Source organism: Pseudomonas koreensis, from assembly GCF_025447595.1.
Lineage (GTDB): Bacteria > Pseudomonadota > Gammaproteobacteria > Pseudomonadales > Pseudomonadaceae > Aquipseudomonas > Aquipseudomonas koreensis_H.
This window is the reverse complement of sequence record NZ_JAOEJU010000018.1, coordinates 1-56,122: the sequence shown is the minus strand read 5'-3', so window position 1 is coordinate 56,122 and position 56,122 is coordinate 1. Positions and strand designations below refer to the sequence as shown.

Below are 56,122 nucleotides of genomic sequence, written 5' to 3'. Positions count from 1 at the left end.
TCAACAGTTCGAAAGGCGAGGAATAGGCCAGTTCGGTCTTGGGCTCGGGGTTGTCCTCGTGCAGCCTGCGGAAGATCTCCAGACGTTTTGCGGCATTCATGGGTGATGCGTTTCCTCGGGTGGGGGGGCAGGGCGATTCCAGGCCTGACGGGCGGCCAGTAACAGTCCAAGCAATATGAACGCGCCGGGAACCAGCGACGCGAAATGCAGACCATCGCCGAACAGAATCAAACCTTGCCAGTGTTCCGACAAATGATGGCCGATGCTGCCCTGACCGATCAGCTCACGCAACAGCGCAAGCAAAATCATCAGCGCGGCAAACAGACCGCACAGTTTCAGTCGATTACGGGCAGGCCGGCGAAAAAATCCATTGTGCTCCAGCACGATGCACTGCAAGCCGATCAGCCCGGCATAAAGACTGATCAGTTGATGCCACTGCAGCGCACCGCGTTGCAGAACAATATCGGCGCAGCCCGCCACGGTCGCGGCCAATACCAGGCTGACCGGCAACAGGCTCTCGCTGCTCAGGCGCGAGCGCAGCGGTGCCATGCACAAGCCGTAAATGCCCACGACAACCGCAAACATCAACAGAGTCGCCAGCGCGCCCGCCACAGAGTCGGTGGTACCGATCAACAGCACCAGCATCGTTGAGTTCGACAGAGTCGCTGACGTATTCATGGCGCGCTCCCGAGCAGGATCGTCCGGTGCTCATCGAAATAACGCAGGGCATCGTGGATGGCATTGATCGCCGCGCGAGATGTAATGGTTGCGCCAGCGATCTGATCGAATTGCCCCTGATCCTTCTTCAAGGCCCATCCGGCGTCCGTCGGTTGGTTGCTCGATTTTCCGCTAAAGGCCTGAAGCCAGGCATTCGGCCAATCGCCGATATGCCCACCCAGCGAAGGTGTCTCGTTTTGCTCGAGGGTTTTGACACCGAGCAATCGACCGTTGGCGTCGATGGCAATCAGCAACTCGATATTGCCTGCGTAACCTTGGGCCTGGCTGCGCAACAGGACTGCCACGGGTTGGCCGTTTTTGCTCGCCCGATAACCGCCCAGCAGCACGCTGTGGCTCAGGTTGATATCGGTCAGCGTCAGAGGTTGTTCGAGCGGCTGATTGTCGTAAGTGTCGCCCGGCAGCACGTCCAGCAACTTGCGACTCTCAAGCAGACGCTGTTCGGCGGCAATCTGCGGTGCGTTGCTGCGTTGCACCAGCCACGTCACGCCGATGCCCAGCGCGCTGATCAACGTCAGTGTGATCAGGCTGCTTGCGCGGTTCATGGTGTCACCTGCGCCTGACGGGCCGCCGCGAAACGCTCCAGCGCCGGCACGCACAGGTTCATCAACAGCACCGCAAACGCCACGCCGTCGGGGTAACCGCCCCAGGTGCGAATCACATAAGTCAGCAAGCCCACGCCGACGCCGAACAGTAGACGAGCGAGCGGTGCTTTTGCCCCCGACACCGGCTCTGTGACGATGAAGAACGCTCCCAGCATGGTCGCGCCACTCAACAGGTGAAACAGCGGTGAGCCGTGGGAGTCCGACCCCGAACCGTTCCAGCACAACAGGCTGATCGCGAACAGACTGGCGAGCATGCCGACCGGCGCGTGCCAGCCAAACACCCGACGCTGCAACAGGAACAACCCACCGGCGAGGAACGCCAGGTTCACCCATTCAACGCCGTGTCCGCCAAAGCGACCGAATGCCGGATTGCCGGCAAACAACTCGTCCATGGTCAGGCTTTTATTAATGCGCAGACTGTCCAGCGCGGTGGCCCGAACCCAGGCGTCCGGCTGCGCGCCCAGATTGAACACCTGGCTAAAAGCCGCCGTCAGATCCATGCCATGGGCAGGCCAATGGGTCATTGGTTGCGCAAACATCACCATGGCCAGCGCGAAACCGAGCATGGCCGGATTGAAAGGATTTCGGCCAACACCACCGTACAAATGTTTGCCCAGCAGCAGGCCCGAGGCGATCGCCGTGACCGTCAGCCACCACGGGCAATAAGGCGGCAGGGCAATCGCCAGCAGCGTGGCGCTGACCACCGCGCTGCCATCGGACAAGGTAGTTTGCAGAGGCTGCCGACGCAGATGTGTCACCCCGGCTTCGACACCCAGAGCAGTGACGACGGACAAGATCAGGTTGATCAACACGCCCCAACCGTAAAACCAGAACAACGCCAGCAATCCCGGCAATGTCGCCAGTAAAACCAGCTTCATTGCCTGTTGCAGGCGCTCGTCTCTGGTGTCAATGGATGACATGGGCTTGTACCTGCCGCTCTGCATCTTGCAGGCGGGCGCGGGCCTTTTCGAGGATGTCGGCGGGTGTGCCGTCGCGCCGTTGCAGCTTGTTCAGGTCGGCGCGCGCGTAGGCCAGTTCGGTTTTCAGCTGGCGCAGCTGGTCGTCGATCGGACGTTTCTCGACACGCACAAGCTCGGGAGCCGGTTGGTCGCTGGCGGCTTCGGCGTTGTGCAGCGCCTGTTCGGCGTCACGCAGCGCTTGCTCCAGTAAGGCAATCTCGGCTGGCGGGGCCTCTGCGGTTTGCGCTTTTTTCAGCTCGGCGCGGCGCATTGCCAACTGGATCTTCGCCCGTTTCAGATCGGCGTCCTTTGCCGGTGCAGCCACGACCGGAGCAGGTGCCGCGTTGCTTTCCAGCTTCGCCAGTGCCTGCTCAGCGGCTTCGAATTGCTGCTGCAGGACAATCAGCTGCGATTGTTGATCGAAGGTCGGCGGATGACCGAACGCCTTGAGCGACTTGTTCAATTGCGCCCGACTCATGGCCACATCGATTTTGGCTTTTTTCAACGCGGCGTCGGCGTTCGCGGCTTTTTGCGCACGTACCCGTTCCAGCGCCGCCTGCACCGGATCGAGCGTGGTGGCGGCGACTTCGACCTGGGCCGCGCGCTGCGCCCGGGCTTCCCGTTCGGTCTGTTTCTGCTGTTCTTCGCGTTGCAGACGAGCGTTACGCCGTTCGAAACGCTGGCGGGCGTGATTGCGTTTGCTCGCGCGAGCCTGCTGTTCTTCAAGGCTGGCGGCCAGGCCGCCGACCACCGGCAGCGTGCCCGGCGGCAGCGGGTGCATCTCGATGCAGTCGACCGGGCAGGGCGCCACGCACAGATCGCAACCGGTGCATTCGTCGATGATAACGGTGTGCATCAGTTTCGCCGCGCCGACGATGGCATCGATCGGGCAGGCCTGGATGCACTTGGTGCAGCCGATGCATTCAGCTTCACGGATGAAAGCCACTTGCGGCGGCGCCGAGCCTCGACTGATGTCCAGCTCGAGCACCGGGATTTTCAACAGTTCGGCCAGCGCCGCGATGGTTTCGTCGCCACCCGGTGGGCACTTGTTGATCGGCTCGCCGTCGGCGATGCCTTCAGCGTAGGGTTTGCATCCGGGATGGCCGCATTTGCCGCATTGGGTCTGCGGCAGCAAGGCATCGATGCGTTGAATCAGACTCATGTTTTGATCAGTCCACTGAATCCGAGAAAAGCCACGGCCATCAGTCCGGCGCCGATCAACAGGATCGGCAAACCACGAAAGGGCAGGGGAATATCGTTGTTGGCCGTGCGCTCACGCAAATCGCTGAACAGGCTCAACACCAGCCAGAAACCCAGTCCGGCGCCAAGGCTCAGTGCTGTCGCATGAAACAGGCCTTTGTCCGCTTGCGCGTTGATCAGCGTCAGCCCCAGCACACCGGCATTGCCCAGCAGCAGCGGCCACAAACCATCGAATGGCAGCGTGGGACGCCAATGCGCCAACAGCTTCAGCAACGGCGTGATCAGCAGGACGCTCAACGGCAGAAACACAAACAGGCGCAGAAATTCCAGTTGCAACGGCACCAGCAGCCAATGCCAGATCGCGTAACCCGCCACACCGACAATCAGCATCAGACACAACGTTGCCAGTCCCAGCGCATGCACCTGACGGCGTTCGCCCGCCAGTAGTGGATCGACGCCCAGCGGCCAGTGCAACACGAAGTTGTTGATCAGCGCAGCACTGAAGAGCGTAAGCACGAGTTCGGTCATGGTTCTGCCGGCAGGAACGGGCGTGTGTCACTTAAGGTTAGGCATTATCCGGCAGCCGTGGAGGGCGGGCCAGATATGAAAAATCCCACAGGCGCACGGAGCACGCCTGTGGGATCTGTCAGGGCAGAACCTTACTTGATGCGCTGACCCGGCTTGGCGCCGCTGTCCGGGCTCAGCAGGTAGATTTCTTCACCGCCAGGGCCGGCCGCCATCACCATGCCTTCGGAGATGCCGAACTTCATTTTCCGTGGCTTGAGGTTGGCGATCATCATGGTCAGACGACCGTCGAGTTTGGACGGATCCGGGTAGGCGCTCTTGATCCCCGAGAACACGTTGCGTTGCTCATCACCAATATCCAGAGTCAGACGCAGCAGCTTGTCCGCACCTTCAACGTGTTCGGCCTTGATGATCAGCGCGACGCGCAGGTCGACGGCGGCGAAGGCGTCGAAGTCGATTTCCGGCGACAGCGGATCCTTCGCCAGTTCGCCGTTGCCGGCAGGCGCAGCGGCGCCGGTATCGGTCTGGCTGGCGGTCAGGTCTTCTTTCGAGGCGTCGGTCATGGCTTGTACTTTTACCGGGTCGATGCGGGTCATTAACGGTTTGAATTCGTTCAACTGGTGGTTGGCCAGCAGGGTGGTGTGGTCGTTCCAGGTCAGCGGGGCGACGTTGAGGAACGCCTCGGCATCGGCGGCCAGCACTGGCAGCACCGGTTTGAGGAAAATCACCAGCTGGCGGAACAGGTTGATCGCCGTGGCGCAGACCGCCTGGACTTCATCCTGCTTGCCTTCCTGCTTGTTCAGCGACCATGGCGCCTTGTCGGCGATCCAGGCGTTGGCGCGGTCGGCCAAAGCCATGGTTTCGCGCATGGCACGGGCGAAGTCGCGGGCTTCATAGGCGTCGGCGATGCTTGGCGCGGCGGCCAGGAACGCGTCGGTCAGTTCCGGTGCTGCGTTGTTGTCCACCAGCAGACCGGCGTTGCCCTTCTGGATGAAACCGGCGCAACGGCTGGCGATGTTGACGACTTTGCCGACCAGGTCGGAATTGACCTTCTGCACGAAGTCTTCGAGGTTCAGGTCGAGGTCGTCCACGCCACGGCCCAGTTTGGCCGCGTAGTAGTAGCGCAGGTATTCCGGCGACAGGTGATCCAGATAGGTACGGGCCTTGATGAAGGTCCCGCGGGACTTGGACATTTTCTGACCGTTGACGGTCAGGTAGCCGTGCACATTGATCCCGGTCGGTTTGCGGAAACCCGCGCCTTCAAGCATTGCCGGCCAGAACAGGGCGTGGAAGTTGACGATGTCCTTGCCGATGAAGTGGTACAGCTCGGCGGTGGAGTCCTTGCCCCAGAACGCGTCGAAGTCCAGCTCCGGCGTGCGGTTGCAGAGGTTCTTGAAGCTGGCCATGTAGCCGATCGGCGCATCCAGCCACACGTAGAAGTATTTGCCCGGCTCGCCCGGGATTTCGAAACCGAAGTACGGCGCATCGCGGGAGATGTCCCACTGTTGCAGGCCGGCGTCCAGCCATTCGGCGATCTTGTTGGCCACGGCGTCCTGCAGGGTGCCGCTGCGGGTCCAGGCCTGCAGCATTTCCTGGAAGTCCGGCAGCTTGAAGAAGAAGTGCTGGGAATCCTTGAGCACCGGAGTGGCGCCGGAGATCGCCGACTTCGGATCCTTCAGGTCGGTCGGCGCGTAGGTCGCACCGCATTTTTCGCAGTTGTCGCCGTACTGGTCTTCGGTGCCGCATTTCGGGCAGGTGCCCTTGATGAAGCGGTCGGCCAGGAACATTTTCTTTTCCGGGTCGAAATACTGGGTGATCGAACGTTGGGCAATGTGCCCGGCGTCACGCAGCTTCAGGTAGATCTGGCTCGACAGCTCACGGTTTTCTTCGGCGTGAGTGGAGTGGAAGTTATCGAAGTCCACCAGGAACTCGGCAAAGTCGGCGCTGTGTTCAGCCTGGACGTTGGCGATCAGTTGTTCCGGGGTGATGCCTTCCTTTTCCGCGCGCAGCATGATCGCCGAACCGTGGGCGTCGTCGGCGCAGACATAAATGCACTGATTGCCGCGATGCTTCTGGAAGCGCACCCACATATCGGTCTGGATGTATTCCAGCATATGGCCAAGGTGGATCGAACCGTTGGCGTAGGGCAGGGCGCTGGTGACGAGAATCTTGCGTGGTTCGGACATGTGGGGCTTCGCTACTTGATGAAACGGAGGTCGGCCACTATAAAGCGCCGGGAAAGATATTTCACCTCTGCAAATCGTTGCCGGACATGCCGTCCGGAGGACAGAAGGGGTAGGATACCCGCCATCTTTTCCCAGTCTTGTTATCGGAGTTGCCCATGAGCGCCGTCACTCGCGCAGCGGTGGAAGCCGTCCTCAGCCAATACACCGACCCTTATCTGAACCAGGATCCGGTCAGCGCCGGTTGCGTGCGCAACATCGAAATCACTGGCGATCGCGTCAGCGTGCAGCTGGAAATCGGCTATGCCGCCGGTCTGTTCAAGAGCGGATGGGCGCAATTGCTGCAACTGGCCATCGAAAACCTCGACGGCGTGGTGACTGCCAAGGTCGAGGTCAACAGCGTGATCGCCGCGCACAAGGCCCAGGCGCAGATTCCGGGGCTGGCCAACGTCAAGAACGTGGTCGCCGTGGCATCGGGCAAGGGCGGTGTGGGCAAATCCACTACCGCTGCCAACCTGGCGCTGGCGCTGGCTCGCGAAGGCGCGAAGGTCGGGATTCTCGATGCCGATATCTACGGCCCGAGCCAGGGCATCATGTTCGGCATTGCCGAGGGTACCCGTCCGCAGGTCAAGGATCAGAAGTGGTTCGTGCCGCTGCAGGCCCATGGCGTGGAAGTGATGTCGATGGCGTTCCTGACCGACGACAACACGCCGATGGTCTGGCGTGGGCCGATGGTCTCCGGCGCGCTGCTGCAACTGGTCACGCAAACCGCTTGGGGCGACCTGGATTATCTGGTCATCGACATGCCGCCAGGCACCGGCGACATCCAGCTGACCCTGGCGCAGAAAGTCCCGGTGGCCGGGGCTGTAATCGTCACCACACCTCAGGATCTGGCGCTGCTCGACGCGCGTAAAGGCGTGGAGATGTTCCGCAAGGTCAACATTCCGGTGCTGGGCGTGGTGGAAAACATGGCCGTGCACATCTGCTCGAACTGTGGACATGCCGAGCATCTGTTCGGTGAGGGCGGTGGCGAGAAGCTGGCGACCCAGTTCGGCGTCGAGCTGCTGGCTTCGTTGCCGCTGTCGATGCTGATCCGCGAACAGGCCGACGGCGGCAAGCCAACGGTGATTTCCGAGCCGGACAGCCAGATCGCCATGGTTTATCAGGAGCTGGCCCGTCATGTGGGGGCGCGGATCGTGTTGCAGGAAGCGGCTTCGCCGGCGATGCCGAACATCACCATCAGCGACGATTGATTTTGCCGCGGCGCTAAAAAAACTGTGGGAGCGAGCTTGCTCGCGATAAGGCCATGACATTCACTATTGATGGTGACTGTTGTACCGCTATCGCGAGCAAGCTCGCTCCCACATAGTTTGTGGCAGGGCTTAAATGCGCAAACCGCCATCCATCTCCAGAATCCGGCCGGTGTAGTAGTCGTTCTCGAAGATGTACGCCGCCGAGTGGGCGATCTCTTCCGGCTTGCCCATGCGCTTGAGCGGAATGCCCGAGGTCATCTTCTCCAGCGCTTCTGGCTTCATGCCCAGAGTCATCTCGGTTTCGATAAAGCCCGGTGCGATGCCGGCCACGCGAATGCCGTAGCGCGCCAGTTCCTTGGCCCAGGTCACGGTCGCCGCAGCGACGCCGGCCTTGGCGGCGGAGTAGTTGGTCTGGCCGACGTTGCCCGCGCGGGAGATCGACGAGATGTTGATGATCGCGCCGCTGTTCTTCAGCTCGACCATTTTCGCTGCCACTTCACGGGTGCAGAGGAACACGCCGGTCAAGTTGACGTCGATCACCGCCTGCCACTGGGCCAGGCTCATCTTGGTCATCTCGCCGTCCTTGACCTTGAGCAGCAGGCCGTCGCGCAGGATCCCGGCGTTGTTGATCAGGCCGTGGATCGCGCCGAAGTCCTCGGCGACCTGGGCAACCATGTGCGTTACCTGCTCTTCGTTGGCGACGTTGCACAGGTAGCTGCGTGCCTCGACACCCTTGGCCTTGCAGGCTGCGACGGCGTCATCGAGTTTTTCCTGGTTCAGGTCGACCAGCGCCAGCTTCGCGCCCAGGCCTGCGAAATACTCGGCCATCGAGCGGCCCAAGCCTTGGCAACCGCCAGTGATAATGATTACTTTGTCGTTGAGTTGCATTCGCATGCCCCCGAGAGCAGGTCTGAGTGGTGTCCCTTATAGAGCGCCTCTCGATCCGCACCGGCCGGGGCCTGGTTGCACATGAGAATTGCCCGATGGCGTAACCGGGACTTGATCCCGATCGCCCGTCCGTTTTTTCGACGGATTCTATTTAAGGAGTCATAAATTGAGCGTTGAAGCGGCCAAGAATGCCCGAGAATTGCTTCTCAAGGAATACCGTGGCGTATTGTCGACCCACTCTAAATCGATGCCCGGTTTTCCATTCGGCTCCGTGGTTCCCTACTGTCTGGACGAGCAGGGCAGGCCGCTGATCCTGATCAGCCGCATCGCCCAGCACACCCACAACCTGCAGAAAGATCCGAAATGCTCGCTGCTGGTGGGTGAGCGCGAGGCCGACGATGTGCAAGCCGTTGGTCGCCTGACCTATCTGGCCGAGGCGGAAAAACTCGAAGACGCCGCAGCCATTGAAGCCGCCGCCGAGCGTTACTACCGTTATTTCCCCGATTCGCAGAATTACCACAAGGCTCACGACTTCGACTTCTGGGTGCTCAAACCGGTGCGTCATCGCTACATTGGCGGTTTCGGTGCGATCCACTGGGTCGATCACCTGACCCTGGCCAACCCGTTCGCCGGCAAGGCCGAGATCAGCATGGTCGAGCACATGAACAGTGACCACGCCAAGGCCATCGCCCATTACGTCGACCTCGCCGGGCTGCCGAAAACCGTACCGGCGCAATTGGCCGGGATCGACACCGAAGGCATGCACCTGCGCATTGGCCAGGCGCTGTACTGGCTGCCGTTTCAAGCGCCTTGTCATACGCCGATACAAGTGCGCGAGGCCTTGGTTTCTCTGGCTCACGCCGAGGTCTGGCCAAAAAATGCGGTGGCCGACGCTTGAATTCACGAAAGGGCGACGTCATCTAAGGCTTACTGCAAGGCATTTCTTGCGTTGAGGAAACTTTGATGCGCCCTTTTTTGTTGCTCTTTCTGCTGTTCCCGGTGTTGGAGCTGTTCGTATTCGTCAAAGTGGCAGGTTCGATCGGATTTTTCCCGGCCCTGCTGCTGATCATTCTCGGCTCGATGTTCGGCGTATTCGTGCTGCGCGTCGCCGGGCTGGCCACCGCACTGCGTGCCCGTGAAAGCCTGAACCGCGGCGAACTGCCTGCGCAAACCATGCTCGAAGGCCTGATGCTGGCCCTGGCCGGTGGTCTGTTGATCCTGCCGGGCTTCATCAGCGACGTGGTCGGTCTGGTGCTGCTGTTGCCGTTCAGTCGTCGACTGGTCGCCAACAAAATGCGCCAGCGCGCCGAAGAGCAGGCCATGCGCCAGCGCGCGTTCGCTGATGACCTGCAACCTCGCGGCGGTCCTGCACCGCGCCAGCCTCTTGGCCGCGAAGGTGATGTGATCGAAGGCGAATTCGAACACCGCGACACCAAGTAAAGTCTGCATCGACACGGCACCTTCGGGTGCCGTGTTCGTTTGTGGGGCTAATTCATGCAGCCTGCGTGAAAATTTTTTAGCCCCCGCCCTTGTAATAAGCTTATGCGCCCTTATGTATCGGTCACCGAAAGGTTTCCGACATTTTGAGTCGGACAGACTTCCGCGGTTCGCTCGACGAGCCGCAACCGGCGCAGGCCGGATTCGTTAAACCCGCCGGGACTACACCGGCCGATGAAAACCACAATTAGGAGAGATCGACAATGAAGCTTCGTCCTCTGCATGACCGCGTCGTTATCCGTCGCAGCGAAGAAGAAAAGAAAACCGCTGGCGGTATCGTCCTGCCAGGTTCGGCTGCTGAAAAAGCCAACCACGGTGTGATCGTCGCTGCAGGCCCAGGCAAGACTCTGGAAAACGGTGAAGTGCGTGCGCTGGCCGTTAAAGTCGGCGACAAGGTTGTGTTCGGTCCTTACTCCGGCAGCAACACTGTGAAAGTCGACGGCGAAGACCTGCTGGTAATGGCTGAGAACGAGATTCTCGCTGTACTGGAAGGTTGATTTCCCGCTCATTTTCCCGCTACTACAAAGTATTTAAGGAATATCGATCATGGCTGCTAAAGAAGTTAAATTCGGCGATTCCGCCCGCAAGAAGATGCTGGTTGGCGTAAACGTCCTGGCTGACGCGGTAAAAGCGACCCTGGGCCCGAAAGGCCGTAACGTGATCCTCGAGAAGAGCTTCGGCGCTCCGACCATCACCAAGGACGGCGTTTCCGTCGCCAAAGAAATCGAACTCGAAGACCGTTTCGAAAACATGGGCGCGCAGCTGGTCAAAGACGTTGCCTCCCGTGCCAACGATGACGCTGGTGACGGTACTACCACTGCTACCGTTCTGGCTCAGTCGATCGTCAACGAAGGCCTGAAAGCCGTCGCTGCCGGCATGAACCCGATGGACCTGAAGCGCGGTATCGACAAAGCGACCATCGCGATCGTCAAAGAGCTGAAAGCCCTGTCCAAGCCATGCGCTGACACCAAGGCTATCGCTCAGGTCGGCACCATCTCCGCCAACTCCGACAACTCCATCGGCGACATCATTGCCGAAGCCATGGAAAAAGTCGGCAAAGAAGGCGTGATCACCGTTGAAGAAGGCTCGGGCCTGGAAAACGAACTGTCGGTTGTAGAAGGCATGCAGTTCGACCGTGGCTACCTGTCCCCGTACTTCGTCAACAAGCCGGACACCATGGTTGCCGAGCTGGAAGGCGCGCTGATCCTGCTGGTCGACAAAAAGATCTCGAACATCCGCGAAATGCTGCCAGTGCTGGAAGCCGTTGCCAAAGCCGGCCGTCCACTGCTGATCGTTGCCGAAGACGTTGAAGGCGAAGCCCTGGCGACTCTGGTCGTGAACAACATGCGTGGCATCGTTAAAGTCGCAGCCGTCAAGGCTCCAGGCTTCGGCGACCGTCGCAAGGCCATGCTGCAGGACATCGCCGTTCTGACCGGCGGTACCGTTATCTCTGAAGAGATCGGCCTGAGCCTGGAAAGCACCACCCTGGAACACCTGGGTAGCGCCAAGCGCGTGACCCTGTCCAAGGAAAACACCATCATCGTTGACGGTGCTGGCGTTCAAGGCGACATCGAAGCCCGTATCGCTCAGATCCGTGCCCAGGTTGCCGAGACTTCCTCGGACTACGACCGTGAAAAACTGCAAGAGCGTCTGGCCAAGCTGTCCGGCGGCGTTGCGGTGATCAAGGTTGGCGCCGGTTCCGAAGTTGAAATGAAAGAGAAGAAAGCCCGCGTTGAAGACGCCCTGCACGCAACCCGCGCAGCCGTTGAAGAAGGCGTGGTACCTGGCGGTGGCGTAGCGCTGATCCGCGCTCTGGAAGCCCTGACCGAACTGAAAGGCGACAACGCTGACCAGAACGTCGGTATCGCTGTACTGCGTCGCGCTGTTGAAGCGCCGCTGCGCCAGATCGTTGCCAACTCCGGCGACGAGCCAAGCGTGGTTGTCGACAAGGTCAAGAACGGCGAAGGCAGCTTCGGCTACAACGCTGCTACCGGCGAATACGGCGACATGATCGAAATGGGCATCCTGGACCCAACCAAGGTAACCCGTTCGGCTCTGCAAGCTGCAGCCTCCATCGGCGGTCTGATCCTGACCACCGAAGCTGCTGTTGCTGACGCACCGAAGAAAGAAGGTGCAGCTGGCGGCGGTATGCCAGACATGGGCGGCATGGGTGGCATGGGCGGCATGATGTAAGCCAGCCTTACCCCGGTAACGAAAAAACCCGTCTGCGAGAGCAGACGGGTTTTTTTATTGCCCGCGTTTCAGGGTTCAGGCGTTGGCGGGTTGTGCCAGCGTCGTGGCCTGGTTCTTGGCTGCCGGGCGATACAAAACCCAGTAATACGAGCCCAGACAGATCAGCCAGCAGAAAATCGCCGTCCACACGTTGTGGGAGAAGAAGTGCGCGCCCTGCATCATCCGGCTGATCGAGAACACCGAGCCCAGCGCGAAGGCAAAGATGAACGCCTGACGGGCCAGCCGTGGGCGACGGTCACGCAGCACGAAGAACAGCGCAAACAAGGTGAAACCGGTGGCCGCATGACCACCCGGCCAGCAACGACCGGGCTTGTCGGTCGGCGGGCGATGATCCAGCAGTTTGCTGTAGGTTTCGTGGCCGCCGAACTGTTCGAGGCTCCATGGGCATTGCACCGCAGTCACCGCTTTCACCGGCGTGACAAACGAGGTGGCCAGACCCAGCGACAACACCAGGCAGCCCAGCTCACGCTTGAACGGTTTGAGACGTTCGATGAAAAACGCGCCGATGAAGCCCAGGATGGCAAACACCGAAAAGGCGATCACCACTTGTTTGGCGCGATCGTGGAGGATGTTTTCCAGGAAGTAACTGTGGCGGCCGATGAAGTCGCCGGCAGCCGGGTCATAGAAAAGCCGGGCCAGATCCATGTCCAGATCGGTCAGCTCCAGCAGTACCAGAATGACGGCCGCCGCGGCGGGAATCCCCAGGCACAACCAGAAATTCAGCGGGCGAGGGGCAGGGCGTACAACGCTTGATGACATGACATATCCAGAGCGGGAAACGCCCCGGGGCATCAGCCCGGGGCGCTTCGATTAACGTTCGCTGATTTGCTCGGCACCCTCCTTGGGCGCTTTCCAGCCAAGCAGCTGTTGCTTGAAGCCATAACTGGCGGTTTGGTAATAGGTGATGGCGCGGCTGATCAGCGGGTCGTCGCTGGCGGCTTTGGACTCGCGGCTTTCGGTCAGCGCATCGTCATGCCGGCGCAGACCCTGACGCGGGCTGAGGATTGCCAGATCCTTGCCGTCAAACAGCCCCAGATGTTGATAATTACCGACCACGACCCGTGGTGGCAGCGGGTTGTCCTGCAGCAGGTTGCGACCGAAGAACGTCGATTGGTAATCCAGGTTCAGCAACCCCAGCAGGGTTGGCGCGAGATCGATCTGGCTGGCCAGTTGCGCGTTTTCCCGTGGTTCGATCAGCTTCGGTGCATAGATGAACAGCGGGATCTGGTAGTTGCTGATCGGCAAGTCTTCCTTGCCCGCGCTGCCGGCGGTGTGGTCGGCGACGAAGATGAAGATCGTGTTGTCGAACCACGGTTTCTGCCGCGCCTGGTCCAGGAACTGGCCGATGGCGTAGTCGGTGTATTTCACCGCACCATCGCGACCGTTGCCGGACTTGATGTCGATCCGGTTGTCCGGATAGGTGTAAGGGCGGTGGTTGGACGTGGTCATCAGTTGCAACAGGAAAGGCTGCTGTCTGGCGTAATCGGCATCGGCCAGTTTCAGGGTCTGCTTGTACAGATCCTCGTCGGCCATGCCCCAGGCATTCTTGAAGTGAATCTCCGATTCATCGACGCTGCTCTGATCGACGACGCGGTAGCCGTTGCCGCTGAAGAACGCGTTCATGTTGTCGAAGTAACCGCGTCCGCCGTAGACGAACACGCTGTCGTAGCCGACGGCGCTGAGTTGCTGGCCGAGGCTGGCGAAGCCGCTTTCGCGGCCGATGCGCTTGACGATCGAACGGCCCGGCGTCGGCGGAATGGCCAGCGTGATGGCTTCCAGGCCCCGATCGGTGCGGGTACCGGTGGCGTAGAAGTTGTTGAAATACAGACTCTGCTTGCGCAGGGCGTCGAGGTTCGGTGTCAGGTTGCGCTCATCGCCATTGCTGCCCAGGTACTTGGCGCTCAGGCTTTCGATGGTCACCAGCACGATGTTCGGTTTGCGGGTGATACCGGGGTTGTCGATCACCCGGCGGATATCCTGTGGATCCTGGCCGATGAAGCGCGCGTTGGGCTCGCTCAATTCGGCCCGGATCTGATGAGCGACTTTTTCCGGCGCGAGGCTGCTGTAGAACTGGCCATAGTCCAGTTCGTTGTTACGGAACGCGGCAAAGAACTGATACGGGCCATTGCTCGCCAGTTCATTCTGATAGGCATTGCCGCCCTGGGTGCGCGGCGCGTCCTGACTGAGCAGTTGCAGGCTCAGCCCCGCGACGACCAACAGACCGAGGGCGTTGAGCAGGCGACCGCGCAATGGCGGCAGCGGAGCGTCCAGCGCCGCGTTGAAAGGTTTGCGTAACGCGAAACTCAGCGCGACGGCGAGCAGCGCAAGAATGCTCAGCAACGTACCGATCGGGTACGACTCCAGCACGTTGTTCAGGACTTCATCGGAATACACCAGATAGTCGACGGCGATGAAGTTGAAGCGCACACCGAATTCGTCCCAGAACAGCCATTCGGCCACGGAGGTGAACAGCATCGCGAACAGGCTGACAGTCAGCAGCCCTTGAAGGAACCAACGATGTCCGCGACGGCGCCAGAGGGCCGGCGGGCACAGCAACAGGTACAAGCCCATCGGCAGCGCGGCATAGGCGAGAAAGCCCAGGTCGTACAGCAAGCCGATGCCGAACATGGAAAATGCCACGCCGCCGGCCTCATCCAGATGAGTCAGCAGCAGCACGGTTCGGGTCAGGAGAAATACCACCAGCCAGGCGCCGGTGACGAGCAGCAGAAAGCGCATGGGCGCAGTCTTCAGAAAGTCCATTGTCTACATTCCTTATATCTAATGGCGCGAGAGTTTCGCGTTGTCACTGTAGTCAGGTTGTGAACCGATAGTGAAAAACTTGTTAAAGGTTGAATTCGGTTGAAAGACTCGATTTGTGCGCTCTCGCACCCTAGCCCTGAGCCGACGATGGCCGTAAGCTGCGCGGGCCAAGACGGCCGTTACCGTGTACGGAGGAGGTGCCCATGCGAATTCTATTGGTCGAAGACAACCGCGATATTCTGGCCAATCTGGCCGATTATCTGGGGCTCAAAGGCTATACCGTCGATTGCGCCCAGGACGGTCTGTCGGGCCTGCATCTGGCGGCCACCGAGCATTACGACCTGATCGTGCTCGACATCATGCTGCCGGGCATCGACGGCTACACCCTGTGCAAGCGCCTGCGCGAAGACGCCCGTCGCGATACGCCGGTGATCATGCTCACCGCGCGCGATCAGCTCGACGATCGCTTGCAAGGCTTCAAGTCCGGAGCCGACGATTATCTGGTCAAGCCGTTTGCGCTGTCGGAACTGGCGGCCCGGGTCGAAGCCGTAATGCGCCGCACTCAGGGCGGCGGTCGTCGCGCCCTGCAGGTCGGCGATCTGAGCTACGACCTCGATACCCTCGAAGTGACCCGCGAAGGCAAATTGCTCAAGCTCAACCCGGTCGGCCTCAAACTGCTGGCAGTGCTGATGCAAAAGAGCCCGCATGTCCTGCGTCGGGAAATTCTAGAAGAAGCCCTGTGGGGCGACGATTGCCCGGACAGCGACAGCTTGCGCAGTCATGTTCACCAATTGCGTCAGGTTATCGACAAGCCGTTCGCCAAGCCTTTGCTGCACACCGTGCACGGCGTGGGCTACCGCTTGGCCGAGGGCCGCGATGGAGTTTAAGCAAAGCCTTGCCCAACGGATCATCATCGCTTTTGCGTTGATGAGTGCGCTGGTGGCCGGGGCGTTCGCCATGGGTATCGTGGCGACCGTGCATCTGGTTGAAGAGAAGCTGATTTCCGCCGGGCTGGGCGGCGACTTGCAGCGTCTGTTGCTGATGGACAATGTCTCTGACTGGAGTCATCGCCCGGAACCGGACCAATTGTTCTACTTCAGCGGCGGGCCGGGTGATTTTGAACTGCCCAAGGATCTGCGACATCTGGATTCGGGCTTTCACGAAGTGTTTCGCGAACAGCTGTCCTATCACGCGATGGTCGAAATCGTCGACGGTCGACGTTACGTGTTATTGCAGGACCAAAGCGATTTCGAAGAACGCGAGCGGGTACTGTTCGCCGTCGTGCTGGTGGGCTTCGTCCTCAGTCTGGCGTTGGCAGTGTTTCTCGGTTGGGTATTGGCGCGCAAAGTGATGGCCCCGGTCGTGCGGCTGGCTCGCCAGGTGCGGCACCGCGACCAGTTGCTGGGACTGGCGCCGCCGCTGGCCCCGGACTACGCAGCCGATGAAGTGGGCGAACTGGCGGTGGCGTTCGATGCGACGCTTGGGCGTTTGCGTCAGGCGTTGACGCGGGAGCGTTTGTTCACCAGCGACGTCAGCCATGAATTGCGTACGCCATTGATGGTGTTGGCCAGTTCCTGTGAGCTGCTGCTGGAGAATCCGGCTATCGATCAGCGCGGCCGCGCTCAGGTTCAGCGGATTGCACGGGCCAGCGAAGAAATGCGTGAGCTGGTGCAGACCTTCCTGATGTTGGCCCGTGCCCAGCGCGAGGATTCGGGAGCTGCACCCCGGCACACCCTCGCGCAAGTGGCAGACAGCTTGCTTTGTCTGTGGCGCGAGCCCATCGAGTCCAAGGGTTTACAACTGATTTTCGAACCGGGCAACCCGCCCGACACCCTTTATAACGCGACGTTGTTGAACGCGGTGATGGGTAATTTGCTACGCAACGCCTTGCATTACACCGAGCAGGGCTTCATTCGCCTGACGCTCAACGACAACGGTTTTGTCGTCGAGGACTCGGGCGTCGGCATTCCCGAGGAAAAACGCGAGGCCATGTTCCAGCCCTTCGTGCGTGGCAACGAAAAACGCGGTGATGGTCTCGGGTTGGGACTTTCGCTTGTGCAGCGCATCTGCGAGAACCAGGGCTGGAGCGTTACCTTGAACACGATGGAGCCCAATGGCTGTCGTTTCGAGGTTGATCTGTGCAAGCACTGAGTGAATTTCGTTGCGCGACAAATACCGCCAACCTGTCTGAATCCTGTATAAACTTGAAATAGTTTGTCGATTTACATGACGTTTTTTTCACAAAGAGATGACCTGACACTGACATGGCACTACTTAAGGTGGTGCCATCCGTAATTCAGGAGTCCTGGTGATGGCCGGCCCGATCAAACTCGATTTTTCCGAAAAATACGACGACAAACATGCACAGAAATATCTGCGCAAACACCAGGACGGACTGGGGCGTCGCTTGTCCAACTGGCGTGATCAGCAGTTGGCTCGCAAAGCGCTGACGCTGGTTGGCGAGCCGGGCCTGGTTCTGGATTTACCCTGTGGCGCCGGCCGTTTCTGGCCATTGCTGGCGGAAAAGCCCAACCGCGTAATCATCGGTGCGGACAATTCCGAGTCGATGATCAAGACCGCGATGCAAGGGCAACCGGCGGATGTGGTGAAACGGGTACAACCCTTGCACACGTCTGCGTTCGATATCGCTTTGCCCGACAATGCCGTCGACAGCATTTTCTGCATGCGACTGCTGCATCATATCGGTGAGGCCGAGCACCGCCGGGCGATTCTGCGCGAGTTCGAGCGTGTGACCCGGGACAGTGTGATCATTTCGTTGTGGGTCGATGGCAATTTCAAAGCCTGGAAACGCAAGCGCGCCGAGCGCAAGCGTGGGCAGGAAGGTTACCAGAACCGGTTTGTGTTACCGGCAGCAACGGTTGAAAAGGAATTCGAGGAGGCCGGATTCCGGATCCAGGAACAACTGGACTTTATTCCGCTCTATGCCATGTGGCGAGTCTACGTATTACGCAAGAGGTAAGAGGATGGCAGTGCAATTTGCAGCAGAAACGGAAGTCGCTCCCGAGGATCGCTTCGACTACTACTGGAACCAGCGCGGCGAATGGGTCGAGGAACCCAATGTGCGCCGTGGTGGCGAAAGTGGTGTGCAACGAGTCATGGGGCGCGAGGGCCAACTGCTGTATGCCAAACGCCAGACCGGACATATCTATCGCAGCTGGCTGCACCCGTTCGGGCGACCGACCGTGCTGCGCGAGCTCGATGCGCTGACGGGGGTTTCCCGACTCGGCGTCAGGGTTCCCGAAATCGTTTTCTGTGGTGCCCAACCCGATCCGCAATTCAAATGGCGTGCGCTGTTGGTGACCAAGTCGCTTGATGGCTTTCAGGAGCTTGAGCAATGGGAAGCCGGTGGTGGTCGCGAGCATTATGGCGAAGCCGTCTATGAGCGCGTGCTCAAAGACCTCGCTGAGAACCTGGCGCGCATGCACAAGGGCCGCTGGCAGCACAGCTGCATCTACATCAAGCACGTGTTTGTGCGGGTGACGGGCGAAGGTGAGTCGGCCAAGGTTGAAGTCGCCCTGATCGATCTCGAAAAATGCCGTCAACGTCTGACCGCTCATCGCGCGGCCGCCCATGACATGAAGCAATTGCGCCGCCACTCGTCGTTCAGCGCGACGGACTGGAAAAAACTCGTCTACTTTTATGAGACGGCGTTTGGCAGCGCTATCAAAGGTTTATAGCGATGAAACTAGAAATTGCTCGAGGTTTGTTTCTGGTAGGAGCCTTGGCAGTTGCATCATTGGCGGTGGCGGCCTGGGAACAGCCACGCATGCAGGTGATCGGCGCATCGGACAGCGGTGTCCACTGCCCGATGCCACGTGTGGCGAAAGCCACCGTATCTACTCAGCCTGACCATGATCTGTTGTTGTTCATGTTCGGACTTTCTCAAAGGATGAGGCCGCAGAGCTGAATCGATTGAAGCCTCTTTCTACAAGAGCCAAAGGCCTCGCTGATGCGAGGCCTTTTTTATTGCGGCATGGCTTTTTACTGCGTCATGGCTTGGGATCGGGTTTCGCCAGCACGGTGTAAACGCATGGCAGGACAAACAGCGTGAACAATGTCCCGATCGACATCCCCGTGGCAATCACCGTCCCGATGTCGAAACGGCTGACCGCACCGGCGCCGGTGGCCACGATCAGCGGCACCATGCCGAAGACCATCGCAGCGGTGGTCATCAACACCGGGCGCAGACGAATTGCCGCAGCTTCCTCTACAGCTTCCCGTGGTGTCAGCCCCTTGTCCTTGCGCAGCTGATTGGCGAATTCGACGATCAGAATCCCGTGTTTGCTGATCAGCCCGATCAGTGTCACCAGCCCGACCTGGGTGTAGATGTTCATGCTCGACCAGCCGAGGAACAACGGAATCAGCGCCCCGCAAATCGACAACGGCACGGTCACCAGAATGACCAGCGGATCGCGGAAGCTTTCGAACTGCGCCGCGAGCACCAGGAAAATGATCGCCAAAGCCAGGGCGAAGGTCACCCACAGTGCGCTGCCTTCCTGGACGAACTGTCGGGATGCGCCGCCGTAATCGAAGGCAAAACCGGCCGGGGCCTCTTCCCGGGCGATCTGCAACACGCTGTCGATGGCTTCACCCATGCTCACCAGCGGGAACCCGGACAGCTTCGCCGCGTTGAGTTGCTGGAACTGGTTGAGTTGGCGCGGTCGTGCGCGGTCGGTCACGGTAATCAGGGTCGAAAGCGGCAGCAGTTCGCCTTCGGTGTTTTTCACGTAGTAATTGTTCAGCCAGTCCGGGTTGTCGCGGTAGGCCCGTGCGACCTGGGCGATAACCTTGTAGCTGCGGCCCTCGATGGTGAACCGGTTGATCTCGGCTTCGCCCAGCAGGGTGGCGAGGGTGCCGCCCAGATCCTGCATCGACACACCCATCTGCGCAGCCTTGGCGCGGTCGATATCGACCACGACTTCCGGTTTGTCGAAAGCCAGGTCAAGGTCGACGAAGGCGAACTTGCCCGACTCCATCGCACGCTTCTTGATCCGGTCGGCCACTTGCAGCAATAGCTCGTAGTCATTGGCGGTGTTGATTACAAACTCGAACGGCAGGCCTTCACCGGTGCCGGGCAGGGACGGCAGGTTGAAGCCGAAGATCTGCAGGCCCGGAATGCCCTCGAGTTTGCCCTGCACTTCGGGGAGGATCTCCATTTGCGTGCGGCTGCGCTCGTTCCACGGCTTGAGCAGGAAGCCGCCGATGCCACTCTGCACGCCGTTATAGCCGTTGATCTGGAACGAGGAGTAGTACTCCGGAAATTCCTTGAAGATCTTGATGAACTCGTCGGTGTAGGTGTTCAGGTAATCGAGGTTGGTCGGTTGCGGGGCGTTGGCCATCATGAAAATGATGCCCTGATCCTCGTCCGGCGCCAGTTCCGACTTGGTGAACTTGAGCAGCACCGGAATCAGGCACAACACGATTACCGCGAACACCAGCACCACCGGCCGGGTGTTGAGCGTGCCGTGCAGCATGCTCTGATAGCGCCGCTTGAGGCTGTCGAAAATCCGGTCCAGTCGATGGGCCAGGCCCGTGGGGTTTTCGTCGTGGCGCAGCAGCACGGCGCACATCATCGGCGACAGGGTCAGGGCGACGATCCCGGAGATCACCACTGCGCCGGCCAGCGTCAATGCAAACTCCTTGAACAGCGCCCCGGTCAGCCCGGTGAGGAAACCGATGGGGGCATACACCGCCGCCAGGGTGATGGTCATCGACACCACCGGCATCGCAATTTCCCGGGCGCCTTCGAGTGCGGCCTCCAGCGGGGACTTGCCTTCCTCGATGTGCCGGTGAATGTTCTCCACCACCACAATCGCGTCGTCCACCACCAGCCCGATGGCCAGCACCATCGCCAGCAGAGTCAGCAGGTTGATCGAGTAGCCCATCATCTGCATGAAGAACATCACGCCGATCATCGACAGCGGAATAGTCACTACCGGAATGACCACCGAACGCAGGGCGCCGAGGAACAGGAACACCACCACGATCACGATCAGCACGGCTTCGAACAGGGTTTTCACCACTTCGTCGATCGATGCCTGAATGAACAGCGTGGCGTCGTAGGCGATCTCGCTCTTGAGGTTGGGCGGTAGCTGGGCTTCCAGTTCCGGCATGATCTTGCGCACTTCCTTGATCACGTCCAGCGGGTTGGCGCCGGGCGTGGCCTTGATCCCGATGTAAACCGAAGGTGTACCGCCGAAGGAACTGATGGAGTTGTAGTTTTCCGCGCCCATCTCGACCCGTGCCACATCGCTGAGCAACACCCGGCTGTCGCCACTGACCTTGAGCGGGATCTTGCCGAAGGCTTCGGCGGACTTCAGTTCGGTGTTGGCGTTGATGCTGGTGACCACGTACTCGCCTTTCACTTCGCCGGCGGCGGAGAGGAAGTTGTACTGGCGCACCGCGTTGGTCACGTCACCAGCGCTGAGGCCGAAGCCGGCGAGTTTCACCGGATCGATCCACAGGCGCATGGCGAACACCTGGTTGCCGAGAATCTCTGCCTCGGCCATGCCCGGCAGGGTCGCCAGTTTCGGCTGGATTACCCGTGACAGGTAGTCGGTGATCTGCGGATTGTTCAGCTCCTTGCTGAAGAAACTGATGTACATCAGCGCCGAGGCGTCGGCGGCTTCCTTGCTCAGCACCGGGTCTTCGGCATCTTGCGGCAGTTTGTTTTTCACCTCGTTGGCCTTGGCCAGCAGTTCGGTGAACAAGCGGTCGCTGTTGGAACCGATGCGCGCGTAGATCGAAATCACCGAGAAGTTCTGGCGACTGACCGAGGTCATGTAGTCGATGCCCTCGGCGCTGGCCAGGCTCTGTTGCATCGGCTGGGTGATGTAGCCCTGGATGGTTTCAGCGTTGGCCCCGGGGTACGCGGTGGTCACCGTGATCAGCGCGTTTTCCATTTGCGGATACTGGCGCAGCGGCAGTTTGCTCCAGGCCTGGAAGCCCAGCAGCACAATCAGCAGGCTGACCACGGTGGCGAGCACCGGGCGGCGGATGAACGGATCGGTAAAAGCCATGGGGTTTCCTTGATCAGTCGGCGCGGGGCGGACTGTTCTGCTCGCCGAGGGTCTTGTCGTCGCTGATGGCAATGTGGGCGCCGTTATCCAGTTTGATCTGGCCGGCCGTCACCACCTGTTCGCCGCTCTGCACGCCCTTGTTGATCATTACCTGGCCATCGCGGCGTTCGCCGGTCTCGACGAACCTACGCTCGGCGATCAGCACCGGTTGGCCCTTGTCGTCCTTTTCGACGGTGCCGTCTTCGGCTTTCTTCTGGGTGACCACGTACGTCGAGTTGCCGTAGAGGGTGTAGGTAATCGCGCTTTCCGGGACCACAATGTGTTTCTGCGGGTCTGGCAGCAGCACCTCGACACTGGTGAACATGCCCGGCAGCAACTTGCCGTCGGGGTTGGCCAGGGTGGCGCGAACCAGAATGTTGCGGGTGGTGCTTTCGACGATCGGGTTGATCGCGGTGATGGTGCCGGTGAAGTTCTGGCCGGGATACGCCGCGACCGTAATCTGTACCGGCTGACCGATGGCCAGTTTCGGCACTGACTGTTCGGGCACATAGAAGTCGGCGTAGAGGCTGCTCAGATCCTGCAGGGTGGCGATCTTGGTGCCGCTGGCGAGGTAGTCGCCGATGTCGACGAGGCGGATGCCGATGGTGCCGCTGAAGGGCGCGACAATGCGTTTTTTGGCCAGCGCCGCATTGAGTTGATTGACCGTCGCCTTGTTCTTTTGCAACTGCGCCGAGAGCCGGTCGAATTCGCCTTTGGAGATGGCGCTGCTGCCGACGAGCTGGCTGCCGCGACCGTAATCCAGCTGCGCGAGGCCGAGATCGGCCTTGGCGGTTTCGAGGAAGGCTGCTTCAACGGCACTGTCCAGTTGCAGCAACGGTTGGCCGGCCTTGACCTTCTGCCCCGATTCGAATTTCAGCTCGGTGACGGTGCCGGCGTTCTCCAGGCTCAGGTCGACGCCTTGCAGCGCCTTCAGCGTGCCGACGGTGGGCAAGCGCATTTGCCACGGGCGCTCGATGGCCGTGGCCACGGCGACGCTGATCGGCGGCTTCGGTCTGGAAAAGCCCTGGATCATCGTATAGATCGAGAAGGCCTTGTAACCGGCGAGAAGCAGAACGATCAGCAGTACAACACCCAACATGATCAGCATGCGGCGACGCAGCATATTTCCAGTTCCTTGGAGAAAATCAGGCGAGACAGGCGGGCACATTACCCCGAGTCCGGCAGGGATTCCAACTGCCAGTTTTTACCGGGTATGAAGGGCGGCGATAGAAAAAAGCGGGGCCGCCGACCGAGCGGTCGGCGGCGAATCTCAGGCCATCAGATGAAGATGGTTGTCCCAGAGCCCTGCGGGCAAATCCAGCGGTTTGGCCAGCAGATCGTCCTGACGGCAATCGTAGTAGCGGCAGCGTCCCTGACCGGAGGTCACGACAAAACCGTCCTTCACCGCACCGACGCCGGCGCAGTCGGGTAATGGCGCGTCGAGGCGCACTTCGCCGCTGTCCAGATCCCAGATGAAGAAGCGGTTGCCGCGCGGTGCGGTCAGTGCCACCAGACGCAGGTCGCTGTGCACGGCGACGCTGGCGGTGTAATGACCCATCGACTGCAACTGATGCTCCGGCACCGGGAACGCCACGAATGGCTGGCCGGGACGCTTGATCGCCAGCAGCTCCGAGCGCTCGTGGGAAGGCCCCATGAATTGCTGGCCGGCGACGATGGTGCCGTCGCTGGCGATCCCCAGGTGGCGCACGCTGTTCATCTGCTGGGCGAGAGTTTCCTTGCTCAGCAGGGTGCCGTCGCGTTGCATCAGCACCAGGCTCGGTTCCATGGCGTCGAGGTTCATGTCGACCCGGCTTTCGGCCTCGGTGCGGATGCCGCCGTTGGCCACCACCAGGGTTTCACCGTCGGGCATCCACGACACCTGATGCGGGCCGAGACCGTGGGTGGAAATCTCGCCGCTGTGCACCAGCCGTTCGCCTTCGAACTTGTACACCCCGAGCAGGCCACGGCCCGGATCGGTAGTGTCGTTTTCCGTGGCGTAGAGGTAGTCGCCGCTGTGATGGATCACCGCGTGGCCGTAGAAGTGCCGGTTCGCCTGCGACGTCACGGTTTGCAGCAATCCACCGTTGCGCAGGTCGACCAGATAGCTCTCGGTGCCCGGCCGGCGGGCGACGAACAGCGCGATCGGCAGCGTCGGGTGATTGATGATGTCGTGGCAGCGCTGGCCGACTTCGGTGGCAAACACCTGGGTGCCGTCCAGCCGATAGCCGACGGCGTAGTGCTTGCCGTCGGTGTCGTCCCGCGCCGACAGCAGCAGCGGGCTTTGGTCCTTGCGTTTGAACAGCGTCCAGCCGCCCAGCGTCACTGCTCCCAGCAGCAAACTACCTAAAGTCAGAGCCTGGCGTCGCAGCATGGCACGTGCCCTCATCAGTCACCGTCGTTGGCGTTGAAGCCCAGTTGGATGCCCAGCGCCTTGGCCAGCTCGCCTTCGTGCAGGCGGTGGACGACGTTGAGGCTGTCGTAGATGTCGTTGAGCTGTTGGCGACCAGCATCGTCGTTGAGCATTTCGGTCAGCGAGCGCTGGGTGCTGCCAAACAGTTTGAGCGACGCCGCGTAGGCTGCATCGATCTTGTCCGCCAGCGGCTTTTGCTCGGTCGGCAGCAGGCCGCGCAGGCCTTTGTTGTCGACGCCTTCCCAGACAGTTTTGGCCGCTGCGAGGCTGGCTTCCAGCGACTCCATGGACGACTGGCTGCGCCATGCATCGGCCTGGAACGGCTGAGGCACGCCCTTGCTCTGACGGCCCATCGGCGTGCCGAGTTTTTTCTTCAGGGTGTCGAGGGCGGTGACCTGTACCCGCAGCAGATCGGCGATCGCTTCGTGGGAGTCGGCATAGCGCTGGTTCGGGAACTTGCTCATCTGCGCGAGCATGCCGTCGGTGTTGTTCCAGCTGCTGAGGATCTCTTCGGCCAGTTGTTTCTGACGCTCGCCGATGGCCACCAGCAGTGGGCAGTATTTGGCTTTCTGCGCGTCGTTGGTCACGTCAGGCTTGGCGTCGAACAGGATGTACTCGTAAGCGGACAGGCCTTGAACCACGACGCTGGACTTGGCCAGGGCGGCGGCGTCGATCTGCGGCTGCGCGGTGACCAGTTGCTCGACCTGACGGCCGACCAGGTTTTTCTTGTCCGGCCAGAACTGCACCTGCCACGAACGGTTGCCCTCGGCCAGCGGGCCGATCAGCAGCGGTTGCAGCTCGGCCCAGGCTTTCTGCGCATGCAGGAAGTCGGCACGGGCGGTGTCCAGCGACTCTTTGCCCTGGCAGTAGGCGAGGGCACTGACGGCCAGTTGCTTGTCAGCTTCGACCCAGCGGGTGTAGGTCGGCAGGATCACCGACTCGGCGATGGCCGCCGAGGTGACGGCTTGCGGATCCTGCGGCGAGCACGCGCCGAGGGCCAGTGCGGCAAGGCTGGTGAACAACAGCTTGGGACGGAACATGTCGGGCTCCCGATTCTTTTAAGTGTTTAAAGTGAGTTCAAGAACGCCAGCAGCGCGGCACGCTGCTCGGCATTGAAAGACAAAACCTGTTGCTGCGCCGCCTTCGCTTCGCCGCCGTGCCAGAGCACGGCTTCGAGAAGGTTGCGGGCGCGGCCGTCGTGCAGAAACTGGGTGTGGCCGCTGACCGCCTGCGTCAGGCCGATGCCCCACAGCGGCGGGGTGCGCCAGTCGCGGCCGGAGGCCTGGAATTCAGTACGCTTGTCCGCCAGGCCTTCGCCCATGTCATGCAGCAGCAGATCGCTGTACGGGCGAATCACTTGATTGGCCAGTTCAGGTTCGGCCGCGTTGGCGGCGGTGGTGTATTTCGGTGTGTGACAGGACTGGCAACCCGCCTGGAAGAACAGATTCTTGCCGGCCAGCACCTGCGCATCGTTGACGCCACGGCGGGCGGGAACGGCGAGGTTGCGACTGTAGAACAGCACCAGGCGCAGGATGTTGTCGCTGACTTCAGGTTCGCCGTCCGGGCCGTTGCCGTTCGGCGCCTGTTTGCAGGCGGTTTGCGCGTCGGTGCAGTCATCAAACGGTCTCAGGCTGGTGGTCAGGCCCATATCACCAGAAAACGCGTGAACATTTTGTTGATTGAGGTTCGGTTGGCCGGCTTTCCAGCCAAATCGACCCATGACGGTCTTTTGCTGCTCATCGTCCCAGACCCGGTTGGGCCGGCCGTTGATGCCGTTGTTCTCTTTGGCCTGCGCGGCAGCATTGGCGAGGATCGCTTCCTCGGGGATCGCTTCGAGCAGGCCCAGGCCGATCATCGGCGGCGCGACACGCGCCGAGAAACGTGTGTCCGGGTGCATCGGGCCGTAGCCGAGCTGGGTGATCTGCAGGACCGGTTTACGCAGCTCGACCTCGGTGCCGTCCTTGAAGCGTACCGGAACCGGCGTGTAATCGACCCGCACCTTGCCTTCTGGCGCGACACCGGGAACGGCCATGTCCTGAAACTGACCGCCGTAGACCGGCTCGGGTACTACGCCAACCTGTTCGATGACCTTGGCATAGGCCGGCGCATCGGGAATCGACAGGCGCACCAGCATCGACACCGCGTTGGCCGCATCCGGCGTCGGTGGATGGCCGCGGCCGTCCTTGATGTGGCAGTTCTGGCAGGCGTTGGTGTTGAACAGCGGGCCGAGGCCATCGCGGGCGGTGGTGGTCGACGGCGCGATCACCCACGGGCTGCGAAAGAAGCTGTTGCCGACGCTGAAGTCCACCCGCCGCGAAGGCGGCAGATTGGCGGACGGCAGGGAAAACGCGTTCTGATCGCTCTTGCGCACGGTCGCCGCGCCGCCGGAACGGGCCTCACCCGGCTCGGCCTTGGTGAAACGCGGGGCGTCATCGCAGGCACTCAGGCCCAGGGCCAGAAACAGTGCGGACAAGCGAAGAGGCAGCGAGGGCATCAGACTTCCTGCAAGAGGGGCGAATTTAAAGGCGCAAAGTCTAACAGGGCGAGGGGGTTTGAATAAGAGGAATTATCGTTTGCTTGATGCAGGGCAGGGGTTTCACAAATCTTAAGGCTGGGTGCAAACCTTGTGGGAGCGAGCTTGCTCGCGAAAGCGCTGGTTCAGCCACTGATGCATTGCCTGACAGGACGCTTTCGCGAGCAAGCTCGCTCCCACAGGTTTTGTGTATGGCAGGCATAAAAAAGGCGACCCGAAGGTCGCCTTTTTTAACGCGGACGCTGTGATCAGAACTCGTGATCGGCGTTGTCCGGGTTCAGGTCGCTGATGCCCAGTTTGCCGGCAGCGGCTTCGATCGAGCCGGTCTGCTTGACCAGCGAAGCGATGGCATCGCGGACGATCTGGTTGCCGGCGGTGTTGCCCGCGGCGATCAACTGGTCGTAGTGCTCACCCTTGTTGGCGTGATCGACCATGACCTGGATCTTGGCTTCGGTGGCAGCCAGATCGGCTTTCAGCGCGGTGTCGGCAGCCGGGTCGACCTTGGCCACCAGCGACGACAGGCTGGCGCCGGTCATTTTGGTGCCGTCGACACGGGTGTACTCGCCCAGGTAAACGTTACGAATGCCCTTGGCATCGTAGAAGTGCGAGTTGTGGGTGTTATCGCTGAAGCAATCCTGTTCGTCTTCCGGGGAGTTCGCTTCCAGGGACACCTTCATGCGCTCGCCGGCCAGTTCGCCCAGAGACAGGCTGCCCATGCCGAACAGCATTTTGCGCAAGCCGCTTTCAGCCGGTTCGGCTTCCAGGGTGGCGCGGTAGTTGTCGGCCACGTTCGGCTTCCAGTTGCCGACCATTTCTTCCAGGTCGCTGACCAGCAGCTGGGTCACGGCTTTCAGGTAGGCGCGACGACGGTCGTTGTGACCGCCAGTGGCGTCTTTGCCTTCCAGGTAGTCCGAAGCCGGACGGTTGCCGGCGCCAGGGCCGGTGCCGTTCAGGTCCTGGCCCCAGAGCAGGAATTCGATGGCGTGGTAGCCGGTGGCAACGTTGGCTTCGGAACCGCCCAGCTCGTTCAGGCTGGCGAGTTTTTCCGGGGTGATGTCCTTGACGTCAACCTTGTCTTCGCCGACCTGTACTTCGGTGTTGGCGATGATGTTGGCGGTGGCGCCCGGGTTGCCCAGTGCGTGCTCGTAGGACTTGTCGACGTAGTCGATCAGGCCCTCGTCCAGAGGCCAGGCGTTCACCTGACCTTCCCAGTCGTCGATGATGGTGTTGCCGAAGCGGAACACTTCGCTCTGCAGATAAGGAACACGGGCGGCGACCCAGGCAGCCTTGGCGGCTTTCAGGGTGTCGGCGTTCGGCTTGGCGAGGAATGCGTCGATGGCGGTTTGCAGGGTTTTCGCGGTGGATTCGGCATCGCTGTAAACGGCGAAGACCATGTCGGCGTAGTGCGAGACAACGGCTTTGCCGGCGGCTTCGTCGACTTTACCGGCAGCAGCAGGCGCAGCCGGTGCCGCAGTGCTCGCAGCCGGAGTCGGCGCAGGAGCGGCGGCCTTTTCTTTGTCTTTACCTTCGCCGCAACCGGCGAGGGAAATAGCGATGGCCAGCAGACTGGCGGTAGCCAGAGGCATACGAATCATGGCGAACATCCTGCTTCGGTAATTGAGTGGACAGGCGCGGGGGTGCGCAAAAGCTGCGACATAATGCAAATCTTTCGCATTATGTGTAAAGGGTTGTAGCTGGAAATATTTCCTATTTGCGCAGGACTTGCGCTGGATCAACCGCGCACACCATGCCCGCCGGATCAAGCATTTTGCCGGGCTTTGCAGGCAGGTTTCAGAGAATGGCCGCGTTGCTGCGTTGGGCCTGCTTGAGATAAACGCTCAGCTCGCGCGCCGGCAGCGGTTTGCTGTAGTGGTAGCCCTGACCTTCGTGGCAGCCTTCGGAGATGATGTAGGTTTCCTGTTCGGCGGTTTCCACGCCCTCGGCGATCACCTGCATGCCCAGGCTCTTGCCCAGTTGAATGATGGCGCGAACGATGGTCGCGTCATCGTCGTCATCCAGCAGGTCCTGAACGAAGCTCTTGTCGATCTTGATCTTGTCCAGCGGAAGACTCTTGAGATAACTCAGCGAGGAGTAGCCGGTGCCGAAGTCGTCGATGGCGATCAAGGCGCCGGAGCGGCGCAGGCTCAGCAAGTGCTGGGCGGCGGTACTGATGTCTTCCATCAGGCCGGTCTCGGTGACTTCCAGCTCCAGACTGCGCGGCGGCAGGCGGTACATCTGCAACAGGTTGTTGACCACCCGTGGCAGCTCGGCGTGGTGCAGTTGCACGGTGGACAGGTTGACCGCCATGCGCAGGTCGACGAAGCCCTGATCGTGCCAGTCGCGCAGTTGTTTGCAGGCCTGATCCAGCACCCACTCGCCGATAGCGATGATGGTGCCGTTCTGTTCCGCCAGCGGGATGAACAGGTCCGGCGGCACCAGACCATGTTCCGGATGCTGCCAGCGGATCAATGCCTCGACCCCGACTACGCGATGATCGCGGTAGCTGATCTGCGGCTGATAGACGAGGTAGAACTGATCGCGTAACAGCGCATCGCGCAGGTCTTTCTCCAGCTCGCGACGGCGGCGCATCTCGCTGTCGACACTCGCGATGTAGAACTGATAGCGATTGCGCGAGCGGGTCTTGGCCAGGGTCATGGTCTGCTCGGCTTTCTGCAACAGCTTCTCGGTGCTGTCGCCATCCTCCGGGAACAGAGTGATACCGATGGTGGCGCGCAGACGGATTTCCTGATGATCGAGGGCGAACGGGGCCTCCAGATCATCGAGGATGCTTTGCGCCAGCTCTGCCGCTTCGTAAGGCTGTTCGATATCGGCCTGGACCAGGGCGAACTGGTCGCCGCCGAGACGGGCGAGCGCACCGAGGCGGCCGCTGTGGGCACGCAACCGGTCAGCCAGGGCCAGCAGCAACTGGTCTCCGGTCTGATAGCTGAATTGTTCGTTGATGCCTTTGAAGTCATCCAGACCTACGCACAGAACGGCGACCCGGCGCTGCAGTTTGCCGGCATCCACCAGAATCCTGTCCAGTTGCTGCTGTAATTGCTGGCGGTTCGGCAGGCCGGTGAGAAAGTCATACTGGGCCATGCGCAACAGGCTGTTTTCCGCTTCGTGGCGCAGGTGAGTGTTACGTTCGATGGATTCGAGCAACTGGTTGGCAGTGTTGATCCAGATGCCCAGTTCGTTTTTTTCGTGGCCCTTGAGTTGCGGAATCTTGTGTTCGCTGGGGCGGTCAGGGTTGATCTCGGTGAGGTGTTCGATGATCCGCGACAGCGGTTTGGTCAGCAGCCAGTGATAGACCAGATACAGCACCAGGCCCATGGCCAGAGCGCGCAACACGCCGGAAATGAAGATGATCACCGAGCTGACAATGAACCCCTGACCGTAGGTGGCCGTGTCGAGGGTGATGCTCAGGTCGCCGTAGTATTCGCTGTACGGGCCGCGCCCCACCAACTGGGTGGTGAACGTGCGTTCCTGACCCAGGATCAGGTCGGTCAGCCAGCGGCTGCTGGAATGCTGTAGCTCACGGGATTTTTGCGCGAGCATCGCTTCGTTGGGATGGCCGATGGAGGCCTGGCGCACGGCATCGTCCTGGAACAGGCCTTCGATCACCTGCATGCCCATCTCCCGGTCCAGGCTGTAGACCGCCTGGGTCGAGGGGTCGCGGAACATGTCGAGGATGCGTTCGGCATCGCCGGCGACGGCCTGGCGTGTTTTATAGGCATCGAAAACAATCTGCGCGCAGCTCAAGACCACACCAACGATCAATGCCGACAGGAGCACGACCCGGAGCAACTTCACCGACAAGCTGTTCTTGAGTTCCAGCTTCAAAGGGTTATTCCTTGTTCCGTGCGGGTAGCGTCAAGTTGCCATGAGTATTGGCAATCCCGTGTTGGCAGTCAAAGGGACAATCGGGCCCTGGAAAATTTGTCCGTGGCCTTGGCCGAAATGCTGCTGTCTGGAGCATTTGCCCTATTTGTACTGTGTCGGTAGTTTTGCTCTCCAACTTGAGGGGTGTCGGACAATTTTTCCTTTTTTGATGTTAGTTCGCCGTGGCCTGGGAGCAAGGCGACAAGGTCTGCTTTGCGTGTGGGAAAAGGCCTTGATTGCGACGCAGGTCACTTGAAACCGATTCCCGGGCAGAAAAAAACCCGGCAATGCCGGGTTTTTTCGGGGACGCAGCTTAAGCGGTGAAGGTCTTGCCTTCGAACTGCTCGGCCACGAACTTCCAGTTGACCAGGTTCCAGAACGCCTCGACGTATTTTGGACGCAGGTTACGGTAGTCGATGTAGTAAGCGTGTTCCCACACGTCGCAGGTCAGCAGCGGGGTGTCGCCGCTGGTCAGCGGGTTGCCGGCGCCGATGGTGCTGGCCAGAGCCAGGGAACCGTCAGCCTTTTTCACCAGCCAGCCCCAGCCGGAACCGAAGGTGCCGATCGAGGTTTTGCTGAACTCTTCCTTGAACTTGTCGAACGAACCGAACGCCGCGTTGATGGCTTCAGCCAGTGCGCCGGTTGGTTGACCGCCGGCGTTTGGCGCCAGGCAGTTCCAGTAGAAGGTGTGGTTCCAGACCTGAGCGGCGTTGTTGAAGATGCCGCCCGAGGAAGTCTTGACGATCTCTTCCAGGGTCTTGCCTTCGAACTCGGTGCCTGGCACCAGGTTGTTCAGGTTCACGACGTAGGTGTTGTGGTGCTTGTCGTGGTGGAATTCCAGGGTTTCCTTGGAAATGTGCGGCTGCAGGGCATCGTGTGCGTAAGGCAGCGGCGGCAATTCGAAAGCCATGATGATTCTCCTAATCAGGTCTGTTGCGGTGAGCGCAAGGCCGATCACGGGCGGCCAGAAATGCACCGGCGAGTTTTTACTCTTTGCGGCGCAGGGTTCGGATCATAGCACCGGGGGTGCGGCTTAACCACGCAACAACTGTGTGGGATAGAGGTTCCAGAGCCTTTTGGAATAATTCAGGAAGCCAATATCAATTGCCCCGCCACCGTGAACATCATCACCGCCACCAACAGATCCAGAATCCGCCACGTACTCGGCCGTGCCAGCCAAGGGGCAAGCCATGCCGCGCCGAACGCCAGGGTGAAGAACCACAGCAGCGAAGCACTTGCCGCGCCAACGACATAAGCGCCGGGCACCGACTGTTGCGCACCGAGAGAACCGATCAGCAGAACGGTGTCGAGATAGACGTGCGGGTTGAGCAACGTCACCGCCAGTGCGCTGAGCATTACCGCCCGCAGCGAACGCACGGTCTGGTTTTCACCCTGTTGCAGGCTCTGTTTCGAACAGGCCCGGCGCAACGCCTGGCTGCCGTACCAGATCAGGAAGATTGCGCCGCCCCAGCGGGCCACCGCCAGCAAAGTGGGGTTCTGCGCCAGCACCGTGGCCAGACCGAAAACACCTGCCGCCACCAGCAGCGCATCGCAGGCGACGCACAGCGCGGCGACCGGCAGGTGATGTTCACGCCGAAGGCTCTGCGCCAGGACAAAGGCATTCTGGGTGCCGATCGCCATGATCAGCCCGAACGCCACCAGCAAACCGTTGGTATAGCTTTGCCACATGACGGTTACTCCGCGTTGGCTGCGAGATCACGCAGCACTTGCATGGCGCGTTCGGCGTCGGCCTGACCGACGAACAGATGGTCGTGGTAATAACCGGCGATCACGTTGCAGCTGATGCCGGCCTTTCCCAGTGCGGTGGCGAATGCGGCGGTCAGGCCGACGGCTTCCAGCGCCGAATGCACGTTCAACGTGATCCAGGCCGCGACGTAGTCGAAGCTGAAACCGGCGCGCTCGGCGTGGGAGCGTTCGAGAATCACCGTCAGGCCTTCCTGTTCACGGAAACTGCCTACGATCTCCAGGCCGCTCGGCAACTGGCCGTCGCGCAAGGTGCAGAACACATATTCGCCGGCATTGAGCTGCGGGCTCATGCTGCGCAGCAGGGTGGTCAACGAGGTTTCGCCAGCCATGATGGTGGTCCTTGATAAAGAGTGCTTGCTGGCTATTCTCCCGGTTGACGCGGTATAAGAAAAACCAATAGTGCTGATCGCTCATTAGGAAAACTGATGTTCGACTACAAATTGCTTTCCGCTCTGGCCGCCGTGGTCGAGCAGGCCGGATTTGAACGGGCGGCGCAGGTGCTGGGTCTTTCGCAATCGGCGATTTCCCAGCGGATCAAACTGCTGGAGGCGCGGGTCGGCCAGCCGGTTTTGGTGCGCGGCACGCCGCCGTCGCCGACCGAGATCGGCCGGCGTCTGCTCAACCATGTGCAGCAGGTGCGCCTGCTCGAACGGGATTTGCAGACGCTGGTACCGGCGCTGGACGAAGAAGGCCTGCCGGAGCGCCTGCGCATCGCCCTGAATGCCGACAGTCTCGCCACCTGGTGGGCCGAGGCCGTGGGCGACTTCTGCGCCGAACAACATCTGTTGCTCGATCTGATCGTCGAAGACCAGACCGTCGGCCTCAAACGCATGCGCGCCGGTGAAGTGGCCGGTTGCCTGTGTGCCAGTGAGCGGCCGGTGGCGGGCGCTCGCAGCGTGTTGCTCGGGGCGATGCGCTATCGGGCGCTGGCCAGTCCGGCGTTCATTGAGCGCCACTTTCCCGATGGTGTGCGGGCCGAACAATTGCCGCGCACCCCGGCGCTGGTGTTTGGCCCTGACGATTTTCTCCAGCATCGTTACCTCGCGTCCCTCGGCGTCGATGGCGGTTTCGAACATCACCTGTGCCCGTCTTCCGAAGGTTTCATCCGCCTGACCGAAGCCGGGCTCGGCTGGGGACTGGTGCCGGAATTGCAGGTGCGCGAGCAACTGGAGCGCGGCGTGCTGCGTGAACTGTTGCCAGATAAACCGATCGACGTGCCCTTGTACTGGCATCATTGGCGCAATGGCGGTCAGTTGCTCGGTCTGTTGACCGAGCAATTGGTGCGCTCGTCGGCGCAATGGCTGGTGCCGTTGGACTGACGGCCAGCGTCAAGACTCACGAATCAGGCAAAACGAAAGACAGCGGAGCTCTACATGAAAATTCTGGTCACCGGCGCAAGCGGCTTCATTGGCGGACGCTTTGCGCGTTTCGCCCTGGAGCAGGGCCTGGACGTACGGGTCAACGGTCGCCGGGCCGAGGGTGTCGAGCATCTGGTGCGTCGCGGTGCCGAGTTCGTTCAAGGCGATTTGAGCGATCCGGATCTGGTGCGTGCGCTATGCAGCGATGTCGAAGCCGTGGTGCATTGCGCCGGTGCGGTCGGCTTGTGGGGCCGTTATCAGGACTTCCATCAGGGCAACGTGCAAGTTACCGAAAACGTGGTCGAGGCTTGCCTGAAGCAACGGGTTCGGCGGCTGGTGCATCTGTCGTCGCCATCGATCTACTTTGACGGTCGCGACCATCTCGGCCTGACCGAAGAACAAGTGCCCAAGCGCTTCAAGCATCACTACGCCGCGACCAAATACCTGGCTGAGCAAAAGGTCTTCGGCGCCCAGGAATTCGGCCTCGAAACCCTGGCCCTGCGCCCGCGTTTCGTCACCGGTGCCGGCGACATGAGCATCTTCCCGCGCTTGCTGAACATGCAGCGCAAGGGCCGTCTGGCGATCATCGGCAACGGTCTGAACAAGGTCGATTTCACCAGCGTGCACAACCTCAATGAAGCGTTGCTCAGCAGCCTGCTGGCCGACGCCTCCGCGCTGGGCAAGGCCTACAACATCAGCAACGGCGCCCCGGTGCCGCTGTGGGATGTGGTCAATTACGTGATGCGCAAGATGGAAGTCCCACAGGTCACCAAGTACCGTTCCTACGGGCTGGCCTACAGCGTGGCGGCGCTCAACGAAGGTGTGTGCAAGCTCTGGCCCGGGCGTCCCGAGCCGACCCTGTCGCGACTGGGCATGCAGGTGATGAACAAAAATTTCACCCTCGACATCAGTCGCGCCCGGCATTATCTGGACTACGATCCGAAAGTCAGTCTGTGGACGGCTCTCGATGAGTTCTGTGGCTGGTGGAAGGCCCAGGACATTCGTTGATACGAATCTGCCGGCCGGCACTGAACCGCGCCACGGCTTGAGGGTCAACCCCAGCGGCCGCGGGGTTTATACTTCGCCCCAATCTGCCATCACCGCGTTTCACAAAGGTTGCCTCAATGTCCATGCGTAACGATGCCCACGACGATTTCGACGATGTACCGAGCCTGCGCGCCGACACCCTCGATGACGACGATTTTCCGGCCACCGCCCGCACCTCCGCGCATTCGCGCACGCCGCCGGTGGTCAAGGTCAAGGCCGCCAGCACCGGGCCGTTGTGGGCACTGGTCGGCGCGTTGTTTTTCGCCTTCATCGGTCTTGCCTGGTGGAGCTTCCAGCAGATTTCGCTGATGGAGCAGCAACTGGTGGCGACCCAGGAAAGTTTCGCGCGCATCAGTGAGGAAGCGGCGGGGCGCCTGCAGGATATTTCCGGCAAGGTTGTGGCCAGCCAGACCAACGTCACCACCGACAGCGAAGCCCTGAAACTGCAAATCAAACAGCTGCAAAGCGCGCTTCAGGATCAGAGCAAACAGCAGCAGGGCGTGGCCGGGCAGGCGACAGATCTGGACAAGCGCCTGGCGCAGATGACCGCCCAGACCACTGAACAACAGAACGCCAACACCCAGTTGCAGGCCCAGGTCAAAGCCCTGAGCGCCGAACTGGCCACGCTGAAAAGCACACCGGCCGACACCAGCAAAGTCGACGCCCAGCTCAAGAGCTTCGATGCACAGGTGAAGGGTTTCGATGCACAGTTCAAGAGCCTCGGTGCCGACATCACGGCCCTGAAAAAACAAGGCGGGTCGAACGCTGCGATCGATCGTCTGGAGCAGGAAATCGTCATCCTCAAGAGCGAGCAGGACAACCGTCCGGCCGGCGCGCAGGGCGGCACCAACACTGCCGAGTTCGATGCGTTCCGTGGGCAGATGACCCGCAACATCAACACCCTGCAAGCGCAGATCCAGAACCTGCAACAGCAACTCAACGCCCGTCCGTAAGCTTCTTGTGTGGTGAGGGCGCGAACGCCCTCGCCACAGCAACATTCAGAAGCTTTCTGAATATCCATACATGCCTTCAGGCCGTCTACGCTCTTGAAACACCAACAAGAACGAGGGATGCGTCATGGGGTTTGTGCAAAAGCTGGCCTGGCTCGGCGCGGTGCTGTTGTTGAGTTTCGGACAGGCCAATGCGGCCACGGAAAAGGACGACAGCAAGGCTGCCATCGCCTTGCTGGAAAAGGCGCTGGCCTACTATCACGACAACGGCGACAAGGCGTTCGCGGCATTCAGCCGCCAGGGCGAATTCGTCGACAAGGATCGCTACGTGTTCGTGGTCGATACCAAGGGCGTGATGCTCGCCAGCGGCGGGCCGTCGTCGGCATTGATCGGTCGCGACGTCAGCGAAGTCCTCGGGCCGGACTTGCAGAAGTCCTTCAAGGACGCCTTGAAAGTGCCGGAAGGCAATGGCATCCAGCAGGCCGAATACCGCTGGCAGAACTGGTCCGACGGCAAGGTCGAGCGCAAGCACGTTTACTATCAACGCATCGGTCAGCGGATTCTCGCGGTGGGTTATTACCTGCCGCGTGCGTCGGCGGAGCAGGCGAAAGCGTTGCTCGACAAAGCGGCCATCGATTTGACCAAGGACGAGAAGGGCACGCTGTCCGCGATCAACTCGCTCAAGGGCGGTTACCTGCAGGACGACCTGTATGTGTTCGTGGTCAATCTCGACAACAAGCGCTACGTCGCCCACGGCACCAACCTGCGCCTGATCAACACCGATTTCGCCAAGGTCGATGACCCGGAAGGCAAACCGGTGGGCGAACCGATTCTGGCGCTGATCGGCAAACAGGATGAGGGCGAGTACGAGTACCGCTGGAAAAACCCGGTGACCGGCAAGGTCGAGGACAAGCATGCCTATCTGAAGAAGGTCGGGAACATGCTGGTGGCGGTCGGTTATTACAGTGCTTGAATGCACTTTCCTTGTGGGAGCGGTGTTCGTTAGTCAGCGGGCGCCGTGTTCACGCCCGCGCAACAGGCGGTTCGGCATCGCAATCGCCGCCGCCAGCCCGAGCAGCGACACCGCCGCGCTGACCATCAGCAAATGCCGGAACGTCACCAGCAATTCGGCACGCAAGGCATTCTGCGCATCGCCGGGCGCCGCGTTCAGACCGTCGAGCAGCACGTTGCCGGAATGCCCTTCGCTCATCAGCGAGCTACCGGCCAGGTGGGCGAAACTGGAATCCTGCAACAACGCCAGCAACAGCGCCGACATCAACGCCACCCCCACCGCACCGCCCAGTGAGCGGAACAGGTTGGTGGTGCTGGTGGCGACGCCGATGTCCTTTTGCTCCACCGAGTTCTGCGTACCGACCAGCGAGGTCGGGAACTGCATGCCGCCGGCGATCCCGCTGAGCAACATGAACAGGCTGCTGAGCAGCGTCGCATCGGGCGGGCTGAAGGCCATGCCGAGGATCGAGATAGGCATCAGCAGCGCGCCGGTGAGAATCTGTGGTTTATAGCGACCGGTGATCGAGGTGCGACGTCCGGCGAAATACGCGCCGATCGGCAAACCCATCGCCAGCGGCAGCAGGTGCAATGCCGCGCTGTCGGCCCCCGCGCCGGTCACGCTCTGAAAGCGCAGCGGCATCAGCACGATCAGGGAAATCGCCTGGAAGCTGCAAAAGAAAATCGTGCACCAGCACAGCAGCGCACTGCGGTTGGTGAACAGGTGCATCGGCAGCAACGGCTCCCGGGCGCGTCGTTCGTGCCAGACGAACACCGCCAACACCGCCACCGAGCAAGCGAACAGACCGAGCACTTCGCTGCTGCGCCACGCATGGCCCTGGCCGACCTGAGTGATCGCCAGCAACAGCGCCGTCAGGCCGATGATCATCAGCAGCGTGCCGAGATAATCGATGACCGGTTTGCGCTGGGGAATCGGCAGGCCGATCAGGTTGCGTCGCGCCACCCAATAAGCGCCAAGGCCCAGCGGCAAGTTGATCAGGAACACCCAGCGCCATGACAGGTACTCGGTCATGTAGCCGCCGAGCACCGGGCCGGCAACGCTGGCCACCGCGTACATGCTGGAGAAATAGCCCTGGTAGCGCCCGCGTTCGCGAGGCGGGACGATGTCGCCGATGATCGCCTGACTTACCGAAATCATCCCGCCGGCACCGATGCCCTGGAAAATCCGCGCCAGTACCAGTTGCTCCATGCTCTGGGCCATGCCGCAGAACAGCGAGGCGAGGGTGAACAGGCCCATGCCGAACAGCATCAGTTTGCGTCGTCCGTACAGGTCGCCGAGCTTGCCGTAGATCGGCACCGCCACGGTCATCGCCACCATGTAGCCGGAAATCACCCAGGCCAGCAGGCTGACGTCCTTGAACTGGGCGGAGATGGCCGGCATGGAAACGGCGACGATGGTCTGGTCCAGCGCACCGAGAAAGATCGCCATCATCAGCGCGACCAGCACGCTGCGAATGGCCGGTTTGGGCGTTTCGGGATGGTTGAGATTGGTCACGGGCAAAACCTGCGGGCAGTGAGTGTCCCGCAGATCGCCAGGCGAGCGGGGATGCTCGCCAGTGTAAGTCGGTAGCAGGCTATTCGATAGCCTCATAAGGAAGCCCGACGTAATTTTCTGCAATGGTTTTTTGACCCGCCTCTGAACTGACAAAGTAGTCCAGTTCCGAAGCACAGATCCGCTGGCTGAAATCATCATGCTCGTCGAAGCGGTGCAGCATCGAAGTCATCCACCAGGAAAACCGTTCGGCTTTCCACACCCGGCGCAGGCAGATCTCCGAATATTTCTCCAGCAAGTCAGTGCGACCTTCGCGATAGACCTTCAGCAGAATCCTGAACAGCGTGCTGACATCGCTGGCTGCCAGATTCAGACCCTTGGCGCCGGTTGGCGGAACGATGTGAGCCGCATCGCCGACCAGAAACATCCGCCCGTATTGCATCGGTTCGACCACAAAACTGCGCAGCGGCGCGATGCTCTTTTCAATCGACGGACCGGTCACGAGTTTCTGCGCCAGATCCTCCGGCAGACGATTGCGCAGCTCATCCCAGAAACGCTGATCCGACCAGTCGTCGACGTTTTCCTCAGCGGGCACTTGCAGGTAATAGCGGGTGCGAGTCGCCGACCGCATGCTGCACAGGGCGAAGCCGCGCTCGTGGCGGGCGTAGACCAGTTCATCGTGAATCGGTGGCGTGTCGGCGAGAATCCCCAGCCAGCCAAACGGATAAACCCGTTCGAAGACTTTCAGGCAATCCTCGGGAATCGACTGCCGGGCCACGCCGTGGAAACCGTCGCAACCTGCGATGTAATCGCAATCGACGCGCCAGGTTTCGCCGTCCTTTTCGAAGGTGACATAGGCTTCGTCGCTTTTCATGCCACAGGGAACGACATGGCTGGCTTCATAGATTGTCTGTCCGCCGGTCTCCCGACGAGCGGCCATCAGGTCGCGAGTGACCTCGGTCTGGCCGTAGACCATCACGGTTTTTCCACCGGTCAGGGCTTGCAGGTCGATGTGGATCCGGCGCCCGTCGAGGGCCAGTTCGAAACCACCGTGCACCAGACCTTCAGCGTCCATCCGCTGACCCACGCCAGCCTCGCGTAACAGCTCTACCATGCCTTGTTCAAGGACGCCGGCGCGAATTCGGCCGAGCACATAGTCAGGTGTCTGTCGCTCCAGAATCAGGGTGTCGATGCCGGCGTTGTGCAGCAGTTGGCCGAGCAATAATCCGGACGGACCGGCGCCGATGATGACGACTTGGGTTTTCAGCGTTTTCATTGTTTTTATGACTCGCAAGCTTCACGCGACAACGGCCGGTGAATGATTTTCAGGATTCGAGTGCTTGCATTTTTCCCTTGCGGGTCTGTCAATTGAAGGTGAAAACTGAGCCGATACCTGTACATTCTGCCAATCGGTGCGATTATCGCCCGCAAACCTCGAGGCCTGGATTGAAGTGATGAACAAGCCTGACCTGCCTTCGATTCCGGTGTTCAAGCTCTACGGTGAAAGCCTGGACTGGCCGACCCCTGACTTGCTGCACTGTGAAACCATTTCCAAACGCAGCCGCGAACACCAATGGGAAATCAAACCCCACCGCCACGCCGATTTGTGCCAGTTGCTCTTCGTATTCAAAGGTCAGGCAGAGCTTGAAATCGAAGGTCAACGCACGCAACTGAACGAAGCCGCGATCCAGATCCTGCCGCCGTTATCGGTGCATGGATTCCGTTTTTCCGAGGACGTCGAAGGATTCGTCGTCACCCTCGCCACACCGTTGATCAACCATTTGCAGGCGCAACTGGGCAGCGCGGTGCAGGCCCTGGCCCAGGCCGAAAGTTATCCGGCGGGCAAGGACGCGGACTACCTCAACAGTCTGTTTGCTGCGTTGCAGGCCGAGTACAACGGCCATCAACCGGCGCGGGAAATGCTCATGCATTCGCTGGTCAGCGTGATCATGGTCTGGGTCAGCCGCCAGGCGATCCACCGTCACAACGCCACGCAACGCCCGCAGCGTCAGCGCGAATACCTCAATGGCTTTATTCAACTGGTAGAGGAAACGTACAGACAGCACGTCAAGGTCGAGGACCTGGCCCATCGGCTGGGGATTTCCGTCTCGCACCTCAACGGCACCTGCCGAGAACTGGCGGGGCAACCGGCGTTGCAGATCATGCATGAGCGTCAGTTGCTGGAAGCCAAGCGTCTGCTGACTTACACCAGCATGACCATTTACGAGATGTCCGAAGTGTTGGGGTTTTCCGATCCGACCAACTTCACGCGCCTGTTCCGGCGCCGGGTGGGGATCTCGCCAAAGGCGTTCCGCGACCGACTCAAATCCGAGCAACAAGAGAGTGAATAGGTGGGAGCGAGCTTGCTCGCGAAGACGGTGTATCAGCTGGCAACTTTGCCACCTGACACGCCGCGTTCGTGAGCAAGCTCACTCCCACTGACGTCCTGTATCAGCGCAGGGCGTTGAGGGTGGCGTTGTGAGGGATGCAGCGCTCGAAGTTGCAGCTCGCGTACTCACGGGGCAGTTGCCGCAACTGCTCCACGCGCCATGCCGCGGTGCCGTACAGCGCCAGCGTGGCCGCGCAGGTGATGAAAATCGCGAGGTATCTTCTTGTTCTGGTGTTCATGGCGTTGACCTCTGAACGAATACCCTTGGGTACTGTTTTCAGCATAGGTCAGCGCCGTGGAGTTGCCAGCAGCTCTGCGAACGGGATTACAGCCCGATATCCCACTGCGGGTTTTCGGGAAAACGCTGCACCAGAAAATCCAGCATGCAGCGCAGCGCCGCCGGCATGTGCTTGCGCGAGGCATACACGGCGTAGATGTTCATCTGCCGCGGCTCGGCGTGGGGCAGCAGGCGAACCAGTTCGCCGCTGTGTACATGCACCCCGGCCTGATAGGTCGGCAGCATCGCCACCCCGGCGCCAGCCAGGGTCGCGCGCAGCAGGGTGCTGGCTTCGTTGGCGCTGATGTTGCCCTGCACCGGCACCGAGACCGGTTCGCCATCCTCCTCGAAATGCCACAGGCTCTTGCCGAAATAGGAATGGGTCAGGCAGTTGTGCCGGCTCAGATCCTCGACCCGCTGCGGCTGCGGATGCTCCTGCAGATAGGCGGGTGCGGCGCAGACCACCGAACGGCAGACCGTCAGGCGCCGGGCGATCAGATTCGGATCAAGGTCATTGCTGGTGCGGATCGCCAGGTCGATGCGCTCGTCCACCAGGTTCACGGTGCGATCGAGCATTTGCAGGTCGATGTTCACCCCCGGATACGCTTTGACGAACGCCGCCATGGCATCGGCCAGTTGCGCCTGGCCGAACGAGGTGCTGACGCTGATCCGCAGCAAACCCCGCGGCGCATCGGCGGGTTCGCTGACGGCGGCCTGCATGTCACCGGACAGCTCCAGCATCTGCCGGCAGCGCGGCAGGATCTCGTTGCCGGCGGCGGTCAGGCTCAACTTGCGCGTGGTGCGGTGCATCAGGCGCGCGCCGACCCAGTCCTCCAGTTCCGCCAGATAGCGCGACACCACCGGCCGCGACAGGTCCAGGTGATCGGCCGCCGCCGACTGGCTACCCAGATCCACCACCGTGACAAACACCCGCATTGCTTGGAGACGATCCATGATTTGCCCGCTTTCAGAAACAAACTATGTTCAAGCATCGCATTTTTTGTAACGAGTCTGGCAACTAAGCTCTGTCCCCATCGCCAAGCACGGCATTCGAACAGCGGAGCAACCCATGATCGGCTTCACCACCTTCAAGCGCGTTTTACTGGCCACCGCCACCCTCGGCTTTGCTGCCCACGCAGCGGCTGCGAACCTGACTCTCGACGTCTACAACCCGGGCACCCATGCGATCTTCCCGGTGACTTCGGTGCTGGTCAGCGGCGAGAAGGACGCGATTCTGGTGGACGCCCAGTTCGGCAAATCCCAGGCCGAGCAAGTGGTGGAAAAGATCCGCGCCAGCGGCAAGCAACTGACCACCATCTACATCAGCCACGGTGACCCGGATTATTACTTCGGTCTCGACACCCTGACCAAAGCGTTCCCGAATGCCAAGGTGCTGGCCTCACAACCGACCGTTGATCACATCAAGCAAACCGTCGACGGCAAACTCGCTTTCTGGGGCCCGAAAATGGGCGCCGACGTGCCGGCCAAAACCATCGTGCCGGGCGTGCTCAAGGGTGACAGCCTGATGCTCGAAGGGCAGAAGTTGCAGGTGGTTGGCCTGGAAGGCAAGCAGCCGGATCGCAGCTTCGTGTGGATCCCGTCGCTGAAAGCCGTGGTCGGCGGTGTGGTTGTCGCCGAGAACATCCACGTGTGGATGGCCGACACCCAGACCGCGCAATCCCACACCGACTGGCTGGAAACCCTGCACTCGATCGAAACCCTGAAACCGAAAACCGTGGTGCCGGGTCACTACCTGGGTGACAGCGCCCGTTCGCTGGCGGCCGTGAAATTCACCGCCGACTACATCAAGGCCTTCGACGAAGAAACCGCCAAGGCCAAGGACTCTGCGGCACTGATCGCCGCGATGAAAAAACGCTACCCGACACTGGGCGAAGAGAGCTCGCTGGAGCTGAGCGCCAAAGTCGCCAAGGGCGAAATGCAGTGGTAACCCGATTCTGAAAAACGCAGCACTCTCAAGCCAACTGGAGAATGTCATGAGCAAGATCGCAATCATTGGTGCCACCGGCCGTGCCGGCAGCCAATTGCTGGAAGAAGCCCTACGTCGCGGCCATAGCGTCACAGCCATCGCCCGGGATACCTCGAAGATCGGCGCCCGCGCCGGTGTGGTCAGCAAGAATGTCGACGTGCTGGATGCCGCTGCGTTGCAGGACGCCGTCGCCGGTCACGATGTGGTGATCAGTGCCGCGCATTTCGCTACGGTGCCGGCCAGCGCGCTGATCGGTCCGGTGAAACAGGCCGGGGTGAAACGTCTGCTGGTGGTCGGCGGTGCCGGTTCGCTGTTGCTGCCGGACGGCACTCGCGTGATCGACAGCGCCGGGTTCCCGGCCGAGTACAAGGCTGAGGCCAGCGCCGGTGCGGCGTTCCTTGATGCCCTGCGTCAGGAAAAGGAACTGGACTGGACGTTCCTGTCGCCGTCGGCGCTGTTTGTCGAAGGCGAGCGCACTGGCAAGTTCCGGGTTGGCAAGGATGACTTGCTGGTGAGTGCCGAAGGCCAGAGCTCGATCACCTTTGCCGACTACGCGATTGCGCTGATCGACGAAGTGGAAACGCCGAAGCATTCGCGTCAGCGGTTTACGGTCGGTTACTGAGTCTCAACACCGATCCAATGTGGGAGCGAGCTTGCTCGCGAAGAGGGCGTGTCAGTCGACATCAACGTTGAATGACACACCGTATTCGCGAGCAAGCTCGCTCCCACAGGATATCGGGGTTTTCACCGCGTATGAGCCTGCTCCACCAGCCACCCCATCAACTCCTGCAATTTCGCCGAAGGCTCCGACGCCGGCGCCACAATGTAATAGCCCAGCCCCGTCTTCACCTTCAGATCGAACGGCATCACCAGTCGCCCGGCGTTCAAGTCGTCGCCGATCAGTGACCAGTCGCCGATCGCCACTCCGGTCCCGTGGGACGCCATCGACATCGCCTGATCCAGCGTCTCGAAGTGCTGACCGCTGGCGATATTGCTCAAGTGCAGTTCGGCGGCTTCGAGCCAGAGCGTCCAGTCGTCATCCGTGTGAGTCGGATGCAGCAGCAGATGCTGTTGCAGATCTGCCGGTGTGTGCAGCGCCGGCCCACCGTTGAGCAGCGTCGGCGAACAGACGGGCGTCAGTTGTTCATCGAACAGATGCAGGGTCGCGGGTGAGTCGTGGGGCGCGGTGCCGTAGATCACCGCCGCGTCGAACTGCTCGCGATGAAAGTCCACTCCGTGTTGCAACGACGCCGTGAGCTTCACCGGCACGTCCGGGCGCTCGCGCTGCCATTGCAGCAGGCGCGGCAACAGCCAGCGCATCACGCAGCTCGGCGCCTTGAGTTGCAGGGTTTCGCGTTTGGCACCGATCTGCTCCATCGAGTCGCCGATCAGGCTGAACACCTGCTGCACCCGTGGCAGCCATTCGCGACCTTCGGCCGTCAGCTCCAGGCCCCGGGCCAGGCGAATGAACAGCTCATAACCCAGATGTTCCTCCAGCCCGGCGATCTGCCGGCTCACCGCACCTTGGGTGATGTGCAACTGCTCGGCGGCCCGGGTGAAGTTGCAGCACTGCGCGGTGATTAGAAACGTGTGCAGGGCGGGCAGGGGAGGCAGTCGTTTCATGTGGATCCAAGGTATGACGTGAGGACATGGCTAGTATGAGCTTTTATCGATTGTTGCGGCTACGGGTCGCCCGTTTCAATGAGGCCATTCCCGGATCCCTGTGGGAGCGGGCTTGCCCCGGGCGGCGTTCCGACGAATGCGTCGGCACATCCGGCATGGATGTAACTGATCCACCGCTTTCGCAAGCAAGCTCGCTCCCACAAGGCCCCGATGTCTCAATTGAACAAGAAGGGCAAAGACATGGCGACGTGTGGCGAAGTACTGGTCAAGTTACTCGAAGATTATGGGGTCGAGCAGGTGTTCGGCATTCCCGGGGTGCATACCGTGGAGCTGTATCGCGGGCTGGCCCGTTCGAGCATCAACCACGTCACCCCGCGCCATGAACAGGGCGCCGGCTTCATGGCCGACGGCTACGCCCGCACCAGCGGCAAACCGGGTGTGTGCTTCATCATTACCGGCCCGGGCATGACCAACATCACCACCGCCATGGGTCAGGCTTACGCCGATTCGATCCCGATGCTGGTGATCTCCAGCGTGCAGTCGCGCAGCCAATTGGGCGGCGGTCGCGGCAAGCTGCATGAACTGCCGAACCAGAGCGCACTGGTCGGCGGCGTAGCGGCGTTCTCCCACACGCTGATGTCGGCGTCCGAATTGCCGGGCGTATTGGCCCGTGCATTCGCGCTGTTCCAGGCCGGGCGTCCGCGTCCGGTACACATCGAAATTCCGCTGGACGTGCTGGTCGAAGAAGCCGACGAACTGCTGACCAGCGTGCCGGTCAACATCGACCGTGCCGGTGCTGCGCCGGCCGCCGTGAGCCGTATGACCGAACTGCTGGCCGGCGCCCAGCGTCCGCTGATCCTCGCCGGTGGCGGTGCCATCGATGCGGCTGCCGAACTCACCGAACTGGCCGAACTGCTCGACGCGCCAGTGGCCCTGACCATCAACGCCAAAGGCATGCTGCCGTCGAGCCATCCGCTGTTGATCGGTTCTACCCAGAGTCTGGTGGCGACCCGCGCTTTGGTAGCCGATGCCGACGTGGTGCTGGCGATCGGCACCGAACTGGCGGAAACCGACTACGACGTCACCTTCGCCGGTGGTTTCGAAATCCCCGGCAAGCTGCTGCGCGTGGACATCGATCCCGACCAGACCGTGCGCAACTATCCGCCTCACGTGGCGTTGGTGGCCGACTCGCGCAACGCCGCACAAGCGCTGCTCAGTGCGCTGTCGCACAAGCCACTGGCCGAGCGCCGCAACGATTGGGGCCAGGTACGCGCCGCGCGTCTGCGTGAAGACCTGGCCGCGACCTGGGATGCCCCGACGCTGGCCCAGACCCGCTTCCTCGAAACCGTGCTGCACGAGTTGCCGAACGCAGTGTTCGTCGGTGACTCCACGCAACCGGTGTACACCGGCAACCTCACGTTCAACCCGGAGCGCCCGCGCCGCTGGTTCAACTCGTCCACTGGTTACGGCACCCTCGGTTACGCCTTGCCGGCAGCGATTGGCGCGTGGCTCGGCGGTAACCTCGAACACGGCGCTCGTCCGCCGGTGGTGTGCCTGATCGGCGACGGCGGTCTGCAATTCACCCTGCCGGAACTGGCCAGCGCCGTCGAAGCGCGCACCCCGGTGATCATCCTGTTGTGGAATAACCAGGGTTACGAAGAGATCAAGAAATACATGGTCAACCGCGCCATCGAGCCGGTGGGCGTGGACATCTACACCCCGGACTTTATCGGTGTGGCCAAGGCGTTGGGTTGCGCGGCGGAAGCGATCAGCTCGGCCGAACACCTGCGCGGAGCACTGCGCGCCGCCACCGATCGTCAGGGCCCGACCCTGATCGAAATCGACCAGACCCAATGGATGAAGGCGGTGGCCAAATGATGAATTTCCCGACCACACTCGACGGCCTGTATATCAACGGCCAATGGTCCGCCGGCCGCGAACACCTGCGCGTCATCAACCCGGCCACCGAAGCGCTGCTGACCACGGTCAATGGCGGTGACGAAAGCGCCGTCAACCAAGCGGTAGCGGCGGCGACCGAAGCCTTCAAGGGCTGGTCGAAAACCACCGGCGCCGAACGCGCTGCGATCCTGCGCAACATCGCCAATGGCGTGCGCAACGGCCGCGAACACCTGATGAACTTGCAGTCGAGCAACAACGGCAAACCGCAGTTCGAAGCGGGCATCGATGTCGACGACGTGATCGCCACGTTCGAGTACTACGCCGAACTCGCCGAAGGCCTCGACGCCAGACTCGACAGCGACGTGCCGCTGCCGAGCGACGATTTCAGCGCACGTCTGCGCCGCGAGCCGTGCGGTGTGGTCGGTTTGATCGTGCCGTGGAATTTCCCGATGGTCACCACCGCGTGGAAGCTCGCGCCAGCCCTGGCCGCCGGTTGCTGCGTGGTGCTCAAACCGTCGGAAGTCACGCCGCTTCCGGAGCTGGAACTGGCAGCAATCATCGCCGAATCCGGTCTGCCCAAAGGCGTGTTCAACCTGGTGTGCGGCACCGGTCTGGCGGTTGGTGCGCCGCTGTCGGCGGACCCGCGTATTGCCAAGGTTTCCTTCACCGGCAGCAACGCCGTCGGTGTGCAAGTGATGCGGCGCGCCGCTGAAACCGTGAAGGGCGTGAGTCTGGAACTGGGCGGCAAATCCTCGCTGCTGATTCTGGAAGATGCCGACCTGGATCTGGCGGTGGAGCTGGCCTGCGGTGGCGGTTTCTTCAACGCCGGGCAGATGTGCTCGGCCACCAGCCGGGTGCTGGTCGCCGATGAACTGGCCGATGAATTCCTGATTCGTCTGAAGGCCCGCGCGGAAAAAATCCGTGTCGCCGATCCGTTCGATCCTGAAGTCGAGATGGGCGCATTGGTCAATCAGGCGCAGTACCAGCGTGTGCTCGGTCATATCGACCGTGGTCTGAGCGCCGGTGCCAAGCTGATCTGTGGCGGCAATCGCCCGGCGGATCTGCCGCGCGGTTATTTCTTGCAGCCGACGATTTTCACCGAAGTGCCCCTCGACAGTGCGCTGTGGTGCGAAGAGATCTTCGGCCCGGTGATCTGCGTGCGCAGTTTCGCTTCGGAAGCCGAGGCGATTGCCCTGGCCAACGACAGTCAGCTCGGTCTGGTCGCCAGCGTCGTCACGCGCAATGCCGAGACCGCGGATCGGGTCGCCAACGCCTTGCAGGCGGGGCTGGTGTGGCTCAACGCGCCGCAGGTGATCTTTCCGCAGACGGCGTGGGGCGGCTACAAACAGAGCAGCATCGGCCGCGAGTTGGGGCCGTGGGGCCTGGCGGCATTTCAGGAAATCAAGCACGTGATCCGCGCGGTCTGAATGCCCGAAAAAGGTCAGCGCATGCCTCGCAACGAGGCATGCGCCGGCGTCATGGCTTCAATGAGTTTTTATCGATAGTCAGGTGTTTTGCACGACCTCAGGATGAACCCGCAGACCACGCTCAAGCCCTTTGAAACCGGGCGCTGGAGCAGTTTTGGTCAGGCAGATGCAAGGGTTGCGATCAATCTCATACTTACAAGAATAATGGGAGTCCTAAATGGGCGAGCACGATCTGAACAGGCGTCAATTCATCAAAACCGTCGGCGTGGCCTCGGTGGCTGCGGCGGCCATGAGCATGCCCTTCATCCGGGCCAGTGCCAGTGACACCCGCTTTGCCGGCAAGACCCTGCGCCTGTTGACCTGGTCCGATGACACGGGCCTGGCTGCACTGCGCAACATCGCTGCAACGTTCGAAGCCAAGACCGGCGCCAAAGTGATTGCCGACCGCACCGGCAGCACCTCGGAAATGGTCGCCAAACTCAAGGCCGGCGGTGACCGTCCGCAATACGACATCATCACTCTGGCCGGTGTTGGAGCTGAAGGTCTGGCGGCTGCCGGACTGCTGGAAAAACCCGATCTCAACCGCATTCCCAACCTGGTCGACGTCCCGGAAAAATACCGTACCGGGGCCAACGGCCATGGCATCGGTTACTTGCTGTGGTGCAACAGTCTGGTCTACAGCACCCGCACCCAGACCACCGCGCCGGACAGTTACGCCGCGCTGTGGGACGCCGATCTGGCGCCGAACATTTTCCTGCCACCGCCGAACTGGACCGAGGCGATGGACCTGATCATCATCGCCGCCAAACTGGCCGGTGGTGACGAGCACAACATCGAGCCGGGCTTCAAGAAACTCGCCGAGCTCAAGGAGCGTGTGGTGACCCTGGGCGAAAACCCCAACCAGATTGCCGAGCTGTTCCGCACCGGTTCCCTGGACATGGGCGGCCTCTACGCCCCGGCGTTTTTCCCCAAGCAGATCCGCGACCCGAACTACGGCCTCGGCGCCACGTTCGGCATGAAGGAAGGTTTCTATACCGACCTGATGCTCTCGGTGATGCCGAAGAACCGTCCGGGCGACACCGACCTGGCCTACGCCTTCATCGACCACTCCCTCGACCCGCTGGTGCAGGGCAAGATGGCCGAAGACATCTTCAACGGCCCGGTCAACGCCAAGGCGATCATCTCCGCCGAAGCGCGCAAGAGCCCGTTCATCCTCACCCCAGAGCAGATCGCGGAGAAGGCGATCATGCACGACAACGCCTTCCTGGCGACTGTGCATGACCAGTGGATTCGTCGCTACACGGAAATCTTTTCTTCCTGATCGAGTGATGGACGCAGGTTCTTCAAACACCGAAGTACCTGTGGGAGCGAGCTTGCTCGCGATTGCGGACTGACATTCACCGACAGTGTCGACTGACAGATTGCTATCGCGAGCAAGCTCGCTCCCACAGGTTTCTCGGTGGATTTGAAGGCAGTGTCTGTCAGTTGTTTTTCCATTGACGAGATCATTGCTATGGAACATCAATCCCTGACCCAACCGGTCGGCGCGGGTGACGTGCGTCCGGCGCGCGGTGTTTCGCCGACAGCGCGGGCGTGGTTTTTCCTCACGCCGTCGATGCTGTTTCTCGGCGTGCTGATTGCCGCCAGCCTGCTGGTGCTGCGCATGAGCGTCGGTACCAAGGGGGCGGAGTGGTCCGGTTTCAGCCTGGCCAGTTACGCCCAGTTGCTCGAACCCTACTACCTCAAATCGTTGCTGCTGACCTTGCGTCTGGCGCTGATCAGCGCGGTGATTGCGGTGGTCTTGGCGATCCCGGTGGCGTACACCATGTCGCGTCTGACCTCGCCCTTCGTGCGGCGGATTTTTCTGGCGGCGGTGCTGTTGCCGTTGCTGGTCAACCTGCTGCTGCAAAGCTATGGCTGGCTGGTGATCCTCGGCCCCGGTGGCATGCTCAACCAGACCCTGATGGGCCTCGGTCTGATCAAGCGCCCGATCATGTTGCTGTACAACCAGAACGGCGTGTTGATGGGCCTGGTGCAGACCGCGTTTCCGCTGGCAGTGCTGCCGATCGCCAGCGCCATGCGCGGTGTCGCCCGTAGCTACGAAGAAGCTGCCGCGACGCTTGGCGCTAGTCGTTTTCAAGTGTTCCGTCAGGTGGTGTTGCCGATGAGTCTGCCGGGGATCATCACCGGCGCGACCCTGGTGTTCGCTTACAACGCCAGCAGCTTCGTGGTGCCGTTGCTGCTCGGCGGTCGGCGCGTGCCGATGCTCGCGGTGATGGTGCATGACCAGATCGCACCACTGATGAACTGGCCCGCCGCATCCGCCGCCGGGGTGGTGCTGATCGTCACCACGCTCGCCATCATGACCTTGTCCGAATACATCACCGGCCGCCGTCGCCGTCTGCTGGAGGCTTCGCAATGAGTGCCCTGATCAAGAAGCGTCAGTCGCTGTTGCCGGGCGACACCGGCAAGTTCGCCGGCATCCTGTCCGGGATCATTTTGTTCCTGGCGGTGTTGCCGATCCTGACCATGATCGTGATGTCGTTCAGCGGCGCGTCGAACCTCGACTTTCCGCCGAGCAGCTACAGCCTGCAGTGGTACAAGGCGGCGTGGCACACCTTCGTCTCGCCCGATGCCAGTGATGTGCTGAGCCTCGGCCAGGCCATGGGCACCAGTTTGCTGGTGTCGTGCCTGACGATGATTTTCGCCACGCTGATCGCGGTGCCGGCGGCTTACGCGCTGACCCGTTGCGAGTTCCGTGGCAAGGGTGTGGCGCTGCAACTGATGTCGTTGCCGCTGGTGTTCCCGATGGTGGTGCTGGGGCTGGCCTTGCTGTTGGTGTTCGACAGCCTGCCGTTCCACATGACCACTTCGCGGCTGGTGATCGCCCACGTGATTCTGGCGCTGCCGTTTGTGGTGAAGAACTGCACGGCGGCCATGCTTTCCATCGGCAGCGAAGTCGAAGAAGCGGCGCAGATGCTCGGCGCCTCGCCGCTGCGCGCCATCGTCGACGTGGTGGTGCCGTTGATGAAATCGGGGATTCTGGCGGGGATGCTGCTGGCGTTCATCGTCTCGTTCAACGAATTCACCGTGACCTATTTCCTCTACACCATCGACGTCATGACCGTGCCGATCTGGATGTATAGCCGCACCGTGTCATCACTCGACCCTACCGTGTTCTCGTTTGCCGTGCTGATCGTGCTGATCGACTTCGTCCTGATCTGGGCGTTGGAGAAGCTGGTCGGTGAGGGCGGCGTTTCCTTCTGATTTTGAGGTGATTTTATGTCTGGTCTGATTCTGGAAAACGTCGAGAAACACTACGGCTCGGCCTGCGCGGTGAAAGACGTCAACCTGCATTTGCCCGAGGGCAAACTGGTGTGTTTCCTCGGCCCGTCGGGCTGCGGCAAGACCACGTTGCTGCGAATGATCGCCGGGCTGGAAACCCTCACCGGCGGCGAAATCCGCCTGGACGGCGAGGACATCGGCCACACCCCGGCGCACCTGCGCAACTTCGGCATGGTGTTCCAGTCGCTGGCGCTGTTCCCGCACATGACTGTGGGCGAGAACATCGCCTATCCGCTGAAACTGCGCGGTGTGAGCAAGGCCGATCAACAGGCGCGGGTGGTGGAGTTGCTGGAACTGATCCAGCTGCAACCGATGATTGATCGCCCGGTGGCCAAACTCTCCGGCGGCCAGCGTCAGCGAGTGGCGATTGCCCGGGCGATTGCCTCGCACCCGAAAATCCTTCTGCTCGACGAACCGCTGTCGGCGCTGGACGCCAAGTTGCGCGAGTCGATGCAGGTGGAAATCCGTCAGCTGCAACAACGCTTGAACATCACCACCATCATGGTCACCCACGACCAGCGCGAGGCCATGACCATGGCTGACATCGTGGTGGTGCTGGGCGAGCATCGGGTGCAGCAGGTGGGTACGCCGATCGAAATCTATCGCCATCCGGCCAACGAATTCGTCGCGGATTTTATCGGCTCCGGCAATATCTTCCCGGCCACCGCACTGGGCGATGGCAAGGTCGTGCTGCCGGGCGGCGATGCGCTGCAAGTGCCGATCTGCAGCAGCATCGTGGTCGGGCAGAAAGTGAAAATGCTGATCCGTCCCGAAGACCTGCAACTGTCGGCGCCCCAAGCTGCGGCGGGCAATCGTCTGTTGGGCAAGGTGACGTTTGTGCGGGATATCGGCGCGACGATCGAGACTACGGTGGAGTGTTCCGGGGTGACCTTCACGGCGCTGAGTACGCCGTGTCAGGGCTTCGGGTTGGGGATCGGGCATCCTGTTTCGGTGACGTTGCCGAGTGAGGCGTGTCGGGTGCTCGGCGCCTGATCCAGATTTGATGCTGGCTCTGCCGACCTCTTCGCGGGCAAGCCCGCTCCCACAGGTTCTGTGTCGTACACAGGTTTTGCAGTCGACACCAGCCACTGTGGAAGCGGGCTTGCCCGCGAAGAGGACAGTAGCCGCGACGCAATAATCCAGATCAGACGGTCAGCCGCAACCGCGCCAGATCCCTCAACGGCGGCGCGCCAAACAACCGGCTGTACTCACGGCTGAATTGCGACGGACTTTCATACCCCACCCGATACCCCGCCGCCGACGCCTCCAGCCCCTCAGCCAGCATCAAACGCCGCGCCTCCTGCAGGCGCAACTGCTTCTGATACTGCAACGGACTCATTGCCGTCATCGCCTTGAAGCGGTGATGCAAAGTCGAGACGCTGAGGTTCACTTCCTTCGCCAGATCATCGATGCGCAGCGGCTGTTCGAAGTTGCCGTTGAGCCATTTGATCGCCTGGCTGATGCGGTGACTCTGGCTGTTGGCGATGGCGATTTCGTACAGCCGATGGCCCTGCGGACTGCGCAGCAGGCGATAGAGGATTTCCCGGCGGATCAGCGGCGCGAGCATGGCGATGTCTTTCGGCGTGTCGAGCAGACGGGCCAGACGCAGCACCGCATCGAGCATCGCGCTGTCGATTTTTTCCACATACAGACCACGTCCGGTCGGCCGGGTCGGTACGCCCATCGGGCCGGCATCGGCGATCAGCGCGGTGATTTCCGCAGGATCAATGTCCAGGCGCACGGCGAGGATCGGTTCCAGAGGCGAGACATTCACTACTCGCCCGCTCAACGGCATCGAGACCGACACCACCAGGTAATTCAGCGGGTCGTAATTGAAGAACTCGTCCGCCAGCCGTACCTCTTTGCGCCCCTGGGCCATGATGCACAGCGCCGGTTGCGCGAGCACCGGGGCGAAGTCATGGGACTGGGTGTGGCGCGACATGAACAGCGAGCCGACGGCGGTGGCATAACTGCCATCTTCGGACGTGTTGCGGCGAATGATGGCCGCCAGTTCCGCGCGCTGCTTTTCCATGTCGGCTTCCATGTCGGCATCGGGCGAAACTTGAAAACGATCGAATGACGTCATGCGCGGCATCCTCGGCAAGGGCGGTGGAGTGGGACAAAGCATAAGTTTGTGCAATCCGCAGCGGTAGACACATCCTGCGAAATGCTTGCCTGATCCTGCATGGGGTTGATTTGCCGACCAGCCATAGCAGGATGCAGAGCGTCATGATTGCTCGAAACCGATATGACAGGACTGTGAACGGGTTTTACAGGTTGTTACAGGTGTTGAGTGCAGTCTCGCAGGATTGTGCAACGCGACGGCAGGAATCGACTAACGGCAAGCATCGGCCGGCACTTAACCTTGGATCCTGTCGCAGCCCGTCCCCGGCTGCCACGCGACTCCCTGGGAGGGTTGAACATGTCCAAGCAGATTCCCGTCAGTCATATGGCCTTCGTTCGAGCGCGCGCCGGGCGTTCGGCGGAACTCGGCATGCGCCTGAGCGCGCTGATCGAACCGTCCCGCGCCGCCGCCGGTTGCCTGAGCTTTTCCTTGCAGCACTCGCAGTGTGATCCGGAGTTGTGGCTGGTCTCCGGTTTCTGGAACAACCAGCAATCGATGACCGCGTATTTCAGCAGCCCGTCGATGGAAATCTTTGCCGAGCTGGTGCAGGAGCTGGTGGTCAACAGCCTGGATTTCCACACATTCAGGGAAGTTTCGGCTGCACAGGCCGTAGGGCAATGCACCGCGCCGATACACAAACTCGCCGGTTGAATGTTTAATGTCGGGCTCATCTGACTGAGCCAGGACCTGCGATATGGCACGTAAAGAGTTCGAACACTTCGAAGCGGTTTCCGCTGTAGTCCCCGTCGAGTTGGGCGGCAACAAGGGTTATCACGCGGCAATCGCCGTCAAGGCCCTGGTCGACGGCGGCGCACCGCGCTTTCACAAACTGTTGAACGATCAGGTTTTCCCCGGCGCCATCGCCGCCGATGAAGCTGCGATCAACGAACTGGACAAGCTCAAGGGCGTCACCGACGACGCCGAGCTGATCTGGTAACGCTTACTTCGTCGCCCCCGGGCGCCACATCTTGAACAACGCCTCCGGCCCCAGCTGGAAATAATCCGCCGGCCCGCCGCCCCGCAGAATCGGTTCGGCGGCGGCGGTGTCGTAGATCCCGTCCTTCAACAGCCACTTGGCGATATGCACGGCGACCACTTCGCCAAGCACCAGCCAGCTCGGCACGGTCTCGCCGTCGGCGCGCTGCAACTGAATGATCTGGGTGACCTTGCATTCAAAGGACACCGGGCTTTCGGCCACGCGCGGCACGGCAATTACCTTCGACGCCACCGCCGTCAGCCCCGCCAGTTCAAACTCGTTGACCTCGGGCCCGACCATCGCGCAGCTCTGGTTCATCTGCTCGGCCAGCGGGCGGGTGGCGAGGTTCCAGACGAACTCGCCGGTCTGCTCGATGTTGTTCAGGCTGTCTTTGCGCCCGACGCTGGAGAACCCGATGATCGGCGGAACGTAGTTGAACGCGTTGAAAAAGCTGTAGGGCGCCAGGTTCAACCGGCCCTCGGCATCCTGTGAAGAAATCCAGCCGATGGGACGCGGACCGACGATGGCGTTGAACGGATCGTGGGGCAGGCCGTGGCCGTTGGCCGGTTCGTAGAAATGGATGTCATCGGGCATGGCGGGTGGTCCTGAAGAGGGCGGGATCAAGTGGGCAATAGTGCAAGCCCCCGTCTCATATTTCCAGCCAGACACCGATATTCCACCCTATGAAAATCCCCTGTGGGAGCGAGCCTGCTCGCGAAAGCGCCGGGTCATTTCACAACGATGTCGACTGAAATGACGTCTTCGCGAGCAGGCTCGCTCCCACAGGGTTTGGGGTGAACCCAAGAAATTGCCATCCCCCAGAAATGACTAAGCCCGGCCAAGGCCGGGCTGTAGAGGCACTGCGGGTATTTAGCTGATGGCTGCAGCAGTACCGGTTTTATCGAAGCCGTCGGCAGCGATGGCAGCGGCGGTACCGGTCTTGTCGAAACCGTCGGCGGCAATGGCAGCAGCGGTGCCAGTCTTGTCGAAGCCATCAGCGGCAACGGCTTTGCCTACGTTGGTCTTGTCGAAGCCGTCAGCAGCGTAGCTACCGGTGTGGCTGGTTTCGATGGCAGCGCTGGCGCCGGAAATGAAGTCGGCGGATTTGGTTTTGTCCGAACCATCGGCGGCGAAAGTGTTGGCGGCCAATACAGACAGGGTCAGGGCGAGAATCAGTTTGGTTTTCATGGTCGTTCTCCAGATTCGAAATTCGTTGGCGATGTGTTTCGCATGGGGTTCATGCTACGCCAACTAAATTGATTAAAAAGCGCAAAATAATGCTAAAAACAATCGATTAACTTGATATTAAGGGCGGCGCATTCAAATCGCTTTCGTCGTCGGAGCGAGCGTCGCGCAGGTCATCGATCAGGTAGGTGCAGGATGCAGCAGGGGTATTAACCGGTGATTAATTTTCGTTTTTGGGGTGTGTGACAGATTTTTCATACATTCCCGACCGGTTTTTCACCCCTGCAACGCCAGTCTGCCCACGGCCAGAAAACCAAGAACCGGCCGTCACACACTGGAGCGTTGCCTGCGATGAATAAACTGCCTCAAATCACCCTGGCCTTCTGGGTCATGAAAATCTGCGCGACGACCCTGGGGGAAACCGCGGGGGATTTGCTGTCGATGACCCTTAACGTCGGCTACGCCATCAGTTCGCTGATCCTGA

At 61.0% G+C, this 56,122-nt stretch carries 53 protein-coding genes and 1 pseudogene (1 of these 54 cut by a window edge); 26 read left to right on the top strand and 28 right to left on the bottom strand.

Annotated features, from left to right (window positions below; all coding sequences use genetic code 11):
• The 7 genes from nth to metG form a co-directional block, all read right to left on the bottom strand.
• Window positions 1-100, bottom strand: the 5' end (the start) of a protein-coding gene (gene nth / locus N8H71_RS20495) for an endonuclease III (protein ID WP_262195427.1). It extends 539 nt beyond the left edge of the window; only the first 100 of its 639 coding nucleotides appear in the window; it begins with the start codon at window positions 98-100; its stop codon lies beyond the left edge, outside the window.
• Complete coding sequence (locus N8H71_RS20490) at window positions 97-678, bottom strand: Rnf-Nqr domain containing protein (protein WP_262195423.1); 582 nt, start codon at window positions 676-678, stop codon at window positions 97-99. The genes nth and N8H71_RS20490 overlap by 4 nt, the downstream gene beginning before the upstream one ends.
• Window positions 675-1,280: an RnfABCDGE type electron transport complex subunit G gene (locus N8H71_RS20485; protein WP_262195422.1), complete on the bottom strand. Its 606-nt coding sequence runs from the start codon at window positions 1,278-1,280 to the stop codon at window positions 675-677. The genes N8H71_RS20490 and N8H71_RS20485 overlap by 4 nt, the downstream gene beginning before the upstream one ends.
• Window positions 1,277-2,260 carry an RnfABCDGE type electron transport complex subunit D gene (locus N8H71_RS20480; RefSeq protein WP_262195421.1) on the bottom strand — a complete coding sequence of 328 codons (984 nt, stop codon included), beginning with the start codon at window positions 2,258-2,260 and terminating at the stop codon, window positions 1,277-1,279. Before N8H71_RS20480 ends, N8H71_RS20485 begins: the two co-directional genes overlap by 4 nt.
• Complete coding sequence (gene rsxB, locus N8H71_RS20475) at window positions 2,247-3,461, bottom strand: electron transport complex subunit RsxB (protein ID WP_262195419.1); 1,215 nt, start codon at window positions 3,459-3,461, stop codon at window positions 2,247-2,249. Before rsxB ends, N8H71_RS20480 begins: the two co-directional genes overlap by 14 nt.
• Window positions 3,458-4,027, bottom strand: a complete 570-nt coding sequence (locus N8H71_RS20470) for an electron transport complex protein RnfA (protein WP_262195418.1) — start codon at window positions 4,025-4,027, stop codon at window positions 3,458-3,460. Before N8H71_RS20470 ends, rsxB begins: the two co-directional genes overlap by 4 nt.
• 131 nt (window positions 4,028-4,158) lie before the next feature.
• Window positions 4,159-6,210: a methionine--tRNA ligase gene (metG, locus tag N8H71_RS20465; RefSeq protein WP_262195416.1), complete on the bottom strand. Its 2,052-nt coding sequence runs from the start codon at window positions 6,208-6,210 to the stop codon at window positions 4,159-4,161.
• A 155-nt stretch (window positions 6,211-6,365) separates the two neighbouring features.
• On the opposite strand from metG, the gene apbC reads away from it, so the two are divergent.
• Entirely contained in the window at window positions 6,366-7,460 is a 1,095-nt protein-coding gene (gene apbC / locus N8H71_RS20460; RefSeq protein WP_085699657.1) for an iron-sulfur cluster carrier protein ApbC, read from the top strand.
• 129 nt (window positions 7,461-7,589) lie between these two features.
• Here the strand turns inward: apbC and N8H71_RS20455 are convergent, their stop codons facing one another.
• Window positions 7,590-8,348, bottom strand: a complete 759-nt coding sequence (locus N8H71_RS20455) for an SDR family oxidoreductase (RefSeq protein ID WP_085709540.1) — start codon at window positions 8,346-8,348, stop codon at window positions 7,590-7,592.
• A gap of 166 nt (window positions 8,349-8,514) precedes the next feature.
• On the opposite strand from N8H71_RS20455, the gene N8H71_RS20450 reads away from it, so the two are divergent.
• The 4 genes from N8H71_RS20450 (at window position 8,515) to groL (ending at window position 12,038) form a co-directional block, all read left to right on the top strand.
• Window positions 8,515-9,246 carry a HugZ family protein gene (locus N8H71_RS20450; protein WP_221533552.1) on the top strand — a complete coding sequence of 244 codons (732 nt, stop codon included), beginning with the start codon at window positions 8,515-8,517 and terminating at the stop codon, window positions 9,244-9,246.
• A gap of 65 nt (window positions 9,247-9,311) precedes the next feature.
• Window positions 9,312-9,788: an FxsA family protein gene (locus tag N8H71_RS20445; protein WP_007953217.1), complete on the top strand. Its 477-nt coding sequence runs from the start codon at window positions 9,312-9,314 to the stop codon at window positions 9,786-9,788.
• 260 nt (window positions 9,789-10,048) lie between these two features.
• Window positions 10,049-10,342, top strand: coding sequence for a co-chaperone GroES (locus N8H71_RS20440; RefSeq protein WP_003227685.1), 294 nt, complete (start codon window positions 10,049-10,051; stop codon window positions 10,340-10,342).
• Between the two features lie 49 nt (window positions 10,343-10,391).
• Window positions 10,392-12,038 (top strand): chaperonin GroEL, encoded by a 1,647-nt coding sequence (gene groL / locus N8H71_RS20435; protein WP_007953220.1) that lies wholly within the window; start codon window positions 10,392-10,394, stop codon window positions 12,036-12,038.
• A gap of 75 nt (window positions 12,039-12,113) precedes the next feature.
• On the opposite strand, the gene N8H71_RS20430 is transcribed toward groL, so the two are convergent.
• Both N8H71_RS20430 and N8H71_RS20425 read right to left on the bottom strand, forming a co-directional pair.
• Window positions 12,114-12,857, bottom strand: a complete 744-nt coding sequence (locus N8H71_RS20430; protein WP_262195414.1) for a phosphatase PAP2 family protein — start codon at window positions 12,855-12,857, stop codon at window positions 12,114-12,116.
• Window positions 12,858-12,908: 51 nt separating this feature from the next.
• Window positions 12,909-14,858 carry an LTA synthase family protein gene (locus N8H71_RS20425; RefSeq protein WP_262195413.1) on the bottom strand — a complete coding sequence of 650 codons (1,950 nt, stop codon included), beginning with the start codon at window positions 14,856-14,858 and terminating at the stop codon, window positions 12,909-12,911.
• A gap of 203 nt (window positions 14,859-15,061) precedes the next feature.
• Here N8H71_RS20425 and colR point away from each other — a divergent pair, with 203 nt between their 5' ends.
• The 5 genes from colR (at window position 15,062) to N8H71_RS20400 (ending at window position 18,786) form a co-directional block, all read left to right on the top strand.
• The gene (gene colR, locus N8H71_RS20420; RefSeq protein WP_007953224.1) at window positions 15,062-15,745 is read left to right on the top strand and encodes a two-component system response regulator ColR; all 684 of its coding nucleotides are present in this window, start codon (window positions 15,062-15,064) and stop codon (window positions 15,743-15,745) included.
• Window positions 15,735-17,009 carry a sensor histidine kinase gene (locus N8H71_RS20415; protein WP_262195411.1) on the top strand — a complete coding sequence of 425 codons (1,275 nt, stop codon included), beginning with the start codon at window positions 15,735-15,737 and terminating at the stop codon, window positions 17,007-17,009. Before colR ends, N8H71_RS20415 begins: the two co-directional genes overlap by 11 nt.
• A 160-nt stretch (window positions 17,010-17,169) precedes the next feature.
• Window positions 17,170-17,838, top strand: coding sequence for a class I SAM-dependent methyltransferase (locus N8H71_RS20410; protein WP_262195409.1), 669 nt, complete (start codon window positions 17,170-17,172; stop codon window positions 17,836-17,838).
• A 4-nt stretch (window positions 17,839-17,842) separates the two neighbouring features.
• Window positions 17,843-18,556 carry a lipopolysaccharide kinase InaA family protein gene (locus N8H71_RS20405; RefSeq protein WP_262195408.1) on the top strand — a complete coding sequence of 238 codons (714 nt, stop codon included), beginning with the start codon at window positions 17,843-17,845 and terminating at the stop codon, window positions 18,554-18,556.
• A gap of 2 nt (window positions 18,557-18,558) precedes the next feature.
• A complete protein-coding gene (locus N8H71_RS20400) occupies window positions 18,559-18,786 on the top strand; it encodes a hypothetical protein (protein WP_262195407.1) in 228 nt (75 codons plus the stop codon).
• Window positions 18,787-18,868: 82 nt separating this feature from the next.
• On the opposite strand, the gene N8H71_RS20395 is transcribed toward N8H71_RS20400, so the two are convergent.
• The 10 genes from N8H71_RS20395 to N8H71_RS20350 all read right to left on the bottom strand — a co-directional run bounded on the left by N8H71_RS20395 (window position 18,869) and on the right by N8H71_RS20350 (window position 32,858).
• Window positions 18,869-21,898: a multidrug efflux RND transporter permease subunit gene (locus N8H71_RS20395; RefSeq protein ID WP_262195403.1), complete on the bottom strand. Its 3,030-nt coding sequence runs from the start codon at window positions 21,896-21,898 to the stop codon at window positions 18,869-18,871.
• Window positions 21,899-21,911: 13 nt separating this feature from the next.
• On the bottom strand, window positions 21,912-23,060 hold the full coding sequence (locus N8H71_RS20390; protein WP_262195401.1) for an efflux RND transporter periplasmic adaptor subunit: 1,149 nt from the start codon (window positions 23,058-23,060) through the stop codon (window positions 21,912-21,914).
• Between the two features lie 147 nt (window positions 23,061-23,207).
• Window positions 23,208-24,308, bottom strand: a complete 1,101-nt coding sequence (locus N8H71_RS20385; RefSeq protein WP_262195399.1) for a DUF1513 domain-containing protein — start codon at window positions 24,306-24,308, stop codon at window positions 23,208-23,210.
• A gap of 14 nt (window positions 24,309-24,322) precedes the next feature.
• Window positions 24,323-25,387, bottom strand: coding sequence for an imelysin family protein (locus N8H71_RS20380; RefSeq protein WP_262195398.1), 1,065 nt, complete (start codon window positions 25,385-25,387; stop codon window positions 24,323-24,325).
• A 26-nt stretch (window positions 25,388-25,413) separates the two neighbouring features.
• Window positions 25,414-26,841 carry a di-heme oxidoredictase family protein gene (locus N8H71_RS20375; protein WP_262195397.1) on the bottom strand — a complete coding sequence of 476 codons (1,428 nt, stop codon included), beginning with the start codon at window positions 26,839-26,841 and terminating at the stop codon, window positions 25,414-25,416.
• A gap of 287 nt (window positions 26,842-27,128) precedes the next feature.
• A complete protein-coding gene (locus N8H71_RS20370) occupies window positions 27,129-28,475 on the bottom strand; it encodes an imelysin family protein (protein ID WP_262195395.1) in 1,347 nt (448 codons plus the stop codon).
• A gap of 196 nt (window positions 28,476-28,671) precedes the next feature.
• Window positions 28,672-30,723 (bottom strand): putative bifunctional diguanylate cyclase/phosphodiesterase, encoded by a 2,052-nt coding sequence (locus N8H71_RS20365; protein WP_262195393.1) that lies wholly within the window; start codon window positions 30,721-30,723, stop codon window positions 28,672-28,674.
• Window positions 30,724-31,075: 352 nt separating this feature from the next.
• Window positions 31,076-31,672 carry a superoxide dismutase gene (locus N8H71_RS20360; RefSeq protein ID WP_003227660.1) on the bottom strand — a complete coding sequence of 199 codons (597 nt, stop codon included), beginning with the start codon at window positions 31,670-31,672 and terminating at the stop codon, window positions 31,076-31,078.
• Window positions 31,673-31,848: 176 nt separating this feature from the next.
• On the bottom strand, window positions 31,849-32,451 hold the full coding sequence (locus N8H71_RS20355; protein WP_262195391.1) for a LysE/ArgO family amino acid transporter: 603 nt from the start codon (window positions 32,449-32,451) through the stop codon (window positions 31,849-31,851).
• Between the two features lie 5 nt (window positions 32,452-32,456).
• Window positions 32,457-32,858, bottom strand: coding sequence for an ACT domain-containing protein (locus N8H71_RS20350; protein WP_085709558.1), 402 nt, complete (start codon window positions 32,856-32,858; stop codon window positions 32,457-32,459).
• A gap of 96 nt (window positions 32,859-32,954) precedes the next feature.
• Here N8H71_RS20350 and N8H71_RS20345 point away from each other — a divergent pair, with 96 nt between their 5' ends.
• From N8H71_RS20345 to N8H71_RS20330, 4 genes are all read left to right on the top strand, one after another.
• Window positions 32,955-33,848: a LysR family transcriptional regulator ArgP gene (locus tag N8H71_RS20345; protein ID WP_085606712.1), complete on the top strand. Its 894-nt coding sequence runs from the start codon at window positions 32,955-32,957 to the stop codon at window positions 33,846-33,848.
• Between the two features lie 54 nt (window positions 33,849-33,902).
• Complete coding sequence (locus N8H71_RS20340) at window positions 33,903-34,895, top strand: NAD-dependent epimerase/dehydratase family protein (RefSeq protein WP_085684455.1); 993 nt, start codon at window positions 33,903-33,905, stop codon at window positions 34,893-34,895.
• Window positions 34,896-35,011: 116 nt separating this feature from the next.
• On the top strand, window positions 35,012-35,887 hold the full coding sequence (locus tag N8H71_RS20335; protein ID WP_262195388.1) for an ATPase: 876 nt from the start codon (window positions 35,012-35,014) through the stop codon (window positions 35,885-35,887).
• 124 nt (window positions 35,888-36,011) lie between these two features.
• Window positions 36,012-36,857 carry a cache domain-containing protein gene (locus N8H71_RS20330; protein WP_262195386.1) on the top strand — a complete coding sequence of 282 codons (846 nt, stop codon included), beginning with the start codon at window positions 36,012-36,014 and terminating at the stop codon, window positions 36,855-36,857.
• Between the two features lie 33 nt (window positions 36,858-36,890).
• Here N8H71_RS20330 and N8H71_RS20325 read toward each other — a convergent pair whose 3' ends face one another.
• Both N8H71_RS20325 and pobA read right to left on the bottom strand, forming a co-directional pair.
• Complete coding sequence (locus N8H71_RS20325) at window positions 36,891-38,408, bottom strand: MDR family MFS transporter (RefSeq protein ID WP_007953269.1); 1,518 nt, start codon at window positions 38,406-38,408, stop codon at window positions 36,891-36,893.
• A 79-nt stretch (window positions 38,409-38,487) separates the two neighbouring features.
• Window positions 38,488-39,681, bottom strand: a complete 1,194-nt coding sequence (pobA, locus tag N8H71_RS20320) for a 4-hydroxybenzoate 3-monooxygenase (protein WP_262195385.1) — start codon at window positions 39,679-39,681, stop codon at window positions 38,488-38,490.
• A 178-nt stretch (window positions 39,682-39,859) separates the two neighbouring features.
• On the opposite strand from pobA, the gene N8H71_RS20315 reads away from it, so the two are divergent.
• Window positions 39,860-40,756: a helix-turn-helix domain-containing protein gene (locus N8H71_RS20315; protein ID WP_085684444.1), complete on the top strand. Its 897-nt coding sequence runs from the start codon at window positions 39,860-39,862 to the stop codon at window positions 40,754-40,756.
• 100 nt (window positions 40,757-40,856) lie between these two features.
• On the opposite strand, the gene N8H71_RS20310 is transcribed toward N8H71_RS20315, so the two are convergent.
• Together N8H71_RS20310 and N8H71_RS20305 are read right to left on the bottom strand one after the other, a co-directional pair.
• Window positions 40,857-41,033: a hypothetical protein gene (locus tag N8H71_RS20310; protein WP_007953274.1), complete on the bottom strand. Its 177-nt coding sequence runs from the start codon at window positions 41,031-41,033 to the stop codon at window positions 40,857-40,859.
• An 86-nt stretch (window positions 41,034-41,119) separates the two neighbouring features.
• Complete coding sequence (locus N8H71_RS20305) at window positions 41,120-42,025, bottom strand: LysR family transcriptional regulator (RefSeq protein WP_205350829.1); 906 nt, start codon at window positions 42,023-42,025, stop codon at window positions 41,120-41,122.
• A gap of 115 nt (window positions 42,026-42,140) precedes the next feature.
• Here N8H71_RS20305 and N8H71_RS20300 point away from each other — a divergent pair, with 115 nt between their 5' ends.
• Window positions 42,141-43,019: an MBL fold metallo-hydrolase gene (locus N8H71_RS20300; RefSeq protein ID WP_262195381.1), complete on the top strand. Its 879-nt coding sequence runs from the start codon at window positions 42,141-42,143 to the stop codon at window positions 43,017-43,019.
• Between the two features lie 46 nt (window positions 43,020-43,065).
• Window positions 43,066-43,680: an NAD(P)-dependent oxidoreductase gene (locus N8H71_RS20295; RefSeq protein WP_192562219.1), complete on the top strand. Its 615-nt coding sequence runs from the start codon at window positions 43,066-43,068 to the stop codon at window positions 43,678-43,680.
• A 122-nt stretch (window positions 43,681-43,802) separates the two neighbouring features.
• Here N8H71_RS20295 and N8H71_RS20290 read toward each other — a convergent pair whose 3' ends face one another.
• Complete coding sequence (locus N8H71_RS20290) at window positions 43,803-44,681, bottom strand: LysR substrate-binding domain-containing protein (protein ID WP_007953283.1); 879 nt, start codon at window positions 44,679-44,681, stop codon at window positions 43,803-43,805.
• A 240-nt stretch (window positions 44,682-44,921) separates the two neighbouring features.
• Here N8H71_RS20290 and N8H71_RS20285 point away from each other — a divergent pair, with 240 nt between their 5' ends.
• The 6 genes from N8H71_RS20285 (at window position 44,922) to N8H71_RS20260 (ending at window position 52,345) form a co-directional block, all read left to right on the top strand.
• Complete coding sequence (locus tag N8H71_RS20285) at window positions 44,922-46,559, top strand: 5-guanidino-2-oxopentanoate decarboxylase (protein ID WP_262195488.1); 1,638 nt, start codon at window positions 44,922-44,924, stop codon at window positions 46,557-46,559.
• Window positions 46,559-48,007: an aldehyde dehydrogenase family protein gene (locus N8H71_RS20280; protein ID WP_262195485.1), complete on the top strand. Its 1,449-nt coding sequence runs from the start codon at window positions 46,559-46,561 to the stop codon at window positions 48,005-48,007. Before N8H71_RS20285 ends, N8H71_RS20280 begins: the two co-directional genes overlap by 1 nt.
• Window positions 48,008-48,224: 217 nt before the next feature.
• Window positions 48,225-49,328, top strand: a complete 1,104-nt coding sequence (locus N8H71_RS20275) for an extracellular solute-binding protein (RefSeq protein ID WP_085684427.1) — start codon at window positions 48,225-48,227, stop codon at window positions 49,326-49,328.
• A gap of 192 nt (window positions 49,329-49,520) precedes the next feature.
• Window positions 49,521-50,429 carry an ABC transporter permease gene (locus N8H71_RS20270; protein WP_007960163.1) on the top strand — a complete coding sequence of 303 codons (909 nt, stop codon included), beginning with the start codon at window positions 49,521-49,523 and terminating at the stop codon, window positions 50,427-50,429.
• Complete coding sequence (locus tag N8H71_RS20265; protein WP_007960165.1) at window positions 50,426-51,274, top strand: ABC transporter permease; 849 nt, start codon at window positions 50,426-50,428, stop codon at window positions 51,272-51,274. The genes N8H71_RS20270 and N8H71_RS20265 overlap by 4 nt, the downstream gene beginning before the upstream one ends.
• A 15-nt stretch (window positions 51,275-51,289) precedes the next feature.
• A complete protein-coding gene (locus N8H71_RS20260) occupies window positions 51,290-52,345 on the top strand; it encodes an ABC transporter ATP-binding protein (protein WP_127799637.1) in 1,056 nt (351 codons plus the stop codon).
• Between the two features lie 151 nt (window positions 52,346-52,496).
• Here the strand turns inward: N8H71_RS20260 and N8H71_RS20255 are convergent, their stop codons facing one another.
• Complete coding sequence (locus N8H71_RS20255) at window positions 52,497-53,438, bottom strand: AraC family transcriptional regulator (RefSeq protein WP_262195379.1); 942 nt, start codon at window positions 53,436-53,438, stop codon at window positions 52,497-52,499.
• A gap of 336 nt (window positions 53,439-53,774) precedes the next feature.
• Here N8H71_RS20255 and N8H71_RS20250 point away from each other — a divergent pair, with 336 nt between their 5' ends.
• Window positions 53,775-54,128, top strand: coding sequence for a putative quinol monooxygenase (locus N8H71_RS20250; protein WP_262195377.1), 354 nt, complete (start codon window positions 53,775-53,777; stop codon window positions 54,126-54,128).
• 43 nt (window positions 54,129-54,171) lie between these two features.
• A complete protein-coding gene (locus N8H71_RS20245; RefSeq protein WP_007960172.1) occupies window positions 54,172-54,414 on the top strand; it encodes a hypothetical protein in 243 nt (80 codons plus the stop codon).
• A 3-nt stretch (window positions 54,415-54,417) separates the two neighbouring features.
• Here N8H71_RS20245 and N8H71_RS20240 read toward each other — a convergent pair whose 3' ends face one another.
• Complete coding sequence (locus N8H71_RS20240) at window positions 54,418-55,047, bottom strand: flavin reductase family protein (protein WP_262195376.1); 630 nt, start codon at window positions 55,045-55,047, stop codon at window positions 54,418-54,420.
• Window positions 55,048-55,323: 276 nt separating this feature from the next.
• Window positions 55,324-55,641 (bottom strand): hypothetical protein, encoded by a 318-nt coding sequence (locus N8H71_RS20235; RefSeq protein WP_262195374.1) that lies wholly within the window; start codon window positions 55,639-55,641, stop codon window positions 55,324-55,326.
• 348 nt (window positions 55,642-55,989) lie between these two features.
• Between N8H71_RS20235 and N8H71_RS20230 the strand changes: the two are divergent.
• A pseudogene (locus N8H71_RS20230) lies at window positions 55,990-56,122 on the top strand (hypothetical protein); the annotation flags it as partial.

Excerpts from the sequence above, each read along its gene's own strand:
- N8H71_RS20490 (WP_262195423.1), bottom strand. The coding sequence starts at position 678 with ATGAATACGTCAGCGACTCTGTCGAACTCAACGATGCTGGTGCTGTTG.
- N8H71_RS20485 (WP_262195422.1), bottom strand. The coding sequence starts at position 1,280 with ATGAACCGCGCAAGCAGCCTGATCACACTGACGTTGATCAGCGCGCTG.
- N8H71_RS20480 (WP_262195421.1), bottom strand. The coding sequence starts at position 2,260 with ATGTCATCCATTGACACCAGAGACGAGCGCCTGCAACAGGCAATGAAG.
- rsxB (WP_262195419.1), bottom strand. The coding sequence starts at position 3,461 with ATGAGTCTGATTCAACGCATCGATGCCTTGCTGCCGCAGACCCAATGC.
- N8H71_RS20470 (WP_262195418.1), bottom strand. The coding sequence starts at position 4,027 with ATGACCGAACTCGTGCTTACGCTCTTCAGTGCTGCGCTGATCAACAAC.
- metG (WP_262195416.1), bottom strand. The coding sequence starts at position 6,210 with ATGTCCGAACCACGCAAGATTCTCGTCACCAGCGCCCTGCCCTACGCC.
- apbC (WP_085699657.1), top strand. The coding sequence starts at position 6,366 with ATGAGCGCCGTCACTCGCGCAGCGGTGGAAGCCGTCCTCAGCCAATAC.
- N8H71_RS20455 (WP_085709540.1), bottom strand. The coding sequence starts at position 8,348 with ATGCAACTCAACGACAAAGTAATCATTATCACTGGCGGTTGCCAAGGC.
- N8H71_RS20445 (WP_007953217.1), top strand. The coding sequence starts at position 9,312 with ATGCGCCCTTTTTTGTTGCTCTTTCTGCTGTTCCCGGTGTTGGAGCTG.
- N8H71_RS20440 (WP_003227685.1), top strand. The coding sequence starts at position 10,049 with ATGAAGCTTCGTCCTCTGCATGACCGCGTCGTTATCCGTCGCAGCGAA.
- groL (WP_007953220.1), top strand. The coding sequence starts at position 10,392 with ATGGCTGCTAAAGAAGTTAAATTCGGCGATTCCGCCCGCAAGAAGATG.
- N8H71_RS20430 (WP_262195414.1), bottom strand. The coding sequence starts at position 12,857 with ATGTCATCAAGCGTTGTACGCCCTGCCCCTCGCCCGCTGAATTTCTGG.
- N8H71_RS20425 (WP_262195413.1), bottom strand. The coding sequence starts at position 14,858 with ATGGACTTTCTGAAGACTGCGCCCATGCGCTTTCTGCTGCTCGTCACC.
- colR (WP_007953224.1), top strand. The coding sequence starts at position 15,062 with ATGCGAATTCTATTGGTCGAAGACAACCGCGATATTCTGGCCAATCTG.
- N8H71_RS20415 (WP_262195411.1), top strand. The coding sequence starts at position 15,735 with ATGGAGTTTAAGCAAAGCCTTGCCCAACGGATCATCATCGCTTTTGCG.
- N8H71_RS20410 (WP_262195409.1), top strand. The coding sequence starts at position 17,170 with ATGGCCGGCCCGATCAAACTCGATTTTTCCGAAAAATACGACGACAAA.
- N8H71_RS20405 (WP_262195408.1), top strand. The coding sequence starts at position 17,843 with ATGGCAGTGCAATTTGCAGCAGAAACGGAAGTCGCTCCCGAGGATCGC.
- N8H71_RS20400 (WP_262195407.1), top strand. The coding sequence starts at position 18,559 with ATGAAACTAGAAATTGCTCGAGGTTTGTTTCTGGTAGGAGCCTTGGCA.
- N8H71_RS20395 (WP_262195403.1), bottom strand. The coding sequence starts at position 21,898 with ATGGCTTTTACCGATCCGTTCATCCGCCGCCCGGTGCTCGCCACCGTG.
- N8H71_RS20390 (WP_262195401.1), bottom strand. The coding sequence starts at position 23,060 with ATGCTGCGTCGCCGCATGCTGATCATGTTGGGTGTTGTACTGCTGATC.
- N8H71_RS20385 (WP_262195399.1), bottom strand. The coding sequence starts at position 24,308 with ATGCTGCGACGCCAGGCTCTGACTTTAGGTAGTTTGCTGCTGGGAGCA.
- N8H71_RS20380 (WP_262195398.1), bottom strand. The coding sequence starts at position 25,387 with ATGTTCCGTCCCAAGCTGTTGTTCACCAGCCTTGCCGCACTGGCCCTC.
- N8H71_RS20375 (WP_262195397.1), bottom strand. The coding sequence starts at position 26,841 with ATGCCCTCGCTGCCTCTTCGCTTGTCCGCACTGTTTCTGGCCCTGGGC.
- N8H71_RS20370 (WP_262195395.1), bottom strand. The coding sequence starts at position 28,475 with ATGATTCGTATGCCTCTGGCTACCGCCAGTCTGCTGGCCATCGCTATT.
- N8H71_RS20360 (WP_003227660.1), bottom strand. The coding sequence starts at position 31,672 with ATGGCTTTCGAATTGCCGCCGCTGCCTTACGCACACGATGCCCTGCAG.
- N8H71_RS20355 (WP_262195391.1), bottom strand. The coding sequence starts at position 32,451 with ATGTGGCAAAGCTATACCAACGGTTTGCTGGTGGCGTTCGGGCTGATC.
- N8H71_RS20350 (WP_085709558.1), bottom strand. The coding sequence starts at position 32,858 with ATGGCTGGCGAAACCTCGTTGACCACCCTGCTGCGCAGCATGAGCCCG.
- N8H71_RS20345 (WP_085606712.1), top strand. The coding sequence starts at position 32,955 with ATGTTCGACTACAAATTGCTTTCCGCTCTGGCCGCCGTGGTCGAGCAG.
- N8H71_RS20340 (WP_085684455.1), top strand. The coding sequence starts at position 33,903 with ATGAAAATTCTGGTCACCGGCGCAAGCGGCTTCATTGGCGGACGCTTT.
- N8H71_RS20335 (WP_262195388.1), top strand. The coding sequence starts at position 35,012 with ATGTCCATGCGTAACGATGCCCACGACGATTTCGACGATGTACCGAGC.
- N8H71_RS20330 (WP_262195386.1), top strand. The coding sequence starts at position 36,012 with ATGGGGTTTGTGCAAAAGCTGGCCTGGCTCGGCGCGGTGCTGTTGTTG.
- pobA (WP_262195385.1), bottom strand. The coding sequence starts at position 39,681 with ATGAAAACGCTGAAAACCCAAGTCGTCATCATCGGCGCCGGTCCGTCC.
- N8H71_RS20315 (WP_085684444.1), top strand. The coding sequence starts at position 39,860 with ATGAACAAGCCTGACCTGCCTTCGATTCCGGTGTTCAAGCTCTACGGT.
- N8H71_RS20310 (WP_007953274.1), bottom strand. The coding sequence starts at position 41,033 with ATGAACACCAGAACAAGAAGATACCTCGCGATTTTCATCACCTGCGCG.
- N8H71_RS20305 (WP_205350829.1), bottom strand. The coding sequence starts at position 42,025 with ATGGATCGTCTCCAAGCAATGCGGGTGTTTGTCACGGTGGTGGATCTG.
- N8H71_RS20300 (WP_262195381.1), top strand. The coding sequence starts at position 42,141 with ATGATCGGCTTCACCACCTTCAAGCGCGTTTTACTGGCCACCGCCACC.
- N8H71_RS20295 (WP_192562219.1), top strand. The coding sequence starts at position 43,066 with ATGAGCAAGATCGCAATCATTGGTGCCACCGGCCGTGCCGGCAGCCAA.
- N8H71_RS20290 (WP_007953283.1), bottom strand. The coding sequence starts at position 44,681 with ATGAAACGACTGCCTCCCCTGCCCGCCCTGCACACGTTTCTAATCACC.
- N8H71_RS20285 (WP_262195488.1), top strand. The coding sequence starts at position 44,922 with ATGGCGACGTGTGGCGAAGTACTGGTCAAGTTACTCGAAGATTATGGG.
- N8H71_RS20280 (WP_262195485.1), top strand. The coding sequence starts at position 46,559 with ATGAATTTCCCGACCACACTCGACGGCCTGTATATCAACGGCCAATGG.
- N8H71_RS20275 (WP_085684427.1), top strand. The coding sequence starts at position 48,225 with ATGGGCGAGCACGATCTGAACAGGCGTCAATTCATCAAAACCGTCGGC.
- N8H71_RS20270 (WP_007960163.1), top strand. The coding sequence starts at position 49,521 with ATGGAACATCAATCCCTGACCCAACCGGTCGGCGCGGGTGACGTGCGT.
- N8H71_RS20265 (WP_007960165.1), top strand. The coding sequence starts at position 50,426 with ATGAGTGCCCTGATCAAGAAGCGTCAGTCGCTGTTGCCGGGCGACACC.
- N8H71_RS20260 (WP_127799637.1), top strand. The coding sequence starts at position 51,290 with ATGTCTGGTCTGATTCTGGAAAACGTCGAGAAACACTACGGCTCGGCC.
- N8H71_RS20255 (WP_262195379.1), bottom strand. The coding sequence starts at position 53,438 with ATGACGTCATTCGATCGTTTTCAAGTTTCGCCCGATGCCGACATGGAA.
- N8H71_RS20250 (WP_262195377.1), top strand. The coding sequence starts at position 53,775 with ATGTCCAAGCAGATTCCCGTCAGTCATATGGCCTTCGTTCGAGCGCGC.
- N8H71_RS20245 (WP_007960172.1), top strand. The coding sequence starts at position 54,172 with ATGGCACGTAAAGAGTTCGAACACTTCGAAGCGGTTTCCGCTGTAGTC.
- N8H71_RS20240 (WP_262195376.1), bottom strand. The coding sequence starts at position 55,047 with ATGCCCGATGACATCCATTTCTACGAACCGGCCAACGGCCACGGCCTG.
- N8H71_RS20235 (WP_262195374.1), bottom strand. The coding sequence starts at position 55,641 with ATGAAAACCAAACTGATTCTCGCCCTGACCCTGTCTGTATTGGCCGCC.